Raw genomic sequence first — 57,671 nt, 5'->3', positions numbered from 1 at the left:
CCCAACACCAAACTAGGGCGGAGTAATCGATCCCATTGCATTGTTGCCATGATTACCTTGTTTTGGATTGCCAGCTTCCATTATCGCCCTAAGGCGCATTCGCTGCCCGCTGGGCCCGAATCCGCTGCACCGCCGCCTCATGTTCCGCCAACGTGCGGCTAAAAGTATGAGTGCCATCGTAGTTCGCGACAAAAAAGAGATAGTCCGTCGGGGTGGGTTTGAGGGTTGCCTCTAGGCTGGCTTGCCCCGGACTAGCGATGGGCCCAGGGGGTAGCCCATTGTTAACATAGGTATTGTAAGGATGGGGTGTGGCGACTTCCGTCAAGGTGAGGGGGCGATCGGCGGTTTGGCGACGGTTTAACGCATATTCCACCGTGGGATCCGCCTCCAATTTCATCCCCTGGGCCAGTCGTCGCCAGAAAACCCCAGCAATGGTTCCCCGCTCTTGATCCACGGCGGCCTCTTTTTCCACTAAACTCGCCACCGTTACCCAATCGCGCAAACTGGGCTTTTCTGGATCTATCTGGGCCTGATAGAGGGGCAAAGCCTTGGCTTCAAATCGAGCCAGCATCATTTGGATCACCTGTTGGGGGGTCACGGCTCCGGCGGGTAATTGGTAAGTATCGGGATAGAGAAAGCCTTCGACGCTGGCCCATTCCGGGTCAAGCCAGGAAAATTGCTCGTTGGGGATGGTTTGGGCTGCGGTCATGAAGGCCGCCGCGCTGAAATAGCCTTGGGCTTCCAGGGCTTGGGCGATCTGGGTGAGCCGCCATCCTTCAGGAATGGTAAAACTCCGTTGGAGGACTTCCCCTTGCCAAAGGGTTTGGGCGATCGCCCTTAAATCCTCCCCTGGTGAGAGCAGATAACGCCCCGCCTTAAAACTGCCATTTTGATCCTGCACCGCCAACCAAAAGGCCCAAATATTCCAAGCCCAAGCGGAATGAATCACCCCCGCCGCCGCCAAATCCGCCCCAATTTGCCGCGTTGAAGTATTGCGGGGAATCTCAATCTGCACCGCCAAGGCCTCCGACTCCACCGCCACCACCGGAGCAGCCGCCCACCGCCACCACTGATAGCCCTGCCAACTACTCAACAGCAACAATCCCGGCAAAACCAAAAATGTATAGCCGCGTTTCCCCCAATTTCCCCCTTTTCCCATGGCTAACCTCTCAATGGCGATCCTTGATGCGATCGCAATCCTATGCCGGCATAATATCATCAAGCTTGAGATGGAGCCGTGGAAATAAACCAGAAACCACCACATCCGGCCGTAATGCCGTTGCCTCTGCGGCCAAAGGTTGAATCAGGCAATTTTTAGGAATGAACCAAGGGCGATCCTCCCGAAAAATTTCTCGAAAAATTCTACCCGCAATATTGCCGGCAACGGCTTCATGGGGGCCTGTGGGTTCCCTATCGCGAACTTCTCCATCAATTAGTTCGTAGCGGCTATCATTGCCATACTGGGCAAGAAATTCCGTAAAACTCAGCGATTGAGGTACGGTGTAGGTCATTTAATCCCCCTTTATTCTTCCTCTTCCTGCTCGATTTCTTGAATTAACAATTCTCGTAAATGGGGTTGGAGGGCTTGGACATCTTCGAGGGAAAGTAGCTCAATTTGCCGATTGGGTAAACGGCGGGCAAAGAGCAATAGGGGGGCCAGGGGTGTATAAATTTCGTATTCCTGAGCATTGTGATAGAAGTGGGTGAGGAATTGGAACTGCTCTGATTCCACATTGTCCTCGTCGGTTTCCACTTCCAGGGTGAGAATATCTTCCTCCACCACATCGGGGAGTTCCCCTGAAACCGTGAGGGTATAGGCGGCATAGTTGAGGGTGAGGTTATGCTCCGCTAGCACCGCCTTGGCATCGCCAAAGACCTGTTCAATTTCTTCGTTATCCTCCACCCAAGTGGCATCGGCATCATCTTCATCGCTATCCCAAGCAATGATTGTGATCGGCGCATCGACGGGCAGGAGTAAAAAATAGGTTGTGCCGTTTTCATTGAACGTATGCTCAACGGTGCATTCCAGCGATCGCCCCGCCTCATCCAATAGGGTCACGCTATCGGGGATAGATGGATCGTGATCAGGGGAAAATTGAGAGGAGGGCATAAGCGGTTGATGGCGCAGGCGGTAGCTCTCAGAATATCAAAAAACGGTAAACGCTTATGATTTGTGGGGGGAGGGAATGGGGAACGGGGAACAGGGAATAGGGTAGGGGTGAAAAATGTTGCGCCCTCGGTGGCGGAATTCGGTTGCGGGCTTACGGGGCCAACCGCTCTAGCCAATTGCGGCTAAATTGGCAATCTTCCCCCATGGCATTAGAGAGGGTCATATCTCGCGGATCATTGGTGCTAAACGTGATGTTGCCGGTGCGGGCTTGTTCGTAGGCTCGCGCATCGGTGAGTAGGGCGATGGTGGAGCGACGATAACGACAGAGGCCATAGACGGCTCGTTTTTGGGGTTGTTCTGCGAGAAAAGCATTCATTTGCACCACACAGCGATCGCCCTCCCCACCCCGCACCACGCTTTCAATCACAATCCCCGGCCCAAAGGGAAACGCCATGGCGGTGGCGACGGGTTGGCATTGTTTGAGGTGATCGAGATAGGTGACGGCGTTAACATAGTGGGGCAGGCTGGGGGGCTGGACGGGGCGGCCATTATCCAGGCAAATCCGTTGGCCATTGCCATCTTCGTAAAATTCCCAACAGTTGGGTTGATTAGCGAGGGCTTTGGGGGAAGAGACCAGGATTAAGCCGAGGCTGAGGAGCAGGAGAGAGAAGCGTTTAGGCATGGGTATTACCGGGAAAAATTACGCTCGTGCCATGGCTCCGCCGTGGCACGGGATGATGGCGGCTCTGCCGCCCTTTACAGGGGAGGGAGGCAGAGCCTCCGGGGAGCATGACTTGGCAGAGCCAAGTCACGAGCAGTATCCCCGTCGCTTTAGCGCGGGGAGTGTCAATAAATTTTGTAGCCCATCCCTCGCAGGATTGTTGTGGCCTGTTGGGCGCGATCGCCTTGCAATTCCAGCGTCATCTCTTTCACCGTTCCCCCCGCCCCCACTGCGGTTTTTAGGGTTTTTAACAATTGGGCTAAGGTGGCGGCCGGGGTTTGGAAACCGCTGATCACGGTGACGGTTTTGCCCTTGCGACCCTTGCGGGAGACTTGGAGGCTTAACTTTTGCTGTTGGGGGGGCAGGTCTAATTCTGGGATTTCCGGTTCCGGTTCCGTGGGGCCAAATTCGGAATACACAACACGATTACGGGGACTCATGGCATTTCTAGATCGAGATCCTTTCTAGTTTAAATCGCACCAACAGGCCAGGGGAAAGAGGAAATATTCCGCAAAAAACAGCAGCCAAATAAATTGATAAAACCGGGCGATCGCCCCCTTATCTTCCAAATTCACCTGACGACTGCGCCACCCCAACGCCAGCAACAGCAGCAAATGGCCCCCAATCATGATTTCCGGTGCTACCCCCGGCAACGCCAACAGCCCCACGGCCATCATTGTGCCGTAACAAAAAGCGATCAACGCACAACAGAGGCCAAACACCGCCGGTTTTCCCAGGATAATTGTCAGGGTTTGGATCTGGTATTGGCGATCGCCCTCTAGATCCGGGATATCTTTAAACAGGGCAATGGCAATACTAAACAGGAGAATAAACCCGGTGAGAATCCACACTGGCCCGGCAGGAATCCCCATGCCGCCAAACTGTTGGCTAAAATGCTGCGATAGGCCCAGATTCACCACCACCCCCCGCACCGTCAAAATACACAACGCCGCCCAGAAGGAAAACCGTTTCAAGCGGATCGGCGGCACAGAATAGGCCGTGCCAATGGCCAAACTTAACGCCACCGTCAACCATAACCAGAGTCCCCCTAGGCTAAGGGTAAGGGCCAGGAAAGCGGCGATCGCCACAATCCTTTGACCTTGGCGGCGGGTGAACACCCCGGCAGCGAGGGGGAGATGGGGCTTATTAATGCGGTCAATCTCAATATCGAAGAGTTGGTTTAAGCCAACAATGTAAACGTTGCCCGCTAAACAGGCCAGCCAAGCCAAGGCGAGGATGAGCAGGGTTTGCAGGTTGAAGGGATGAGCATTGGTGAAAAGGGCGATCGCCCACAGGGCCACCACGCTTAAACTCGTGCCAATAATCGTATGGGGGCGGGCAAATCGCCAACCCTGACGAGCAAACCCCCAAAAATGTGACCAATTTAATAACAACATCCCCAAATCTTATCAAAAACCAAAACCCTAAAGCCTCCTCCCCCTAACCCCGAATTACCGTAATTTGGCGGCCACTCCCCGTGATTGCCTTTGCCGTCGTTGTCCGCTCCTCAATATCCGGCAATCCAGAACGGCGATGGTCTCCGACCGGGCTTTGCCCATCGAAAATCACCAACCACCCCCAAATCCAACCCCAACCCCGCCAAATACCCCTCAATTTGCTCTAACCCCTCCGTTAGGGGATCGCGCCGTCCATCCCGCCATACTTTCAATTCAATTCCCAAGGTGGCATCTCCATAACGCAAATATAGATCCATCCGCCATGACCCAATGGCATAACTACAACGCATCATTACCTACGGATTTTAGAGGAACCACGTTTTTCTCCTAAGAGCCAATAGGTTTCCATCATCCCCTTGCCCTTAATCTTTTGGAGACCCCGCCGCTCACAGTGGAAGCGATCGCACAAAACCGCAGCAGTCGTAGCCGTGATTTGAATTTTTCCCGCCTCCCCGTGGGACTCCATGCGGGCGGCCACATTCACCGTATCGCCCCAGAGATCATAACTAAACTTTTTAATGCCAATCACCCCCGCCACCACTGAGCCGGTATGAATGCCGATGCGTAATTGGATTGGGGAACCGTCGGGCCAATGGAAATGTTCAATAACAGTTTGCATATCGAGGGCCATAGCGGCGATCGCCTCCCCATGATCTTCAGAAACAAGGGGCAAACCCGCCGCCGCCATATAGGCATCACCAATGGTTTTGATCTTTTCAATTTGGTGAACTTCCGCAAGGCGATCAAATTCAGAAAAAATTTGATTGAGGGTACTAATTAACTCTAACGGTTTAAACTGAGGCGCACGGGGGGAAAATTCCACTAAATCAGCAAACAAAATCGTCACATTTTCAAACTGTTGCGCAAGGGTTCCTTGAAAGGTTTTCAATTGCTCGGCAATGGGGCGGGGCAGAATATTTAAGAGCAACCGTTCCGATTTATTCTTTTCCACCAACAGCGCTTTTTCCGAACGAATTCGCGCCGTCACATCCCCTTGAATCCCGACAAAATGGGTTAAGTTCCCCCCATCATCAAACACCGGAGAAATGGTGAGTTCATTCCAAAAGGGCGTTCCATCCTTGCGAAAATTGAGCAGCGTCACGGTGCAATGGCGTTGCTCCCGGATCGCAGCCCGCAATTCCTGACGAGGAGCCTGATCCCCTTGGGGGCCTTGGAGAAAACGACAATTTAACCCTAAAACATCCGTGGCACTGTAGCCCGTCATCTGCTCAAAGGCAGGATTGACATAGATTAGCGGCATATCCGGTAAACGGGCATCGGCAATCACAATCCCCAACCGGCTAGCGGCAATCGCCTGATCCCGCAAATGCACCGCCGCCTGTACGCCACTGCGATAGGCCCCATGGCCATACCATTGGGTTTCCGTGACATCCTGGGCGATCGCCACACTACTCCCCTCCTGGTAGGGCATGGCCCGCCAAGAAAGCCAGCGATAACTGCCGTTTTTGTGGCGGAAACGGCATTTATATTCCACCGCCGTTTGCCGGTCGGGATGGTGACAGCGTTGCTCGGCGAGGGTCGTGGCTTCGAGGTCATCGGGGTGAATGAAGTCGAGCCAGGGGCGCGATCGCAACTCCTCCACCGTCCAACCCAAGGATTGCACCCAAAGACCATTGCAATCACACCAATAGCCATCGGCATGACGCACCACCATTAAATCGACGGCAAGATCAAAAAAGGCCTGTAACGCCGTGTCTGCTGAACAATGTGCCATGATGCCATGACCCAAAAAACCCATGATGATCCTGCAACAAAAAAATTGGTTTCGTGGATTTGCAGCACCCCTACTCCCATTATTGCGAATTCGGGACAGTTTGGGGCCAATCCGGATCGTCCCGTTAATCCTCCACCTGCTGAACTTCCACCGCATCCACGTCAATCGTACCGGGCGGGGTAGGGCGGACAAAGTGGCCCTTGCGCACTTCCAAGGCTTCGCCACAGCTTGGGCAATTGAATTTCACCGGATTTAACCCGGCAAACTGATGGCCACACATGGGGCATTGATCCTCCACCACATTGCGCTGCACCCACCACCGCAGGCCATAAACGGCAATCACCGGAGTCGCCAGCAAAAATATGAGCAGTAAAACTACCCCATTGACGACCCAACCCAATCCCAAGGTACTTAAGGTCATAATTCCCAACAAAATCATCAAGCTACAACCTATTCCTGATAAATTCCATGGCGCGATCTGATTCACACAGCCTCCTGAATCGATCCTGATTTCTATCCTCCATCCTAATGTACGCCCCTAGGAGAGGTGTTCGGCGATGAAGTTGGTGTACACCTCCCCTGCGAGAAAGGCGGGAACCTCTAAAATTCGCTCATGGAAGCCGATGGTGGTGGGAATCCCGGTGATGGCGCATTCCCGCAAGGCTCGCCGCATTCGCTTAATCGCTGTGGGGCGATCGGGCCCCCAGACGATCAACTTACCAATGAGGGAATCGTAATAGGGGGGAATTTCGTAATCCGTATAAACATGGGAATCAATACGCACCCCAGGGCCGCCGGGGGGCAGGTAGGCGGTGATCCGGCCCGGATGAGGGCGGAAATCGTGGTCGGGATCTTCAGCGTTGATCCGGCATTCGATGGCATGGCCCCGCAGTTGAATATCTTCTTGGGCAAAACTGAGGCGATCGCCCTGGGCAATTTTTATCTGCTCACTGATCAAATCCAGTCCTGTAATCATCTCCGTAACGGGGTGCTCCACCTGAATCCGGGTGTTCATTTCCATAAAGTAGAAATTCCCATGCTTATCCAGGAGAAATTCCACCGTTCCCGCCCCCACATAGTCAATCGATTGGGCAGCCCGCACCGCTGCACTGCCCATTTTTTCCCGCAATTCCGGACTGAGGACGGGGCTGGGGGCCTCTTCAAGGAGTTTTTGATGGCGGCGTTGGATCGAGCAATCCCGTTCCCCCAAATGCACCACATTGCCATAGCTATCGGCCAGGATTTGGAATTCAATATGGCGGGGGGCTTCGAGGAATTTTTCCAAATACACACCGCCATTGCCAAAGGCGGCTTCGGCTTCCCCTTGGGCGGCTCGGAACAGTTTAATTAAATCCCCTTCATGGTTCACTAACCGCATCCCCCGGCCACCACCCCCCGCCGTAGCCTTGAGGATGACGGGATAGCCAATTTTGCGGGCGATCGCCAACGCCATGGTTTCATCACTCAGTAACCCCTCACTACCGGGGAGCGTGGGGACGCTGGCCCCCTGCATCGTCCGCTTGGCGGTGGATTTATCCCCCATGGCGATCATCGCCGCCGGGGTGGGGCCAATAAAGGCGATTTGGTGATCAGCGCAAATTTCCGCAAACCGGGCATTTTCTGCCAAGAACCCATAGCCGGGATGGATGGCGGTGGCGTGGCGGGTGAGGGCAGCGGAAATAATGTTAGGGATATTGAGATAGCTTTTACTACTGGGGGAGGGGCCAATACAAACGCTTTCATCTGCCAGTTGGACATGGAGGGCTTGCTGGTCAATGGTGGAATGCACAGCCACAGTGGCGATCCCCAGTTCTCGACAACTGCGGAGGATACGGAGGGCGATTTCGCCACGATTGGCAATCAGAATTTTAGAAAACTGCATGGATACAGCGGGGGCTTGCGGTCGTGGAATCCACTATACAGTTTTTCTGCTCCCCTGCCCTAGTTGTGGGGTAGAGGGGGGGCGATCGCCCTCCCCCTCTCCCGCCGCACCCCCTGAGATGCAGTGATCCGGATCACTTTTTTTGTCAGGATTTTCACTGAATTGCCCATCCCCAAGGATGAAATGTTCCTGTAATCTAATATAATTAGAAGCAATCATAAATTTATGAAGTTTAGGTAAAAAATGAATCCATTCGAGCACATTTTTCCTTTCTAGACTCAAACTCCCCACCTCAACTGATTAACTTCTGCCCTAGTTTAAAAAACTATAAAAAACTTAATATTCTGCCTTTCCCCTTAACCCTCAATGTTCATGAACAAAATACTGGCTACATTACCCGTGGGCTGTGCTTATTATCAAATCCTGCATGAGCCTCAAAAGCAAGGTTTTGATTGCCAATTTTTAGAGGCTAACACCGTTTTTGAACAAATCACAGGGTTAACCGCAGCAGCGATGGTCGGTAAAACCCTTGGCTCCCTTGCTGCCACACCCCAGAACTCTCCCTTTCACTGGTTAGATTTTTATCAAAATATTCAATCATCACCCATTGGTACAAGTTTTGAGCAATATTCAGCCCCTTTAAACCATTGGTATGAAGTCCATCTTACCACCCCCGAACCCGGATTTTTAGCCACCACATTGATCGATATTACCCAGCGTAAACTTCTCAATGTGCAAATCAGCAACTATCAAGATCAATGGGAATCTTTAATTAGTAATGCACCGGGACTCATTTATCGCTGCAAAAATGATCCCACCTGGACGATGGTTTACATGAATGATCAAGTGGAGGACATTTTTGGCTATCCTCCCCAGGATTTTATCAATAATGCAGTGAGAACCTATGAAAGCATTGTTTATAAAGATGATTTATCTTGGATTACCCAACAAATTAATGAAGCCATTGAACGGGGCCAATCGTGGGATTTAGAATATCGCATTCAACACTCAGATGGAAATATACGCTGGATTCACGAATATGGCAAGGGCCTCGTTAGTGATCAAGGTACTGTAGAATTTTTAGATGGGTTCATTCTCGACATTACAGATCGTAAAAATGCCGAAATTGCCCAAGCTAAACTGCAAACCGTGCAACACGAAGCAGAGGCTCAATTGAGTGAAACATTACTGTTGCTCAATGATGCCCAACGGATTGCCAATCTTGGCGCGTGGAAGCTGGATGTTAAAACAGGTAACGTTCATTGGACAGAGGAAGTTTATCACATTCATGAAGTCGATTTAGATTATCATCCGGATCAAGCTACAGGCATTGAATTTTATCATCCTGAGGATCGCCCTCTAATTATCCAGGGGATTCAAGAAGCCATTGAGGAAAAACAAAGTTTTGATGTCACTTGTCGGTTTATTACGGCCAAAGACAATTTACGTTGGGTGAGAGCATCGGGCTATCCCCTGATTCAGGATCATGAAGTGACCCATTTAGTAGGGATGTTTCAGGATATTACCCAAGTGGAAGAGGATAAGGCGGCGATCGCCCGTGAACAACAGTTTTCTAAACAAATTCTGGAAATCATGGCCGATGGTTTTTCCGTAATCGATGCTAATGGGATACAGCAGGATGTGAATTCGGCTTTTTGTGGGATGACTGGTTTTAGTAAAGCCGAGCTAATTGGCCAAAAATCACCCTACCCCTATTGGCCCATTGAGGAACTTGAAAATATCGAAGTTGCCCTTCAAGATACCCTACTGAACGGCGCTGGATCCTATGAATTAGTATTTCAACGTAAAAATGGTGAACGATTCCCCGTGCTGATTTTTGTGCGGTCATTAAATGACATAAATGATCAGCCCCTCTTCTTTTTTGCCAATATTCAAGATATCACCGCACAGAAAAAATCCCAGCAGGAGTTAAAAGACAGTGAAAGCCGCTTTCATTTAGCCATTGCCGGTACAGGGGCAGGGTTATGGGATTGGGATATGGTGAAAAATACTGTTTATTTTAGTCCCCATTGGAAGGCAATGCTAGGCTATCGTGATGATGAAATTGAAAATGCTTTTACTGGCTGGCAAAAGCTTTGGCATCCCGATGATATTTATCGGATTCAATCGGCGATCAATGACTACTTAAATGGCCATATTAAACGATATGAAATTGAACATCGTTTGCGCCATAAAGATGGCAGTTGGCGGTGGATTTTAACGCGGGGAGAAATTATTAAAGATCAGGAGGGTCAACCCATCCGTTGGATTGGCACGAATATTGATCTCTCCGAACGCAAACAGATGGAGGAACAGCTACGGCAAAAAGAAAAACATACCCAGATGTTTTTTAGTCAATCCCTCTATGGGTTCTTTTTCATGATGCTAGATGAGCCGATTGATTGGCGCAAGGAGGGCGATCGCCCCCAACTCCTAGACTATGCCTTTCATCACCAACGGATGACCCGTGTTAATCAAGCGATGTTAGATCAGTATGGCGCGAAAAAAGCAGATTTGATCGGGTTAACTCCTGCGGATTTATTTGCCCATGATTTAGACCATGGCTATAAAGTTTGGCGAGAACTGTTTGATCAAGGACAATTGCATACTGAAACCCAAGAAAAACGGTTAGATGGCACTCCGATGATTGTAGATGGACAATATACTTGCTTGTATGATGAACAGGGGCGAATTTTGGGGCATTTTGGTGTTCAGGTAGATATTACCGACCGGAAAGAATCTGAAGCCAGATTATTGGCCGCCAAGCAAATGGCAGAAGTAGCCAATCAAGCCAAATCAGAATTTTTAGCCAATATGAGCCATGAAATTCGCACGCCGTTAAATGGGGTGATTGGCTTTACGGAACTGCTTTTACAAACTTCCCTCAATGAAACCCAGCGGCAATATGTTAACAATGCTAATGTTTCGGGAAAAGCCTTGTTAGCCATCATTAATGATATTCTTGATTTTTCCAAAATTGAAGCCGGTAAGTTAGAACTGGAAATCATTTCTACAAATATCCTTGATCTATTAGGGGAAACGATAGATATTCTCAAATACAATGCGGAGCATAAGGGCTTAGAATTACTGCTAGATATTCCTTTGTCAATGCCCCAAGTAGCTCATGTTGATCCGATTCGACTCAAGCAGGTTTTGATTAATCTGCTCAATAATGCTGTCAAGTTTACGGAACAGGGTGAAGTGGAAGTAAAATTGCAATTCCAAGATTTGGGAAATGGCCAAGGGGAATATCATTTTTCAGTGCGGGATACGGGGATTGGGATTCACCCGGAACAGCAGAATAAACTGTTCAAAGCCTTTTCCCAGGCGGATAGTTCAACGACCCGTAAATATGGCGGCACGGGTTTGGGCTTGATTATTTCGGGTTTGCTTGTGGAAAAAATGGGAGGAAAAATTGAGGTTGATAGTGTTTGGGGAGAAGGGAGTATTTTTACTTTCACAATTCTTACTGCTTTTGAAGATGATTCCGAGCAATCCTATCAACTATCAAAATCCTTAGGGATTAAACAAGTCTTAATCCTGGATGATAATGCCAAGAGTCGGAAACTTTTAGAAAGGTATTGTGAGCATTGGGGTATTGAAGCGATGGGCTGTGGTCATGATTTGGCGGTGTGTCAGTATCTAGAACGGGGCCAATTTGATCTGGTGATTATTGATTACCATCTATCTACCATCGATGGCTTAACGGTGCTGGAGCATCTACGGTTACAATTGTCATCCCATTTAGAGGCAATTCCGGTGATTTTGCTGCACCGTTCCGTTGATTATGAAAATATTCGCGATCGCTGTCAGGCTCTCAATGTTCAATTTCATTTGGTGAAGCCGGTGAAACCCCATGAATTCTATCAGGTGTTGGCCAATTTGGGGAAAGCTTCCCCCTCACTGCCCTCTCCCCCATTGGCGGCGGTGAAATCGCCGGTTGTCACCCTAGAACGCGCCTGCACTGTTCTCATTGCTGAAGATGTGAAGGTGAATATGATTTTATCCAAGGCGTTGGTAAAACGGGTGTTACCCAATGTGCGAATTATTGAAGCAACCAATGGATTAGAGGCGATCGCCGCTGTGGAGCAACACAGGATTGATCTGGTGTTAATGGATGTGCAAATGCCGCAGATGGACGGCATTGAAGCGACGCGACGGATTCGAGCCGCAGAAGCCCAAACCGGGCAACGGGTGGCGATCGTCGCCCTGACTGCGGGGGCATTGAAGGAGGAGCAGGAGCGGACATTTGCCGTCGGGATGGATGGCTTTTTAACGAAGCCGATGGATTTTGCCAAACTCCAAGCCATCCTAGGGCAATATCTGGGATCTCCCTCAAGGTTGCCCGTTGGTAATTAGGGTATAATTGGGGAAATCATCGGGGCGACTGGCGCAATGGCAGCGCATCGGACTCTTAATCCGCTGGTTCTGGGTTCGAGTCCCAGGTCGCCCATTTATTGATCGCATTTTCATGCCTGGGGCCGCTCTAGGCGGCGCACCCACCAGAGGAGGAGAAAGGCGATCGCCATCAGTACCGCTACAATGCGATTGGCTAAGGGATAATTTTGCGACTGCACCGCATCGTAGAGGGCTAGGGGTAGGGTTTGGGTGCGGCCGGGAATATTGCCCGCCACCATTAAGGTTGCGCCAAACTCCCCCAAGGCCCGGGCCATGCCTAACCCGAAACCGGCGAGGATGCCCCGATGGGCGAGGGGGAGGGTGATATGCCAAAGCACTGCGTATTCTTCCGCCCCAAGGGTACGAGCGGCTTCTTCGAGTTCTGGGTTAATGCTGGCGATCGCCGCCCGCGTCGATTCCACCATGAGGGGAAGCGCCACAACGGTGGAGGCGATCGCCCCCGCCTGCCAAGTAAACAACAGATCAATCCCGAACCATTCCTTGAAAAAACTGCCCCGACCCAAGGCTAGGAGCAGACCATAGCCCACCACACTGGGGGGTAAAACCAAGGGCAAATTTAACAACGTCGAGATCAACAGTTTGCCGGGGATTTTGGTACGGGCCAAAAAAATCCCCAACCCTAAGCCACAGACAAAAATTAAACCACTGGCCAAGATTGTGACTCGCAGGGATAACCAAAATGCTGGCTCCAACGTCATGGTTGCGCTACCGGAGGCAGAGCAAAACCCTGGGCGGTTAGCAAAGAACGGCCCTCCTCCCCCGTAATGAAATCAGCAAAGGCTTGGGCAAGTTCTGGGTGGGGGGCATGGCGAGGGATGGCAAGCATTTGGGTTAAGGGGGTGTGGAGTTCAGCGGGGATTAATGTCCAGCGGCCCGGTCGGTTCATGCTTAAGGAAAGGGCGGTGATCGCCACATCCACATTTCCCATTGCGGCATAGTGCTGGGCCTGCTGAATATTTTCCCCGAGGATGAGCTTCGGTTGCAGTTCTGCCCAAATCCCTGCCGATTCGAGGGCCTGACGAGCGGCGATGCCATAGGGGGCATGGTTGGGGTTGGCGATCGCCACCCGTTGCACCTCAGGCCGAGTTAAATCTGCCAAGGTGGCCAACCGCAACGGACTATCTTGCCGTTGCCAGATTACGATCCGCCCCACAGCATAGATCCGTTTACTCCCTGAACGGATCAAACCTTGACGGTCTAACGCTTCAATCAAATCCTGATCCGCCGCCAGGAAGAGATCCACCGCCGCACCTCGCTCAATTTGTTGTGCCAATTGACCTGTAGAGCCAAAGTTAAAGGCGATCGCCCCTCCAGTCGTTCGCTCCCAACGTTCCCCCATCACCGGCAAAACTGCCTGCAAATTGGCAGCGGCGGAAACCGTCAGCAGGCTTGGGTTGGGGGGTTTGGATAAGCCACAGGCCACCAAACAGCCGATCAAAATCAGGCAGACAAATCGCAACATTGATCCCATCAAGGTTTGTTCAACCCTCCCATCGCGCTACTGCTTATAGCTATCTCTCAATTGTTGACTGCGGCGGAGCGAGATCCCCCCTACCCTTAAAAAGGGGGGTTCCGGATTAACCCCCTTTTTAAGGGGGTCGGCGTAGCCGGGGGGATCATGCCAAATGCGGCGGAGAGGGTGAGGGAGGAAGAAGCGAAAGGAGGAAAGGCGATCGCCTTCCCTCCTTTCTTGAGATTCCCCAGTGGGGAAAATCTCCCAATCTACCAACTGGACTTGACCACACCCGGGAGTAAACCCTCGTGGGCCCATTCCCGGATCACATGGCGCGATAGGCCAAAATCCCGATAGTAACCTTTAGGGCGACCCGTGGCCCAGCAACGATTGCGGACACGCACCTTGGCACTGCTCCGGGGCAGGCGTTGAATTTTGCGGTGAATTTCTACCTTTTCGAGGATACTGCCAGCGGTGCGGAATTCCTCTAGCAGTGTGGCTCGTTTCTCAGCATATTTTTCAACCAATTTTTTGCGCTTTTTCTCGCGCTCGATCATTGACTTTTTAGCCATAGGAATAAAATACTGCGGTGATGATTAGACAGCGTTCTCTATCATATCATCCCTGTTCGGTGGATCAAGTGGATCAGGCCGTCTAGCACCAATTGGGGGCTGTGGTATCGATGGCGATCGCCCTTGAGGTGATGGTGGAGCCAAGGGCCATCGCCCCCCGTGAGGATCACAGAGGCTTGGGGATGGCTAGCCCGCCAATGGGTAATAAAGTCCTCCACTCCTGCCAATACTGTATACAGAATGCCACTTTGGATCGCCTCCGGCGTTGAACGACTCCATCGGGGGGGCAATGCATCCGGTAGCGCGACAGCGGGCAATGCGCCGGTTTGTTGGGCGAGGCTGTGCAATTGTAGCCCCAAACCGGGGAGGATTGCGCCGCCGGCCAGGGTGGGGCCAGGGGTGAGGGCGGTAAAGGTTAAGGCCGTCCCCCCATCGATGATTAAAACGGGGGTTCCGTAATCCTGGGCGGCCCCATAGGCGGCCAAGGCGCGATCGCTCCCCAATGTGCCATACATTCCCCTCAAAGGAAGATCGGCAAGGGTAATTTCTTGGCCATAACTCGCCCAAAATTGGGTTTGGGTGGGGACAACGGAGGCAAAAAAGAGGGGGAGCGATCGCCACCGTCGAGGCAAATCTTCAGGCCCCTGCCCATGTTCCCCCCGCCAATATTCCACCCCTTTGCCCCCCTCCACCCCCACAAAATGGAGGCGAGAATTACCAATCATTAATCCCAGCCAAGCCATAATTTATCCCGTTGTTTCCGGTTTGTGGAGGGCGAAAGGTTTTTGTGCCTCCGACAGGCTTACGCCAACGCCCCTACGGTTAGAGATGGCGGGACAAAAATTCCCCAGCCGCCTGAGGGGGCAACGGTTTAGCAAAATAATAGCCCTGGCCATAATCACAACCCCACCGTTTTAAATAGGCCACCTGCATGGGGGCATCAATCCCTTCGGCCACCACATCCATCCCCAAAATATGGGCGAGGTTAATAATCGCCTGAACAATTTCCGAATCCTCGCCATTGGCCTTCATCCGCATCACAAAAGAGCGGTCAATTTTTAACGTATTCACTGGAAACTGATCGAGATAACTGAGGGAAGAATAGCCCGTGCCAAAATCATCAATGCCCAATTGAATCTGGTGCGATCGCAACGCCATCAGGATATTTTTTGCCTCGGTGGCATTGTTCATTAGCATACTTTCGGTGATTTCGAGCTTGAGGTGATGGGGGGCGATTTGGGTTTCGTGGAGAATTTTAGTAATCATATCCAACAGGCCCAACTCATTCATTTGTCGCCCCGAAAGATTGACATTCATGACCACATCCGTAGCCCTCTGATATTGCTGTTGCCAGGTTTTCAGTTGTTGGGTTGCGGTAGCAAGGATCCATTCCCCCATGGGGACAATTAAGCCCGTTTCTTCAGCGATGGCAATAAAATGAGCCGGAGCCACTAAGCCTTTATCAGGATGTTGCCAACGAATCAAGGCCTCAAAGGCGGCAATTTTGCCCGATTTGAGATTCATAATCGGCTGATAATAGGCGACAAATTCTCCCCGCTCCACCGCACGCCGCAGGTCGGTTTCTAACTCCAACCGGGCTAGAGCGCGTTGATGCATGGCGGGATGAAATACAGCATAACGCCCTTTCCCCAAGGCCTTAGCGCGATACATGGCCGTATCCGCATCCCGCAAAATATCTTCGGGATAATCATAATGAATCTCGTTAGAATCGGTATCAGGCAATTGACTAAAGGCAATGCCAATACTGGTTTCGGCAAAGACATCATAACTTTGGATATGGAAGGAGGCCCGCAGAGCGATATGAATGCGATCAGCAATGGCTAGGGCCTCTTGGCGATCGCGAATTTCTTCGAGCAAAATCGTAAACTCATCCCCCCCCAACCGCGCCAAGGTATCACTGGGGCGGAGATAATCCTCCAAACGGCGGGCAATGGCCACTAACAATTCATCCCCCACGGTATGGCCCAAACTATCATTAATCAATTTAAACGAATCAATATCGAGGAACAGCACCGCAAACAGATAACCCCCCCGCCGTTTAGCGCGGCGGATCGTATGCCAGAGGCGATCCATAAACAGGGCGCGATTGGGCAGTTCCGTCAAGGAATCATAGAAGGCATTGCGGCGCAATTGCGCCTCAGCCCTGCGCCGCTCGGTGATGTCGCTGCTAATGCCATCAATGCGCAGGGGTTGATTTTGGTCATCGTAGACCATGCGACTGCGACAGGCGAGCCAACGCAATTCCCCATCAGGGCGAACAATGCGATACTCACATTCCCCCGCACTGGTTTCGCTCAAAAGGCGGAGATGTTGGGTAAAGCGGTTCTGGTCTTCGGGATGGATGAGGGTGAGCCATAACCGAGGGGTGGCAAACAGTTCAGGGAGCGATCGCCCAAACACCTGAGCCGCCGCCGGGTTGAAATAAATTGGGTTGAGGCTGTGGGGATCCGCCGACCACACCACATCGGCAATGGAGCCGAGAATCCCCTCTAGCCGTTTCTCACTAGACCTTAGGGCCTCCTCCGCCCGTTTGCGATCGCTAATATCCACCAACTGACCAATTTCATGGCTCGGTTTCCCTTCATCGTCATAGACCACCACCACCCGCACCAGGGCATGGGCGATCAAATTTTGTTGAGAAATAAAGCGTTTTTCAATTTGAAACTGATTAATTTCCCCCAATAATAACTTTTGATTAATGGCCAGATCAGCGGCGCGATCATCGGGGTGGGTGAGGTCGATTAAATGGGTTTGATGGAGTTGAGTTGCTGTGTAGCCTAAAACCGCACAAAGAGCCGGGTTCACCTTTTGAAATCGGCCATCTAAATCACACAGAAAAATTCCAATGGGAGCCAATTCAAACAGGAGGCGAAATTGTTCTTCACTTTGGCGCAGGGCAATTTCTGCATGGTATTGTTCAGTAATATCGGTAATCGAAAGGACGGCAGCGGTGATTTTGCCTTGGGAATCCCGTAGGGGAGAACCGTTGATGGAAAGGTATTGGCGGCTGTTGCGTTGGCTATGGTCTCCGGTGATCCAGGTGTAGCGCAGATCAAAAATCGGTTCTCCCTCACTGAGGATCGGCCCAATGGGCAAATTTTTGAGGGGGAGGGGGGATATTTGGGTAGGGTTATTGTACCAGGTGAGGCGATTTTTGATGCGTTTTTGAGCACCGTGGGTGAGGCCAAGAATGGCTTCAGCCCGTTCATTGGCAAAGGTGAGTTGTCCTTCACGATTAATCACAATAATGGCGGCGATACTGGTTTGTAGGATGCCGTTGAGTAAGTCCCTTTCGTTGCGGAGGGTTTCTTCAAATTGTTTGCGTTCGGTGATGTCGGTTTGGACTTCGATGAAGTGGGTCAGCGCACCGTGGAGATCGTGGACGGGGGCGAGGTTGAGTTCCATCCAAAAAGGTGTGCCATCTTTGCGATAGTAGCGGAGTGTGCCGTGGAAGTCTTGCCCTTGGAAACGGGCGTGGTTGATGGCTCTCAGGGTTTGGGGGTTGGTTTCCGGGCCGTAGAGCAGGCTGATACTTTCGCCGATAATATCGGGGGCGTGGTAGCCGGTGAGGGTTTCAAAACTGCTGTTGGCGTAGAGGATGGGGTGATCGGGGGCGATCGCATCGCTGATCACAATACTGTTACTGCTCGAATCGATGGCCCGCTTCATTAAATGGAGTTGGGCGGCCTGTTGTTCCCGTTTAATCGCGGTGGTGAGGATATGGCCCACGGCTTGGAGGAATTGGGCATCATCGTGGTTAAATTCCCGGGGGCGATCGCTATAGATCCCCAGCACACCATAGGGATGCTCCACCCCCAACACCACCACCGAAACCCCACTGATAATCCGGTGATTGTGCAGCAGCACCTCCCCCCGAAACCGGGTTTCCAAACGCAGATCCAGCACCACCACCGGCTGACCCTGAGCCAGGGTATAGCCAGATTGGGAGGTTTCGGTGGCGGAAACGGTGATCTGTCCCACCAGGCCCGGTTTCCACCCCACACCGGCCCGGAGGAGAAGGGCATGATCATTCAACTGCTCAAAAATGGCGCAATATTTCACCCTGAGCGTCCGCGCCACCAAATTCACTAAATCATCAATCAACCCCTCTAGATCAGAAGCGGTGAGGCCCCGTTGCCCCAAGGCGGCAAGGGCGGACTGTTGGCGGAGCCGGAGTTTTAATTGGGTTTCGCTGCGGTATTGGTTGGTGATATCTTCCGTTAACACCATCACCCAATTGGGGGGAATGAAGAGATAGCGCAGTTGGAGATGGACATCGGCGGCGGGGAGATGGAGCGATCGCGCCACGGGGGCCTGATGGAGAATACAATCGATTAAATCATTATAAATATGGGGGTCTTGGGCGAGAACTTCCGTAGCACGTTTGCCCATATTATTGAGGACTTCGCCATGAGTGAGGGCGATCGCCGCCTCATTACAGCCCACAAAAATAAAGTTATCGCCGGTATAGCGCCAGGTACAGACGGGAATGGGCAGTTTTTCGTATTGGCGACGAAATTGCATTTCCCGTTCCTGCACCTCCTGAAGGAGTGTGGTATAGGCCAGCATTTCTGTGGTCAGTTGACTGCGCAGCGCCGCCGCATCCTCCTCCACCCCCGCCAATTGTTGAATGCAATCCGCCGGGTAAGGTTTCACCCGTTGACGAGGAGCCACGACCCCCAAAGCCAACCACAACAACACCATCACCCCACTGGCCCCCCATCCTAGAGGCGCTTCGGAATCAACCACCGCCATCCCCAAGGCCCACAACGCTAGCCCAAAGCCCAACCACCAAATCCCCATCAACCCAATGCGCTGTTGTTGAGACAGTAAAATAAAATGGGGTTCAGCCGGGTTGGCAGATGAAACGGTGGGTGTTAATGGTGCAGAATCTTGATTCATGAGTACAACCCGATGAAACGAACGATATCCTGAATGACCCAGACAGAATTCCCCTGAGAAACCATAGCCTTGGGAAAAGCTGGATCGACGAGACCCTTATTCATCTTCTCAGAAATTTTCAGATTCCCGCCCATCTCATCTCCCTATCCCAGTCGAAATCGTTAAAATTGACCCATCATAGTAGCAGGGCCGCAGGAGGGAAGTTTGCTCTTGATCACACAATGGTACAACGGCAATGGGCCGAGCAAGGGGCAGGGGTTTCGGGTTGCCCTGGCCCTCGCCTGTATTCTGATGGGAGAAGCCTTCGGGGCGCGGCCGGGGGCCGCTGAGACTTGCCCCACCTCTCTCGATAGGGCGATCGCCACCGTGATTGAAACCCCCCAATGGGAGCGATCGCAATGGGGGATTGTCGTTGCGCCCTTGGGGGATGCACCGATTTATGAGCATGATGCCCAAACCTATCGAGTTCCCGCTTCCAACGTTAAACTCCTCACTACCGCCGCTGCCCTGGTAGCCCTGGGCCCCGATTACCAAATTCTCACCCCCATTCACCGCTACGGCACTGCCCCCACTTTAACCCAACTGCATATTTCCGGCCGGGGCGATCCCAGCCTCACCACCGCTGACTTACAAGCCTTTGCCCAACGTCTCCACAGTGAAGGGGTGCGGGAAATTCAAGTCCTCAGCGTCGATGATGCCCCGGCTCATACCCATCGCCCCCCCACTTGGGAGCAGGCTGACCTTAACTTTTACTATGGGGCGGCGGTGAATCGGGTCATTTTAAATGGCAATGCTTTTCGGGTGACGCTGTTGCCCCAGGGATTGGGTCAGCCGGTGCAGGTGGTGAGTGAAGATCTCACCGCGTTGGGGCAATGGCAAGGGCAAAATTTGACGACGACGGTAAGCGATGAGGGGGCGCGGGTGGAGATCGCCTCTACCTTTGGCCAACCCACCTTAACCCTCACCGGGGGCTTGCCCGTTAATGGTGGCTCCACCTCTCTAGAAATGGCGGTGTTAGACCCCACAGCCTATTTCCTCGATACGTTCCGCTTGGCGTTAAATCAGGCAGGGATCACCGTGGGGCGAACGTTGGTGAGCGATCCTCCAGTGGATCACATCCCCCAGGATTATTTCACCTCTCCCCCCTTGGCAGCACTGATCGAAAGGATTAATCAGCCCAGTGATAATCTGGGAGCGGAGGCGTTGCTGCAACAATTGGGGTCAGTGGAAACGGCGACGGGGATCCTGACGGCTTTGGGGGTTGATCCGGAGGGTTATCGTTGGGTGGATGGTTCCGGGCTATCCCGCCAAAATCTCCTCAGTCCGGCGGCAGTGCTGCAACTGTTGCAAGCCATAGGGCAGCACCAATATGCCGATGTGTTTCGGGCTTCTTTACCCCTAGGGGGCGAAAGTGGCACATTGAGGAATCGGTTCCGCAATCCTGCCTTGGGGGTGTATGCCAAAACGGGAACAATGACGGGAATTTCGACGCTATCGGGTTATTTACAGCCTGAAGGTGGGGAGCCTTGGGTGTTTGCGGTGATGCTGAATGGGGCTACCTCATCGGTACAGGCACAGCGGGCAGCCATTGATGAAGTGGTGGGGGCGATCGCCACCTGGCAAACCTGTCAAACGGATTTGCCCTAATTTTGGGACGAGACGAAATCCGCAGATCGTACCATTGATGTCGGGGCGAAAAATTTTTCGCCCCCACGCCGATCCCCGATAGCGCAGTGAATTTCTGATGATTATTGCATGGAGGCAAACTTAAACCATGGTGACAACCTTTCGCCCCTTAAACATTACTTGGGAACTCCTCCCAGACGACTACATTCTCCCTGATGATCCCCTAAATCATCGCACTCAACCCGCCTTAGCCAGCGCTTTAAACGAAATTCTCAGCACAGCCCACCGGATCCCGGAAATGGCAATCACCGGAACCAACTATGGCATTTGTGCCACTGTCAACGGCAAGCTGGTGATTAAGGCCCCGGATTGGTTCTATATTCCCCAAGTGACTGTCCCGAAAGACGTGATCAATCGCAGCTATACCCCCCGGATTCAGGGGGATACGCCTACGGTGGTGATGGAATTTATTTCCCATACGGAAGGGGGGGAATATTCCACCAAACCCACCTACCCGCCGGGAAAATGGTTTTTCTATGAGCAGGTGTTGCAGGTTCCCCACTACATCATTTTCGAGCCGGATGCGCCCCGATTGGAAGTCTATCGCCTCGAAGGGGGGCGGTATCAGTTGCGGGAGGATAGCATTGAGGAGCGCTATTGGATTCCTGAATTGAACTTAGCCCTAGGGGTTTGGGAAGGAACATGGCAGGAGCGTACCGGCTACTGGTTACGATGGTGGGATGAAGGGGGCAATTTGCTGTTGTTCGGTTCGGAATGGGCGGCACAGGAACATGAAAGGGCTGAAGCAGCCCAGCGGGAAGCCGAAGCAGAACGCCGCAAAACTGAGCAACTGTTAGCCCAACTGCGGGCAGCGGGCCTAGAGCCGGATTGGGGGGCGAATCCCTAGCCGCCGATTTGGGACATGGTGCGGCTATAGGTTCCCGTTGTGCCGGATTCGCGGGCTTGGAAGTTGATCTCAGGTTTATGAGCGAGGAGAGCGGCTACCTGTTGGTAAATTTCCTCAATGGGAACGCCATTGCGCAATGCATCCCGGAGATTGATCTGCCCCGTTTCATTGAGTAAACAGGGGCGGAGCCAACCATCGGCGGCAAGGCGCATCCGGTTGCAGCGATCGCAAAAACATTCCGACATTTGGCTAATAAACCCCACCGTTCCCACCGCGCCGGGAATTTGGAATACATCCGCCGGGCCATTGCCCTGCACCTGGCCAGTCGTGAGGCCCCAGCGATCGCCAATGCGCCGCCGTAACTCCGCCGAAGCAACCCAAGCCCGCTCGCCAAACAGGGAGCCGTTACCAATGGGCATAAACTCAATAAACCGGACGTGCCAAGGGCGATCGAGGGTAAGGGCCGCAAAATCCTCAATTTCATGATCATTTACCCCCGGAATCACCACCACATTCAACTTCAACGGCGCAAACCCCACCCGCTGCGCCGCTTGAATCCCCTCCCAAACCTGGGGCCAGCGGCTTTTCCCCCCATTGCCAATCATCGCCTCGAAGGTATCCGGATCGAGGGAATCGAGGCTGATATTGATCCGCCGCAAACCGGCTTGATAGAGGGGTTCTGCTAAAGGGGCGAGGAGAAACCCATTGGTGGTCAGCGCGATATCTTCGGTTTGAGGGAGGGAGGCGATCGCCCCCACCACCTCCACCACTTCAGGCCGCAGCAACGGCTCCCCCCCGGTAAGGCGAAACTTCCGAAACCCCAAAGGCATAAACACCTGTTCTAGTAGTATTAGCAATTCTGCGATCGTCAGCCAATCCTGACGACGCACATAGGCCAACTCCTCCCCCTCCGGCATACAGTATTGACAACGAAAATTGCAGCGATCGATCAGGCTAATGCGAAGGTAATCAACGGGATTCATGGGGAATGGGAAATGGGGAACTCTTCTAGGATAATGAACCCTCAATAGCGAATACGGGGGTCGATATAGGCATTCACCGCATCGATCGCAATACTCGCAATCACCACAATCACGCCAAAAAACACCATAATGCCCTGCACCGTGGGGTAATCCCGCAGGGAAATCGCCTCATAGAGCCGATTCCCTAAACCGGGCCAGGAAAACGTTACTTCTGTTAATACTGCTCCCCCCAAGAGAGCCGCAAAGGTTAACCCCAACACCGTAATCACCGGAATCAGGGCATTTTTTAATGCATGGTTGCGGAGAATTTGACCCTCTGGAATGCCCCGCGCCCGGGCCGCTTCCACATAGTCCGCCCGTAGGGTTTGCTTTAAATTCACGCGCACGATCCGCTCAAAAATGCCACTGAGCAATAAACCTAAGGACAAGCAGGGGAGGGCGAGGTGGTGAAATGCGGTGAATAATGCGCTCCAGTGACCTGTAAGTAGACTGTCGAGGGTGTAGAGGCCGGTGATTTGGGGGGGTGGGGTGGTGCTGATGGGGAAACGGGTTCCGAGGGGGAACCATTTGAGTTGGACGGCGAAAATGAGTTGAAAGACCATGCCCATCCAAAAGAGGGGGAGGGAATAGGTGATGATTCCAAACAGTCGCCCACCCGCATCAAAAACGGTATTGGGGCGGGATGCCGCAAACATCCCAATGCTCACCCCTAGGACGACGGCTATAAGCATCCCGTAGAACGTCAGTTCTATGGTGGCGGGAAAATGATCCCAAATCACATCCCATACCGGCAGGCCGCGACTGGTGATCGATGTACCAAGATCTAATCTCAGTAGTTGAAGGAGGTAGGTGATGTATTGGATGGGGAGGGGGTCAGAGAGGCCTAACTGTTCCCGGAGGGCTTGCTTGGCGGCTTCGGGGGCGCGGTTGCCGAGGATGGCATCGGCGGGGTCGCCGGGGGTTGCCCGTAGCAGTAAGAAGATGATGGAGACGATTGTCCACAGCATCAGGGGCGCAAGGAGAATCCGGGTGAGGAGGTAGTACTGTAAGGCTCTGGCGCGAGACATGGGGAATCAATCAACAGGATGTTTTCCCCTACCATACGGCCTTTGGGGGCGATTAGGCGATCGCCCCCCCCATTTAAACCGGATCGATATCCAATGGCCCCAATGCAGGGCCATGATCCACCTTCTCCAAAGAGGGATAGCCTTGGAGCTTTTGCACTTCAGGGGCTAAGGTGATCATGTCTTCAATATTTTTCTGAAGGTTTTGACAGATGCGATCAAGGGGTAAATCATTTTGATCATAGCCAAAGGGATTTTCAATTTCAATGCCAATTTCTTCAATCCCAAACACAGTAAAGGCCACCAACCCCACCACCAAAGCCGTAGACCAGCCCAATTTAGCCACCATTTGGAAGGGCAACCCAAGGGTGTAGAGGAGGATGAGTTGTTTCAGATGAATCGAATAGGCTAGGGGGATGGGTGTTCTTAAAATTCGTTCGCACGCGCCTAGGGCATCTACCATTACATCTAAGAGCTTAAACATACTGCTCAGTTGGTAGGGATTGAGGCGATTATTATCGGCTTGGGTTTGTAAATAGTTGCCAATCCAAAAGATAATTTCTAGCGGCGGATTACTGGTATTTTGCAGCCGTTCACACCAAGCTTGCGGCATTAAGTTTTCCATTTCAGGGTTAATTGGACTCTCACTGCGTAAATGGCGTTTTGTCGCCACAGCATAGGCAATCAGGAGGCGGGTCGCGATTAACTTCTTCTCCTGTTCCTCCAGGGAAGGGGTGGGAATGGAAACCCAGATTTGGCGGGCTAGGTTACGGGCGGTGTTGGAGATCCCCCCCCATTGTTTCCGCCCTTCCCAAAACCGCTCATAGGAGGTATTGGTGCGAAACACCAGCAGTAAACCGAGGACAATGCTGGGGATCAGGCTTTCAATGGGAAGGGAGATCGGTACACCCTGAGCATACAAAGCGGAGATCACCAAACTGAATAGAAAACAGGCCAGGACTCTGGGAAAAATCGCCGGGATAACAGAGCCTTTGATCCGAAAGATAAACTTGAGCCATGAGATGCGTTCATCAGACTGTGTTGAGACCATACCGTATTCCTGGGGCGTGAATGCCCGGTGTGATCGGGCGAGGGCATTGTGGTTGAAGATCCATGAGATTAACATATTCATCAGGAATTTTAACCCTCAAAATGCCCAGGTTGATCGTCACAATCGCAATCAGAATTGTTTGACTACACAGCGCTTAAGTGATTGATTCACTCGGCAGCACCGTCAGCCGGGCAAACTTTAACCCCGTAATCCCTTGCAACGGCTCTACTTCCCCCATTACCACCTCGGTACTGACCCAGCCCTCCCGTTGAAGATAGCGCACATAATGGCGATATTCGCGCCATTCTGATTCGGTGGAATAGACGAGGGTGAGCATCCCTGGTTGGGTAATGCGATTACCGTTAGTGGCATCAAGGGCTTTATCAATGCGTTTTTTAACAATTTCATAACGGGTGTCACGGGTTCCCATCACATCAAAAAGCCGTTCGGTGGTTTCATCGTGAAAAATATCGACGGTGATATTTTGCACTAAGAGTAAATGTGTCACTTGGAGGGGAACTTGTGCCGCTGGATCGGGTTGTAAACAGCTACGGGCGCAAGCACATAATGCCCGCAATTGTTCATAGCGCAAACTGTGGAGATGGAAGGGGGAAAAGCGGGGAGCAATATCACTCCCTACATAGATCATGTGGTCGATGCCATCGCTCACTTCGGTATCACAGTAGTGGGGTAAAATACCTTGCATTCGAGTTTGCCAGTGATCCCAACATTGCCGGAGGGTTTGGGTGATGGTTTGGACGGCTTGATCGTAGCGATCGCGGGCGGTATAGATGCAATGGTGGGGATTGTCGCAGGCTTGGCGATAAAGGGCGATCGCCTGTCTTGCCCCCGGACTCACCTGGGCAAAATAGTCAAAATAGGGGTGGAGTTCCGTGAGTAAATAATCAAAGGCCGTCACCTCATCTTCGGCTTGAATATCGGTGGAGAGGCGATCGCGATAGGTTTCTAAATCCAAACGCAATTGGCCCAAAAATGCCACATCTTGCTCGGCATAAACCCGGTCAATCACCCCCAGCGCCAAATTAAACTGCGCCAACAAATCCGCTTGAATCGCCCGGTTTCGCTCCTGGGAAGAGCCGCGAATATCCGACATCCCATACATGGGGTAAAGGTTGCGCAGCACAATCCGCTCCGGCGGCAACCCCGCCCCCCGCCGCTCCGCCTCCTGCAAAAAGCGCCATTCCACCGCCGGATGTACCCGCGCCAGCTTCGTCTGGGGTAACGGTTGCAAAGCTAGGCGCAGGGGGGGAATTAACTGCTCGGCATAGAAGGCATCCAGTTGATCATATTGATGGGGATGCGCTCCCCCCAAGGCCACCACGCCTAAACCGGAGGTAATCCTGTCCCCGTTGCCATGAATGGGAATCAGCAACAAGGAGCGGCAACCTTGGGCTAACAAATCCGTTTCAAACACCGTCGGGGCATCGCTGGCTAAATCCGGCACATTCCACACCCGTTTCGCCTGCAACGCCCGCACCACGGGGGAATCTTCCAAATCCCTTAACGCCAGGGCGGGTAAGGGTTGACTCTCCCCCTTATGGAGGCATAACCGTTGCCCCTGCTCCCCCTTGAGCGTGAAAATTAACAGGGTTTCCGCTTGGAAGAGCGATCGCACCCCCGCCGCCAAGGCCCCCAAATGTTCCGGAGCCAAGATGCGCGGCCCCAAATCCATCAACTGATAGGTGAGGCGACGGAGGGTTTCCTGGGGGGTGATATCAATGCCCTCCCAAAGCAGTTCGCCGCTAATCCGGTAGTTATCCCAGGCAATGCGGGCCTCTAGGGATTCTTGGGAGAGGTGGGCGGGTTCCTGTAAATCCAGATGGGCCAGTTCATCATAGTTGGGGTCGATGCGTTCCGCCTGCAACTGTTCCCAACGGAACCAAGATTGAATGTGACGGGGTTCGCTGTAGTGGGGACTAGTGAGGGTGAGGATTTGCGGTTCATCCCAGAGCCGCCAATCCTGGGGGGTAATGGCCACCACATCCCGCAAAATCAGAGGTAAGACATACCGCTGCCGCAGGGCATGGAGATCCGGCATGGCGCTTTTGGGACAGAGATCAAATAAATGGATGAGTTGTTGGCTTAAATCCTCCCCCTGTTCCGGCAGGTCGCACAATTGTGCCAAGGCGGGATTGACCCGTAGCAGTCTTAAATCCGTGGGGTCAAGGGTGGCGCTGAGAAGTTTACTTTGTCCCCCCCGGAGGGGTAGGGGTTTCAGGGCATCGGCGTTTTCCTGTGGGGGGAAAACATCTAAAAGGTGTTGCTCAGTCATGGTTTTGTGTTGGGTTGCTCAGAATTCCCCAGGGGGATTGGGTCTTTTTTCCTGGCTCTATCCTAATCAACCGCACAAAATTCTCAGGCTGAGGAGTTGATTTTCATCGCCCCGGCCTTAGGACGCATTGGCCAGGGGGAAATTGCCCCTTTGCCCAAATGGTAGCTCTCGGCTGAGGGCGGGGGAGAAATAATAGCCTTGGCCGTGGGTACAACCCAGTTGTTGGAGTTGGCGGCCTTGGACTTTGCTAGCTCACAGTTCAAATCCTACCCTTATCAATTGTCTTTTAATTTCATCAACAAACTCCCATGCCTGAGCTAAAAGATGCTCTGCAAGCTCCTGATCAGGTATGAGCATCTCGCCATAGTCGCTTGCTTGTCGTTGATCAAATGCTTTGTGCAAACTTCGGGACAATGCTTTAGGCAAAATCCCTGTTTTGACAAACTCACGATCAAATAAGCTAATAATACCGCTGTGCTTGGATGTACCCAAACCTCACGTCGCTAGCAGTCCAGAAACGGCATAGAACATCGCATAGTATGAGCGATTAACACTACCACGAAATGCAGATTGATTCAGCAAGATTTCTGCCTCTCTCAACGTTTCTTTAGCTTGAATGAAGCGGTATTGAACCAAAAGTTGTAGCTGGCGATCGCTCATATTTTGATCCCTTCCGCCAATACCTTAGCCAAGAGTGGACTGGCCCCCACTGCTCCCTCCTGGACTTGGGTTGCCGTAACCACAAACGTAGAAATGACGCGATCGTACTCAAAACCAACTTCCCAGGCTAGATCATGAATAGAGTCTCGCAGGGGGCGATCGAGCATTTCGACCTGAATAAACAGATCAAGATCGGAATCTTCGCTGGCATCCCCCCGCGCCCGTGAGCCAAAAACCCGCAAATCCAAAATCGGGATCATTGTCTCTAAACGGGAGCGGAACGTTAACACAATTTCTTGATCTGCTGGTGCTATGGATGGAGTGATTTCTGCCATGGATTGCTGAATCTGTTGCTTACCAAGCATTGGGAGTTTGGAGGAGGAGGTGTTTCTTGTGTGTGACTATCCGCTTAAGAAGCATTGGCGAAGGGGGGAAATTGCCCCTTTGCCCAAATGGTAGCGGTTTCTCGGCTGAGGGCGGGGGAGAAATAATAGCCTTGGCCGTGGGTACAGCCCAGTTGTTGGAGTTGGCGGCATTGGGCTTGGGTTTCGATGCCTTCAGCCACCACCTGCATCCCTAAACTATCCGCCAACGTCATAATCGTTTTCACTAGGGCAATTTTGAGGCGATCGCTATCAATTTCCTGAACAAAAGCCCGGTCAATTTTGAGCGTATCCACCGGGAACTCATGGAGCCGACTCAGGGAAGAATACCCCGTGCCAAAATCATCAATACAGAGGCCACAGCCGAGGGCTTTAATTTGCTTGAGGCGATCGCCCACCCCATAGGTTCCCGTCAACAAACAACTTTCAGTAATTTCTAACTTTAATTGCTGGGGTTGAATATGGGTCTGTTCACAAATGGCCGTTAACTTTTCAACGAATTTCGCCTCCTGTAACTGCACCAAAGAAAGATTCACATTCACAAACAAATCCCGCGCCTGCCATTGGTTTAACTGTTGGCAAGCCTGCTCAATCACCCACCATCCCAAAGGATGGATCAGCCCCGTCTCCTCGGCAATGGGAATAAACTCCGTGGGGGCAATTAACCCCCGTTGGGGATGTTGCCACCGCAGGAGGGCTTCAAACCCATAAAGGTGATGGGTTTTCACATCGACAATCGGTTGATAAACCAGGTGAAATTCCCCCCGCTCTAACCCCTTACGCAGATCATTTTCTAACTGCAACCGCTGCCAATTGTGGGTCTGCATTTGGGGGACAAACACCTGATAGCCCTCCACCCCTTGCCGCTTGGCTTGATACATCGCTAAATCCGCATCGCGGAGAATATCCTCCGGCTGTTGATAACTGGGTTGGCCCATGGCAATACCGATACTCACCGCCGTAAAAATTTCATACTGGCGAATTTGGAACGGCCGCTCAAACTCCGTTAAAATCCCTTGGGCAATGGCGATCGCCGCCTCCACCCCCGCAATGGGAGCAAGGATAATCGCAAACTCATCCCCCCCTAAGCGGGCAACGGTGTGCTGTCCTTCCAGTTGGCTTTGAATCCGTTGGGCGGCGGCTTTGAGCAATTCATCCCCAATCAAATGGCCCAGGCTATCATTAACCACCTTAAAGCGATCCAAATCGAGGAACAGTAAAGCATACTCGCCAGCCTCAGGGGGATGGGTAATAGCCCGCTGGAGGCGATTCAACAAACAGGCCCGATTCGGTAGCCCGGTGAGGGTATCGTGGAGCGCCGAATGAAACAGTTTTTCCTCAGCAATGCGGCGGGCAGTAATATCCTCCACCGTCCCTTCGTAATACAGCAACGTGCCGTTACTATCCCGCACCGCCCGCGTATTTTCAGAAATCCAAATCACCCCCCCATCACGGCAATAGACCTGGGATTCAAAATTAGAAACCCGGCCATTGGTATGGAGCAACTCCGTAAACTGTTGGCGGCGGTGGGGGTCTACATAGAGTTGATCGCCAATATTGGTGAGGACGCGGATCAGTTCGGCGGGGGAATTGTAGCCGTAGATTGTCGCTAAAGCGGGGTTGGCGTGGAGATAGTGACCATCGGGGGTGGTTTGAAAAATGCCAATGCCGATATTTTCAAAGATGCTGTGGTATTTGGCTTCCGCCTGTTGAATGGCTTGGTGCGATCGCGCATGATCGAGGGCAATTTCCGCCAAACACAATGCCCAATTGGTGATCACCCCTTGGGCAGCGGTGAGGGCTTCGGTGCTGTCTGCGTAGGAAACCCAAGCCCCCAAACTATCCCCCTGGGAAGAACGCAGGGGAATCCCCCAACCATGGTGTAGCCCGTAGTGGCGGGCAACCTGTTGCTCATGGGGGAGGGCTTCGGTATCGGGGAGATTGAGGGCGAGAATGGGCTGATTGTGGCGGGTGGTGATGCTGGCCAGGAGGCTACTGTGGGCAAGGGGGGTGTGAGCATCCATCCCGGCGATCGCCCAATAATCCGGCGGTAAGCTCACCGCCACCCCCTGCTCCCAATGGGACTGACGGCCATCCAAAAGCAGAATCACCCCCCGCACCCCCGCCACCTGCTGCTCCACCATCCACAGCAACTGTTCGAGAATTTTGGGGAGGGGTTGCGCCGTCGCAATCATGCCGAGAATATGTTGGTAGCGGCGTAGATGCTGATCCGGATGGGAGGTCATAGCATTAAGGGCAGAGGGGGAAGCCGGATCAAATCCAGTGGATTGCTGGCCACGGCTTGCGGTTGCTGACGAGGTGAGGGGGGGCAGATGTTGCTGCACCTCAATGAGCAGCGGGGCAAGGGGAAAGCGATTGCCCATCGCCTTCCCAACAGCCGCCACTGCCTGCCGCTCAAGGCGAACGTAGGCGCATTGCAAGGTAGAAGCGGGATCCTGGGGAATCAAGCGTAACGCCGCCGTCACGGGATGGCCTTGGGTTTGGTGGTAAATCTGCCGCCAGAGGGCGAGGGGAAAGCGTTCTTGCCAGCGGGGACGCTGGAGATTGGCTTGGAGGGGAATTTCCCACAGCAGACGGGCGGCCCGATTGGCCCAAAAGACCCGGCCCTGAACCGCATCAAATAAGAGGAGGGGCGATCGCACCTGTTCCAAACAGGCCAGTTCTAAATTGAGTTCAACGCAATGGCTCTCATTCATTCGCAACATAACGCTTGGCAGGGCTGATCGCGATCGCAGGCTCAAAACCGGATGGGTTTCACAAACGGTAAGGCGTAGGACGTGGAGGGCTAGATGTGATCCCAAGATCGAGAAAGCTGAAATGGATTCCCAGAGGATTGGCGATACCCCTGTCCTAACGATAGGCAGTTCCCCCCGTTGATGTTGTATCGATAGATACCTCTCTTCAGGGGAATTCCGCGTTCCTGTTGCGGACTGAAGTCCGGTGTGGAGCAGCATTGGGTTGAACCATTTTGCAACGCGCTAGGGGTTCGCCCCTAGAGGGGATCCATAAATTCCGAACTTGCAGCTTCAGGAGCGGGAGCCTGCATCTGGGCCACCAAACCACAGGCCCACCGCCGAGGCAACCACCGCACCCCCCAAGCCAAGAACCGATTTTGCCAACCGGGGATGGCAATCACCTGCCCCGCAAACAGAGCGCGATAACCAAACTCCGCCACCACCGCCGCACTCATTAACTCCCAGTTGTGGATAATTTTGGAGCGATCCATCTGCGATCGCCCCTGAAACGCCGAAGCCGTCGGCCCCGGACAAAGCACCGTCAGCGTCACCCCCGTACCCCGCAGTTCCGTCGCCAAAGCCTCAGAAAAAGACAGCACATAGGCCTTCGTGGCGTAATACACCGCCATCCAAGGCCCCGGCTGAAAGGCCGCCGTTGAAGCCACATTGAGAATTTTCCCCGATCCCCGCTCAATCATCCCCGGCAGCAACAGCTTGGTTAACTGCGTCAGCGCCACCATATTCACCTGCATCATCTGCCATTCCAGGCCCCCATCGGTTTCAGCAAACAGCCCATAGGAGCCAAAACCGGCATTATTCACCAAAATATTAATTTCAATCCCCGTCTGCTGAAGTTGGGCGACGATCACCTCTGGAGCGTTGGGGTGGGAAAGGTCATGGAGGAGAATCTTCACCGCCGCCTGATGTTGCGTCGCCAAAATTTCCGCCAGGTGATTGAGGGGGGCCCCGCTCCGGGCGATCAAGACCAGATCATAGCCATGGCGGGCAAAAACCTGGGCCAATTGCGCACCAATGCCACTGGATGCGCCGGTAATTAATGCGGTGGGTTTACCATTCACGGCTGTTGCCCTCAGGGTGGTGGATGCCTGGGGAGATTTTCGCTCCCGCTGTCACGATTTTAAAAATGATCGTTAATTCTATTAAACTATGTGAAGCATAACCCCGATGTTGCTGAGTCAACAATGGCTCACGCTTTGATTGTTTTACCCGGCTCGGTTCCCCCATATCCTGATGCAAGAACTGCTCTACCTTGAAATCCCCACCCCTGACACCGATCGCGCCATCGCTTGGCTACAAAATGATTGGCAACCCCCCCAAGGTGAGCGGGTGGCGGTTCCCACGGGGGTACAGGTGCAGTTTCCCCAACAGCCTGGGGTGAGGTTGGCGATCGCCCTTTGGTCTTTACAGCGCACCACCTATTTAAAAATGTTCCAATGGGGAACGGGTCGGATTGCGGGGGCGGGGGCGATCGCCTGCCACCTCACCGCCGCGATCCGCGCCGCCTTTCCCCTCACCTACCCAACGTTGCCGGAACTTGATCTGAGCAAAACCGATATTTTCACCGCCCTCGCCCCCCATTACCCCCAAACGGTGAAATTCTTCCGCAAAATGCCCCAAGGGGAACTGGATCTCCAACGGGTCTATTGGTGGGAAAAACGGTGGCGGGATAATGTGCGCCAACCCCAACAGCCGCCGCAGGTGGTATTTCGCCAGGGTGAAGGGATTACCACGCCTGCCGATTATGACTTGATCTACATTGGCGGGGCTTTGGGGGTGATCCATGCTGCCGTGATGGCCCAGCGGGGTTATCGGGTGTTATTGGTGGAGCGGCTCGCCTTTGGGCGGATGCACCGGGAATGGAATATCTCACGGGGGGAATTTCAAAATTTAATTGATTTGGGATTATTCACGGCGGCGGAATTTGAAACCTTGATTGCCCGTGAATATAAAGATGGGTTTAATAAGTTTTTTGATGGTAACAATCCCCCCCATTTGAAGGCGAAAGTGCTGCACACGCCGACGGTGTTAAATATTGCGATCAATTCTGAAAAATTGCTGCATTTGTGTGGGGAGAAATTGCGCCAAGCGGGGGGAGAAATTTGGGATCAAACGGAATTTAACCGCGTTGATGTGGCCCCCAATGGTGTGCAAGTTCATCTCACCCATCGCGTCACCGGGAAAACCCCAACCGCAACGGGCCGCTTACTCATGGATGCAATGGGGACGGCTTCCCCCATTGCTTGGCAGTTGAATGGCGATCGCACCTTTGATAGTGTTTGTCCGACGGTGGGGGCGGTGTTATCGGGGATTAGTGCTGATGTGTGGAATCCTGACTATGGGGACGTGCTTCATTCCCATGGCGATATTTCGCGGGGGCGGCAATTGATTTGGGAATTATTCCCCGTTGAGGGGGATGATCTGACGGTGTATCTGTTCCATTACCACCAAGTCCACCCTGAGAATCCCGGCTCACTGTTGGAAATGTACGAGGACTTTTTCACAATTTTGCCGGAGTATCGCCGCTGTGACATGGATGCTTTGGTGTGGAAAAAACCGACGTTTGGCTATATTCCAGGGCATTTCAGTGTAGGGGGGGGCGATCGCACTGTGGCTTTTGATCGCGTCCTGGCCATTGGGGATGCGGCCTCGTTACAATCGCCCCTTGTGTTTACGGGCTTTGGCTCTTTGGTGCGCAATTTGGGTCGTCTCACAACGCTATTAGATACCGCCCTCACCCATGATCTGCTCACCGCTGGGGATTTGAACCAAATCCGCGCCTACCAAAGCAATACCGCTGTCACTTGGCTCTTTTCTAAAGGGATGATGGTTCCAACGGGGAAAACCCTACCGCCTCAGCGGGTGAATGCGATGCTGAATACCTTTTTCGGCCTGTTGGCGGAGCAACCGCCAGCGGTGGCGGATACGTTTATTAAAGACCGTTTTAGTTGGTGGACGTTTAACGGTTTAGCCTTGAAAGCGGCGCAAATGAACCCCCGCTTGGTGGTCTGGATTTGGGAGCAAGCGGGGGCGAAGGATTTCCTCCGGTGGTTGGGGAGTTATTTCTGGTTTGGGTTAGATGCGTTAATTGCCTGGTGTTTTCGGGGTTGGTTTCCGGCGTTGTTGGGGCGATCGCGCCCTTGGTTGGAGCGACGTTATCCGGGGTTATGGTTGCGGGGTTTAAGTTTTAGTTTCCGCCTCCACAGTAATAGCGGCGTTGCCCCCCAAGGGATGAGGTTATCTCGGCCGGTGGGGGGCGATCGCCCCAAAGTCTCCATCAGCTAATCCCCTCCCCTGGAGGTGAGCCTTAATCTTCTTTGGCAATGACCCAAACGGCATGAATCACCCCAGGGAAATAGCCCAACAGGGTCAGGAGGATATTTAACCAGAAGGCCCCGCGATCCCCACTTGTAAAAAAACACCCAAGGGAGGAAAAAAGATCGCACAAATCAAGCGAACGATATCCATCGGTTTTGTCTCCACAGAACTTAATTACCATGGTAGCAAGTCCAGAGGAAAACGTTTCAGTGGTGTGTCGTTTTAGCAACCAGGGCGCAAGCATTGCTCCCCTACAGGGGAATCATCTCAGCCGATGGTTTCTGAGGGGATGAGAAACCGGGTTTTTGGGGTGCATCTCAATTAGGAGATGCACCCACCACATCGGTTTTCGTGTCGTTGCCCCCAAAACCCTTTGACCCTCTATTTGCGTGAATGAGAAACCGGGTTTTTGTCAAAATGTCCGCCCAAAACGAGAAGGAATAAACAACCCGGTTTCTAAGCTGAGGATAAGAAACCAAGTTTCTGTTAGTTGTAGTCAGAAAACGAGGGGATGCAAGAAACTCGGTTTCTGTGGCGTTTTGTTTCAGCAATCAGCAATCAGGGCGCAAGCATTGCGCCCCTACGGGATGGAATTTTCACTCATGCTTTCCAGCACCACATCTTCATAAATATCGGCAATTTTCACATCTAAACCAATGGTTTCTAACTTAAAATTAGGCTGATCTAGATCATAGGTTTGATATTGCCAAAACTGATGCTTACGGCGAAAGATTTCAACGCGCTGATGCTGACTGCTCACCAAAACATACTCCTCAAGACTGGCTAGGGCTTGATAATCATTGAACTTATCACCCCGATCAAACTTTTCGGTACTATCTGATAAAACCTCAATAATTAGTTTTGGAAAACTCTTATAGGTTGAAGTTTCCCGATCTCTCACATCGCAAGTTACCAACAAATCCGGATAATAAAAACGGTTCTTTGCTGCAATTTTAGCCTTGACATCTGAAAAATAAACCCGGCAATCTGTTCCTTTAAAATGATTATGGATCAAAGTTGCTAAATTAAGAGCAATTGTATTGTGGTTGTCTGTTGTGCCGGCCATCGCATAAACTTCTCCATCAATATACTCATGCTTCACTGGACTCTGTTCTTCAGCCGCTAGATACTCTTCCGGTGTGAGCTTAGATTTATCGGTTAATGCAATCATGGCTTGCCTGAAAAATAGTTTCTATCCACCGATAATATAGCATTTTCGCGACTCGTGAGAACTCTACTTCCCCCTTTTTAAGGGGGATTGAGGGGGATCTTTTTACCGCATGGCTCTAGAAATTGCTATAACATTTTCTAAGCGAGTGACATCTGGCAACCGCGATACAGTCATGGCCACCATCGTCCATTGAAAATCAAGGTTCGCAGGGCAGTGAAAACGCTATAGAATAGTGGCGCGTCATCGTCCATCGCCCTCTTTATAGGTTTATTTTGCACAATAACTCCGCATTTTGTTATGTTCACCGTTGTCATTACCACCTATAACCGCCTCGACTTGCTCAAACGCGCCATTCAAACTTCCCTAGACCAGACCGTGGCCAGTGAGGTGCTGGTGGTGGATGATTGCTCTCAGGATGGGACAGCGGCCTACTGTGAAGGGTTGATGGCCAGTGAAACGCGGTTTCGCTATCTGCGCAACAACACCAATCAGGGCCATTCCCGCAGCGTCAACCGAGGCATTGAGGCCGCCCAAGGGGATTGGATTAAACTTTTAGATGATGATGATTATTTGGCCCCCAATTGTTTAGCACAGATGGAAAAGGCGATCGCCCTTTGCCCGACAGCGGTAATCTGCTCCTGCCAAGCTGCCCAAGTCAATGCTCAAGGGGTAGAACTCTCCCGTACCCCCATCACCGGGCCGGGGGAAATGTTCACCATCCCCCAAGGGGATATTCACTACGGAATGCTGATCGATGTGGTTCCCTTTGGTACGCCGGTACAGGTCGCTTTTCGTCGCGATGCCTTTATCCAAACCCAAGGCTGGGATTCCCATCTAGATACTAACTTCGATGATATTGATTCCTGGATGAAGCTAGCGGAACATGGCGATGCAGTGTTTATTAACCAATGTTTGACCTATCGCACCATTTGGCCCGGTGGCTATAACCATCGTTTGGCTTTAGGCGATCGCCTCACCGCCCATCTCGATCTTAAACAGGGCATCTATCACCGCATCCCCCCCCACCACCACCACCATTGCCCCCCCTTTGACCACATCGCCCAATACCTCAAACTCCACTGGAGTTTAGCCGCCCTCAAACAGCGAAAATTTACCCTCGCCCTCCAGTTAGCCGATGGGGCGTTGTTTTCCCTCCGGGCTTGGCAATTACTCTGGCAAATTCGCCAATGGCGGCGGAACCTGGCCCAACCGATGCCCCATGTGGAAAAACGGGTTTTAACCCCTTTACCTACCCCGGCAATCGGTTAAACTTGACGTTAATTTAGCTACCGTTGCGCGATCGCCTATCTTGATGATCCTATGTTGACCCAACCCATGCAAGAGATGCCTGTCCCCCCTGAAAAGGTTTCTGTTTTGGGTTTACCCCTCCATTTATCCCCAGATTATGCCCAATGGTGGCGATCGCGCCCCCAATCGGGTACACACATTATCACGCTCAACGCCGAAATGGCGATGCTGGCGGAGCGCACCCCCGAACTCGCCGCCATCCTCCATGGTGCAGATCTGATCGTCCCCGATGGTGCGGGGGTGATTTTCTACCTCTGGTTGCGGCGCAAAAAACAGCACCGTTGCCCCGGCATTGAATTGGCAGCGCAACTGATTGAGGAATTGGGCCGGGATGCCCAACCCCGTACCCTCGTCTTTTTTGGAGCAGCCCCGGAGGTAGCGGAAGTGGCGGCCCAAGGGTGGCGATCGCGCTTCCCCCGCCTGACGATCCACACCCAACACGGCTATTTAAACCCCGATGAGCAACGGGACTTTGCCCAACAATTAGCCCAATGGCAACCGGATCTGATCCTCGTTGGCCTTGGGGTTCCTCGCCAAGAATATTGGATCGCCCAACACCGCCACCTCTGCCCCCAGGCCACCTGGATCGGCATCGGCGGCAGCTTCGATATTTGGGCCGGCACAAAACAGCGGGCCCCCCGTTGGCTGCGGGAAAATCATCTCGAATGGCTCTACCGCCTGTATAAAGAACCCTGGCGCTGGCGGCGGATGCTTGTATTGCCCCATTTTGCTTGGCGATCGCTCTGGCCCTAATCCCACAATCCAACGCAAAACCATGACACCAAACCCTCACCCGCCAACAACACCGCCATCATTGATCGCATTGAAGTCAACATCAATAGCCCGATCGCAGCGGGTCAAATTCTCTTAACGTTACCAAAACTAATGGGTCTGAAGCCCCGCCCTTCCAGGGCGGCTTTTCTCGTCCAATTTATTTTATTGATCTAGTTTTCTCTTTCTGATGACCTTGAAGCTGCGGCGATCGCACTGGATCCCCAAGCCTTAACCGCCGTCAGTCTCGCCCAACGCCCGGACTATCTCACCAGCCTCCTCGCCCTCAATCTCGCCAGCCTTGAGCTTCAAGAAGCGGATCATGCTCGCCGCTGGCAATTGGATTTAGAAACCCGCTATGCCGATGCTACGGCCCAACAGTCGGATTTTACAGCGCAATTAATCTTGACCCAGCCCTTGGGGGAACGTAGCTGCCGCCAAGAAGCCTTTGAACGGAGTCGGATCGCTGCCTCAAACTGGCAAACGACCTGGCCCAACGGGAAACAGATATCCGGATTGAAATCGCCAATCAAGTTCGCCAAGTCCGGCTGCAATGGGAGCAATTGCAACTCGCCCGCCGCCAAGTGGAGTTAGCCAGTCAAGAACTCACCGCCCAAGAGGCGTTAATCCAGGCGGGCTAGGGAGATGCCTTTCGGCTCCAAGATGCCCAGCGGGAACTGTTAGCGGTGCGCAATGGAGAACTGGCCCAAAGGGTTAATTATTTTAACGCATTAACCCAATTGGATGAACTCCAAGGGATCACCTTGGAACGGTGGGGGATTCAACTGGATCCTGCCCGGTGATTGAGGATGGGATTGGGGAATGTCGGGAAGCGATCGCCCAGGGCCAGTGGGAAAATTGTAACCTAACGCAACATTCCATTAGTGGGATAGGCTAGACTTGGATTACAAATAATAAACTCCCTTTAACAGTTGATCGATTTTTACGTCAGTCGAGATGAGGTATTCCTTGATCCCCTGTCTGAGATCTTGATCTGCGATCGTCTTTTCGCAACCCCGACTTAATCCTGCTGCCCCGTTTCTCCCTTTTTATTGCGTTCTGGTGAAGACCATGCTGACTGACAATCACAGTATTCGTTACTATCAGCGTTTGACTGATGCTTTGGTGGATTTGTGGCGGAGAGGCGATCGCTACAGTGAACTCCAAATCTATATGGATGGTTACTTGGCCAGTTTGCGCCACAGTAACGCCCTCGAACCCTATTTAATCCATCGCCTGGAGGCAGAAGTGGCTCGCTTCCTCCGTGATCCTTCTAATTTTGAACTGGCGATGCCCCAAACCCAAACCGAAGCGGATTATTTGCGTTAACGCTCCCATCCTGATCCTCTCGCGGGCAACAATGCCCGCTTTTTTTGTGGCGGCTAAAACCCGGAGGGGCGAAATCCGGAGGGGCGAAACTCGGAGGGGCGAAATCCGGAGGGGCGAAAAATTTTTCGCCCCTACTGGGGCCAGGAGGGTTAGGGGGGATCAGCCTTGGATTTCATGGGCGAAATTTGTCCAGCGCACAAACCGGAATGGCCCGGCGACGGATCCCCAAACCTGTTCATCGGTGACGGGATCCCGACCGCGATCTAAACTGGTGAACTGTTGGGGATCAATTTCAAAGGAGCTATCTAAATAGGTTTCTTGACCCTTGCGCACCACTTTACAGGCTTTTCCCGGCTCCACATTGCCTTTAAAACTGTGGCCCGTCCAATGGACAATCATGTTACAACCGGGCATTTTATCGAGGCGATCGCCCCCCAAGGTTTTCAACCGTTCCGGCTCCCGACTCGCCCCATAAAATTCCGCTTCTTCCTTAACGGTATAATTGGCGATTTCAATATGATCCCCCACCACCTGTAAATTCAGCACCCGTAACCGATAGGGGCGATTAATCATATAGTCATAGGCCTGCTCCACAATTAAGCTGATTCCCTCTAAACCCGTGGCCGGAAGCGATCGCATACAGACGCGAATATGGGCATAAAAAGGCGGATTCTCATAGGCCTGCGCCTGATTGCTAAAGTCTGCCGACATCCAACGGGCCAGGGTGATGATATCTGTGGAGTGGGTCATGGGCTAAAGGGTTGAGTTTTAGTTAACCGGAAAAACAGGCATTGTGTCACCTGCTCCTCCCTAAAATTATCATCACTCACCACCACAAGCATCTGACTCCCATCGGCCAACTGGGGCCCCAGGGTCATCCCTTCAAGGTTATCCAAGGGAATGCCGAGGGTGGTGAAATCGAGGAGCAATTGCTTTTGGAGGGGTTGAACGGTGGTGAGTTCGCCCCCTAGGGTGGCAATGCGGGAGGTGTCGGTGGCATTGCCTGCCACGATTTGGAAAAGTTTGGTGGTGTAGCCGCTGAGGCCAAGGGAGCGTTCGAGGCTGAGGAAGTAGCCTTCGGTGTCGAGGGTGGCGATCGCGCTTAAACCATGGGCCACAGTTCCCGGTAAAGGCGGCTCTAATAAATAAAGGTTTTCTGAGACTAAGACAGGATCGCCAATGGGGTTAATCACATAATGGAGCAGGCGAATCCGCTCCTGTAGATCCTCGGTGGTGCGCCGCTGATCTTGGCTCAGGTAGGATTCCGGGGCGGTAAAGAGGCGAAAGGGGTCTTGATCAGATAAGCCCGTCCACTGTACCGCCAAGGCCTCAAAACCCAAATTATTGCGGATACCGTGGGGGGGGTCGGGGTCACGGATGGGAGTGGCGGGGAGGAAACGGGCGGGAATACGAACATTGCTCACGGCTTGGCCGGTGGTGAGGTCAAATTCCCCAATCCAAGGAGCAATGCCTTGGTTGATATCCCCCTCGCTGCTGATCATCACGGTATGGCGAGGGGTGAGGGCGATGTCTTCGGGGTCAAGGCTACCGGGGGGGAAGGGTTGCCCTTGGGCATCTTTGAGCAACGTCACCGCTTCGATCGCAATGCCTGAGGGGAGTTCCTGCCCCGATTCAGGGGGATCTAACCGCAGCGTATAGAAACGGGCGGGGGCCTGCTGGCTACGGTCATCGGAGAGGGCATAGAAGCGGCCAGTGGTGCGATCGTAGGTCAGCCCCGATAGGCCCCCGACCCTTGTCCCGGCAAATTCTAAGGAGGGGAGTTGAATTGCCCCTAAAAATTCGATATTGAGGGGGAGAAATTGCCGCACCTGGGCGAGGCTGGGGCTACAGGCGGTGAGGAGGAGACAAAGGCAAAGGAGGAGAAAACGCATGGCTTTAGGCGAGTTTAAGGGAATTCACCGGCACATCGTCCCAAGATTCAACGGTACGCATTTGGGCTGTCCAGCCGTCGGCCTGTTGTTGGGGGGTGAGGTTCTTCAAAAAGGAATCATGGCAATCCTGGGCGGCCTGTGGATCACAGCAGGCAATGCAGGCGTGTACCATCCCAGAGGGGTCGAGTTGCTCGTTAATCCAAATGGTCATGGTTATGCAAATAATAATGGTTCTAATCTACCCCCTTTTTTAAGGGGGTTAGATTTCCAGAACCCCCCTTTGTTAAGGGGGGGCAGGGGGGGATCCCTAAACAATTTCGGCGATCGCCTCCTTCGCCTCAGCATACTCATACTCAAACCCTAAATCTAACAATCCTTGGGGGATCACCTGCTGGCCTTCCAAAACCACGATCGCCCCATCCCCCAACAGCGCATCAATGACAAAATTCGGCACGGGCAACCAAGAGGGGCGATTCATCACCTGCCCCATCACCCGGCAAAATTCTCCCATGCGTAGGGGATGGGGGGCGGTGGCATTGTAAACCCCTGCCATTTGGGGATCTTCGAGGGCTTTAAGGATCACATTCACCACATCCTCCCGATGAATCCAGGAAAACCACTGTTTCCCCGAACCAATGGGGCCGCCAGCAAAGAGCTTAAAGGGGGGGATCATGCGGGCGATCGCCCCCCCATTGCCCAAGACAATCCCCAAACGCAAAATCACCAACCGCACCCCCGAAACCTTCACCTTTTGGGCTTCCCGCTCCCACCCCACACAAATCGAGGCAAGGAAATCCCGGCCGGCGGGGCTGGTTTCGGTAAACCGGGCAGTTTCGCTGGTGCCGTAGTAGCCAATGGCGGAGGCATTGATCAACACTTGGGGTTTAACAGTAGCCTGGGCAATGCCTGCTACGAGTTGGGCTGTCCCCTGGATGCGGCTTGATTGCAATTCCTGTTTACGAGCCGCCGTCCATCGCTCATCGGCAATGGGCGCACCGGCTAAATTCACCACTCCATCACAGCCCGATAGTTTTTGCTGCCAAGGGCCGGCAAATTTAGCGGTATATTCGACAATTTCGACGGTGGGGAAGCGATCGGGGGGGAAAACCTGCTGTGCTTTGAGGCGATCGCGACTAAACACAATCATTTCATGGCCCGCCGCCGCCAATTTTTCCACCAAACGACTCCCCACAAACCCTGTCCCGCCGGTAATGGCAATTTTCATAGTCTTTTTTATAAATCCGCGTCAGTTCTGGCCATGATACCAAGGAACTGATTCGCCTTTGGGTTCAGGGGGGGGCAGAGCCGCCTCGTAAAGTTGGGAGAGAAATGGCAGATTAGTAATCTCAGTGAGGAGCGACGGCTGATCATGCACCTGCTGGGACTATTGGTTGAGCGTTATTGCTCTACCCCTCTTTAATTATTTGTCAACCTGCGGAATGTTGATTGATCCGGTCTGACGCACCCTACGCTTTGGTTTTTAGGTGCAAGGGTTGCGCCCCTACGAATTTGTAAATCTGTAGGGGCGAAAAATTTTTCGCCCTCCGGTTTTCGCTTGATTGATACAAATAGTTTCATGACCTTTTCTCTCCAGTTGAATCAAAAACAATGGACAAAGCCTCAGCAAGGATAGCCTGCTTAATCGGTTTCGTTAAATAAGCATTCATCCCCGCTTCCAAACAAGCAAGGCGATCGCCCCCATCGTCATTAGCCGTCAACGCAATAATATAGGGCTGAACCGATGGGGGGAAATCTTGGCGGATCATTTGGGTTGCCGTGATCCCATCCATCTCCGGCATTTGCATATCCATTAAAATCACATCATAGGTATGGGTTGCCAAGGTATACAGCACCTCCAAACCATTAGCCACCACATCAGCACTATAACCCAATTGCTTAAGGTGCATCAGCAGCACCTTTTGATTGACGGGATTATCCTCAGCAATCAAAATGCGCAACGGCCGACCCGCAGGCAGAACATCATTGCGATCCGCTTGATCCAAATCAACCCCAGAACCAGAAGGAATCAGACAAGATTCAGCCTGAATCCACTGGGCATCAAGATGACGAGTTAAACAATGGATAACTTCTTGGGTTTGAAAAGGTTTGCGAATAAAATCATCACAGCCAACCGCTAAAATATTTTGACGATCCTCCTCAAAAGCGCTAGCCGTAAAAGCAACTATTTTCGGCAGCGAATCTAAACCCAGATTCCGAATACATTCAATAGCTGCAATCCCATCTAATTTAGGCATTTTAATATCCATAAAAATTAAATCAGGATGATGTTGGATAACTTGGGCGATCGCCTCCTCTCCATCCCGTGCCTCAAAAACCGTAAAACCCCAAAGCTCCAACAGCTTAACTAAGATTTCTCGATTTTCTGTCACATCATCCACCACCAAAATTCGGTAAGAGGGCTGTCCTGTCGCCAACTGCCAGCGGACTTTTTTCGAGTAGAATAGGTTATTTTGTTGCACTTCAAGATCTGCACAGCCAAGATCAAAAGTGAACATTGTTCCTTGCCCCACCTCACTCCTCACCTCTAGCTTGCCCCCCATCAACGCCACAAACTTCTGACTAATCGCCAACCCCAAACCCGTCCCCCCATTACTATTGCGGCCGCTTTCCGTTTGCACAAACGCTTCAAATAAATTCTCAATCTCTCCCTGGGCAATCCCCACCCCCGTATCCGTAATTGTAAATTGTAGCCGTTGGGAAGATTGACCATCGCTCCACTCTTTAACAATCCGTTCAACCCGTAAACTAACGCTACCGCTTTGAGTGAACTTAATCGCATTATTCAGCAAATTAATCAACACCTGCTGTAACTTCACCCCATCGGTTTGAATTAAGTTGGGAAGATCGGCAGCTTTGCGAATCTGCAAAGATAATCCTTTCGCTTCTGCTTGGGGTTTAAGCATGGTTTCTAAATCCTCAAGCAAAGGATGCAATTGAAGCTTACCAACATTCAAAATCATCCGCCCAGCTTCAATCTTAGAAAGATCTAAAATTTGGTTAATCAACGAAAGTAAATATTCACCACTCCGTTCAATAGTTTTAATATAGCTGCGATCCTCCGTCGAAAGATCATTACTACTCAATAACAGCATTGGATAGCCTAAAATCGCATTTAAAGGCGTGCGTAGTTCATGGCTCATATTCGCCAAGAAAATACTTTTAGCTCGATTGGCGGCTTCCGCTGCCTCTTTTGCCTCAATTAAATCCTTTTCAACCTGTTTGCGGCTAGTAATATCGGTCATTGTTCCCACAAACTTTTCCACTTCTCCCGCTTGATTACGAATGGGATGGCCTTGGGCATGAATAAAACGGAGATTTCCTTTTTGCGTGATAATCCGTAAGTCTGTATCAAAAGGTTCTCCTGCTAAAAAAGGGGCAAAGACGTATTTTTGATAATGCTCTTCATCGGGGAGATACAGTTGACAAACGGTTAAGTCGGGGCGAGGGGTGGGCATCATATCGATGGCTTCATAGATGTGATAAAGTTCCTCTGACCAAGTAACAGTTTGAGTTTTCGGATCAAATATCCAACTGCCCATGTGGGCAACCTTTTGGGCTTCAGTGAGGGCAATGGTTTTGAGGGCAACCTGTTCCTCTAACTCTCGGGTATAGTTTTGGCGCAGGACTTCGGCTTCTTGAAGCGCAATCATCATCGCTTGAAAAGATTGGAATAGGGTTTCCAGTTCGGCAATGCGGGTGTGCTGAATCCCTGGATTCTGTTTGTTGGTCATGAAATTTTGGCTAGCGATGGTGAGGCGAGAGAGCGATCGCGTGATCCGACGGGAAATCCAACGACTACTACTAATCGAAACAATCAGCGCAATGCCACAGAACAAAAGGGTGCGGCGGAGGCTTGCATAAATGGCCGCCATAAAATCCGATTCAGGCACAACGCTAATAATCTGCCAATCGATGCCTTTGCCATTTTGGTAGGGGGTAACGTTGACAAAATAGCGTTGGCGATCGCCTTTTTGCTTCAACCAACCCTGATGTTCAATATCAGGCACAGCCGCCGTAAATTGGAAATTCAGCGATTGACCGGGCTGTATGGTTTGCTGTTCCGTCAGCAACGCTTGCCCGACCCTCTGCGTTAACAGATTTTTACTCTCAGTGGCAGCTAAACGGGTTAAAATATACTCGTTACCCTCACGGATAATCGGTGCAACAACTTCTGATGTAGAAGTGGCTACCAATTCCCCTGTTTTCTCGATAATAAAGACCTGTCCTTGGGGTGAAAGGTTGAGTTGATCGAGAAACTGATTAATATCATTAAGCATGAGGGTAATATTAATCACACCTTGCAATTCTTTCCCTTTTTTAATCGGTTGAACAGCTACAATTGCCGGAACAGGGCTAACGGGAGTAACTCCCCCAACCCCATTTTATGCTACGCAAGCAGGACTAGAAAAACTCTTTAACCCCCTGACCAAAGGAGCCAGCGCGATCGCCCCCATGACCCAACAACCCCAGTGATCAGCAACGCCGAGGAACCGAGGCTAAGGCTGTCCCTAATCTTTCCTGCTGAATGGGTTTGGTGAGATAGTCGTTCATCCCCGCCTCTTCACAGGCGAGGCGATCGCCCCTATCATCATTGGCTGTCAGCGCAATAATATAGGGCTGAACCTCTGGCGGAAAATCTTGCCGGATCATTTCCGTGGTCGTGATACCATCCATTTCAGGCATTTCCATATCCATTAAAATCACATCATAGCTATTCATAACTAAGGTATAAAGCACCTCTAAACCATTGGCAACGACATCAGCCTTATAGCCGAGTTTTTCAAGATGAATGAACAATAGCTTTTGATTGACTAGATTATCTTCGGCAACGAGAATTTTTAACGGTTGAGATTGTTCCTTTTGATTCCCCTGGGGGTTTTCAGGATGCACAGCCACCCCAGCCGCTAAACCCAGCGATTCCCTTGGCATAAACTGAGCCTGAAGATGAACCGTTAAACAATTTAAAATATCCTGTTGTCGAAACGGTTTCCGAATAAAATCATCACAGCCTGCCGCTAAAATATTTTGACGATCCTCTTCAAAGGCACTAGCGGTAAAAGCAATCATTTTCGGTATGGAGTCTGAGGCTTCTTGATGAAGCCGTTGAATCGCTTCAATGCCGTTGAGTTTGGGCATTTTAATATCCATAAAAATGAGATCGGGGTGATGTTGGTGAACTTGGGCGATCGCCTCTTCCCCATCCCGCGCTTCAAACACCATCAAGCCCCACTTTTCTAACAGTTTGAGTAAAATTTCTCGATTTTCTGCCACATCATCCACCACCAAAATCCGGTAGGATGGCTCTCCGGTAGCTAATTGCCAACCCATGACGGCTGAGTCACCCTGACGATGGGGCTGCTCTTGTAAATCTTGCCATGCCAAATCAAACATAAATGTTGTCCCTTGCCCCACCGTACTGGCAACCTTTAACTCACCTCCCATCAATGCCACAAACTTCTGACTAATCGCCAACCCTAACCCCGTCCCGACATGACTATTGCGACCGCTTTCCGTTTGTACAAAAGCTTCAAATAAACTATCCAGTTCTGCCGGGGCAATCCCTACCCCTGTATCAGTAATTGTAAATTGTAGCTGCTGGGATGATCCCCCATTTGTCTGTTGTTTAACCAGGGTTTCAATGGTTAAGCTGACGCTACCTGTTTGGGTAAATTTAATCGCATTATTGAGGAGATTAATTAACACCTGTTGTAACTTCACGCCATCGGTTTGAATCAAGTTGGGAAGATCAGCGGATTTGTTAATTTGCAAAGATAATCCTTTGGCTTGGGCTTGGGGTTCCAGCATCGTTTGCAGATCAGCCAGCAAGGTATAAAGCTGAAGCTTGCCCATGTTCAACACCATGCGCCCCGCTTCAATTTTCGAGAGATCTAAAATTTGGTTAATCAGTGACAGTAAATATTCACCGCTGCGTTCAATGGTTTGCACATAACTGCGATCTTCCGCAGAAAGATTTTCACTATTGAGTAAAAGGGTGGGATAGCCCAAAATCGCATTTAAAGGCGTGCGCAGTTCATGGCTCATATTGGCTAAGAAAATGCTTTTCGCTTGGTTCGCGGCTTCCGCTGCTTCCTTTGCTTCAATTAGAGCCTGCTCCGTTTGTTTACGAGCGGTAATATCCGTTGTTGTGCCGATAAATTTGACGACTTTACCAGTATGATCATAAATCGGCTGGCCTTGAATATGGAGAAACCGAATATTGCCTTTATGGGTAATAATTTTGACATCCGTATCAAAGGGTTGGTTTGAGTGAACTCGATCCATGACATGACGTTGATAATGCTCTTGATCCTGGGGATGAATTTTCAGGATCTCCTGGTCTGGCCGTGATGTGCGGGGATAATCTTCTGCTTCGTGAATGCGATAAACTTCGTCTGACCAGGTGACGCTGTTATCCCTGAGATTGACTTCCCAGTTCCCGGTATGGGCAAGTCTCTGGGCTTCAGTGAGGGCAATAGTTTTCAGCGCCACCTGCTTTTCTAAATCTTGGGTATAGTTTTGGCGGAGAACTTCGGCTTCTTGGATGGCAACCATCATGGCCTGAAAAGATTGGGAGAGGGTTTCCAGTTCTGCAATGCGAGTGGGTTGAATGTCTTGATCCTGCTTTTGGGTCATGAAGTTTTGGCTCGCTTGGGTGAGGCGAGAGAGCGATCGCACAATCCGCCGCGCCAACCACAGACTGCTCGTAATCGAAAGGATCAGGGCAAATCCACAGAGGAGGAGGGTGCGTTGCACATTGGCATAGATATTCCTCATAAAATCCGACGCGGGGACAACGGCAATAATCAGCCAATCTAAGCCATAGGGATCTTGATAGGGAATGACGCGCAAATAGTAAGATTTACCTAAGGTTTCGACTAACTTCGGATCTGTCAGTGTTACGGTCAAATTTTGAGGGGTTTGAATGTCGGCAAAGTTCCCCAATTTTTGCTGGAGAACTTGGGCTGCTTCTCGGAGCATGGGGCGATCGCTCTCTAAGACAGATCGCCGCTCAAATTTCCCCCGATCTGGGTTTGCATTGCCTTCAGCAACAGGTAAAGAAATTGTAAAAGAGTCTTCCCCCATAGAATTGGCAATCATCAAGCCATTGCGTTCAATAATAAAAATTTCACTGTGTTCACTGATCGAGAGCGTCGCTAAAAATTTGTCAAGACGTTCAAGGGTAATATTTACACCAAAAACCCCCAGTAAATTTTGCTGCTGATCGTAAACGGGAGCAGCGGCATTAATCGTGAGTTGATTCGTGACTCCCAATTGAAATGGTTGGCTCCAAGCGGGTTGGCCCGCTTGGATGGCTTGACGATACCAGGGGCGTTGCTGTACGGGTATGTTCTCTACGGTTTGTCGGTATTCTCCCAATTCCCCCGCTGGCGTAATTCTGTAACTATGGAAGCGCGTGGGATCTTGTGGATCAGAATGTCCCGCTCCTAAAAACGGGAGGTCAGTCGGGATTGTCGGGGAACCAATCCGGATTTCCGTGGGAGTGATGAGATGAACGTATAAAAAATTTCCCTGTGGGCTGCCCCATAATAAAGTGCTGACTTCGGGATATTTTTGTTTGGTTAAAATTAAATAGCGGTGGAGTTCATCGAGATCATTTGGACTGATTTTACCAGACCTTAATTCTTTGACACTATTTTCGTTGATCTGATAGGGAATTTTCAGGTAATGGTTAAAATTATCAACAATGCGATCGCCCGTTTCTGTCATTAAGCGATGGGCAATGTCCCCTATCGCAGCGGAACCACTGCGATAGGAAAAATATCCCACCAATCCCACAATTCCCAAAACCTGGAGGACAAATTGCAGCGTTAAGATCAAGTGCAGCGGAATTTTTCTGTGCATCGGGCCTGGATAAGATGGCGATCAAAGTCACTCATGCCATCATGATTACCTGTCTCATGATGATTCTCTACTTTTCTATTCTATGGGCATCAGACAAGACTAGGGAGCTAAAGTACGCGAAAAATGTTAAGGAATGGGGAGGGCGATCGCCCGCTAAAATGAGAGAGCTTAAAGCTCCCGATAACCATGCTCGACCTCAAACAGATTCGCGAAAACCCGGATTTTGTCCAAGACCGCCTCAGTCGTCGCAGCGGGGACTATGCGATCGCCGCCCTCCTCCAGTTGGATCAACAACAGCGCGATCTGCAAACCACCCGCACCAACCTCCAAGCCCAGGGCAACACCACCGCCAAACGGATTAAGGAAAAAATCCAGAGCGGTGTAGACCCGAAAGGCCCCGAAATTGAGCAGATCAAAACCGAAGGGACTGCGATTAAGGCCGAACTAGCCAAACTGGATCCCCAAGAAAAAGCGATCAAGGCGGAAATTGAAACGATTTTACTTTCTCTGCCCAACCTGCCGAGCAACCAGACCCCCATCGGAGCCAACGAAACCGAAAACCTCGAAGTGGCCCGCTGGGGTGATGATTTAAAACCGCAATGGGAAAACCCCCGCCCCCATTGGGAAATCGGGGAGAGTTTGGGCATTTTAGAATTTAAACGGGCGGTGAAAGTGGCCCAGAGCCGTTTTGTCAACCTGATCGGCGCGGGGGCCGCCCTCGAACGGGCCTTAATTAGCTTCATGCTCGATCGCCAAACCGCCGCCGGTTATCTCGAAGTCATGCCTCCGATGCTGATCAACAGTACCAGCCTCACCAGTACCGGCCAACTGCCCAAATTTGCCGAAGAAAGCTTTCGCTGTGCCGAAGATGACCTCTGGCTCACCCCCACCGCCGAAGTCCCCCTCACCAACCTCTATCGGGATGAAGTTCTCGATAGCAACGAACTACCCATTTACCACTGTGCCTATACCCCCTGTTTCCGCCGCGAAGCCGGGAGCTATGGCAAAGATACGCGGGGACTGATCCGCCTCCACCAATTCAACAAAGTGGAAATGGTTAAACTCGTTCATCCCGACACCTCCGAGGCGGAACTGGAAACAATGCTAGGGAACGCCACCGCCATTTTAGAAGCCCTCGAACTCCCCTACCGCGTGTTAGAACTTTGCACCGGGGATCTGGGGTTTAGTGCGAGCCGCTGTTTTGATGTGGAGGTGTGGATGCCTTCTGCCAATACCTACCGGGAAATTTCCAGTTGCTCCAACTGCACCGATTTTCAAGCCCGACGGGGGAGCATTCGCTTTAAAACCCAAGGACAAAAGGGGACAGATTTTGTTCACACCCTCAATGGTTCCGGGTTGGCGGTGGGGCGCACGATGGCGGCATTATTGGAAAACTATCAACAGCCCGATGGCACGGTGAAAATCCCCGCCGCCCTCCAACCCTATTTTGGCCGGGAATCGATTTCCCAACCATCCCCAGGGCAATAGCTGCGGCTGATCCGGCCGTTGCTGTGGCGCAGGGGATAGTAACGCGCCCCGATGTCGCTACCATCGGGGTGATAGGGGTCGATGCCGATGCCATTGCGGCCCAGATCTACGCCGGAACTGTGGAGGTATTGGCCTTCGCCCAGATAGATGGCGACATGGGAAACTCTCAGCTTGCCGGGTTCTTGGAAAAAAATCAGATCCCCCCGTTGCAGATCGGGATCCTCAAGGGGATCGGTAAAGGCCGCCTGCTGATAGGAATCCCTCGGCAACCATACCCCTACTGAGGCAAAAGCGGCTTGGATCAAACCGGAACAGTCGTAATCGGGGGCCACCGTTCCCCCCCAGAGGTAGCAATGGGGTTGGGTCATGGCGGCTTGGGTGAAGGCGATCGCCCCCTCAATCCGCTCAACAATTTCCCCCCGCTCCAATCGCTCAGTTTGATAACGTTGCACCGCTGGCGTGAGTTTTCCCGCATCCCTCACGGCTAACCAAGCAATATAGTCATCCTCGCACAGTTGCACCTGTACCGACTGTTCAGTGAACATGAGCAGGCGCAACTGTCGCCCCGCTGCGGCCTGAGTGGCCAAACCCTGACAGGCTTCAGCGGTATAGAGGTTAAGATTTTCGAGGCAACGGTACTCCCCAGAGGGAGAGGGGGGAAAATGGGAAGAAGTTGGCATCATTCAAACAATTTCATGCTGTTTTTTCAAAAAGACCCGACCCTAGAGCAACAGGGTCACAACCTGTTAGAAGCGGTATGGGCTAAGTTTCCAGGACTGGCCCGCAATCAAATTGCGCTGACCTGGATCGTCTATGACGACCCGGTGATTGTCAATACCGGCGGCGCGATCTCAGCGGCGGAGTTTTGGCAATATCCCGTGCGGGGCTTTAGTTATCGGGGTGTAGAGCGGATTTATCCGGCGAGTGTGGTGAAATTATTCTACTTAGTGGCGATCCATGAATGGCTAGAAACGGAAATGGTGCAGGGTTCCCCCGAACTCGATCGCGCCATTGCAGACATGATCCGCGATTCTAGCAATGATGCCACTAGCCTCGTTTTGGATGTCCTCAGTGGCACCACCAGCGGCCCAGAATTGCCCCCCCAACTGTTCCAAACCTGGGCGCACCAGCGCAACATCGTCAACCGCTATTATCAAGCCCTCGGTTGGCAGGAGTTGCAGGGGGTGAACCTCAACCAAAAGCCTTGGGGGGATGGCCCCTATGGGCGGGAAAGGCAGTTTTTGGGGGAGGCGTTGGAAAACCGCAATATGCTGACCACCGATGCGATCGCCCGTCTCCTCCATGGCATTATCGGGGGGGTAGCGGTATCCCGCGATCGCTCTAAAACAATGATGCAACTCCTGAGGCGATCGCTCCAACCCGTAGAGCTACCGCCAGGGGAAGAAAATCAAGTGATGGGGTTCTTAGGGGAAGGCCTGCCCAGTCAAGCCAAACTCTGGTCTAAAGCGGGCTGGACTTCCCGCGTCCGCCACGATGCCGCCTATATTGAAGTCCCCTATGCCCAGCCCTATCTATTAGTGGTATTCACCGAAGGCCGCCTCAACAGCCAAAACCGGGAAATTTTACCCACCCTTTCCCATTTGGTTTTACAAAAAATGGCGGATTTAACCCCCTAAGGGATGGGAATCTGAGCAGGGTGGCGGGAATTATCTTTTCCTAAACCCAAAAAGATAGTGATACAGTAGCGATCGCCAGTTTGTTTGCCGTTTATGTACACCACAGCTCCATGAACATATCTCCCTCGATGAAAGCGGATATTTTAGTGGTTGATGATACTCCAGATAATATTCGCTTTTTGTCATCAATTTTAACCGAAGAAGGCTATAGTGTGCGGCCGGCAATTAGTGGCAAAATTGCCCTAAGGGCGGCCCAAACGATCACGCCGGATCTGATTCTGCTGGATATTAATATGCCGGATATGGATGGCTATCAGGTGTGTAGAACCTTGAAGAAAGATCCTGTGACTCAAAATGTGCCGGTGATTTTTCTCAGTGCTTTAGATGATATTCAAGATAAAGTTAGAGCCTTTCAAGTGGGGGGCAATGATTATATTAGTAAGCCCTTTCAATTGGAAGAGGTGCTCGCCCGTATTGCCAATCAGTTAACGATTAATCATCTGCAAAAACAAGTTCACGAACGGAACCACGAACTCGAAGCAACCCTCGAACAACTTAAAACCACTCAAGTTCAACTGATTCAAAGTGAAAAAATGACCGCCTTGGGGCAGTTGGTGGCGGGCATTGCCCATGAAATTAATAACCCCATCAGCTTCATTTATGGCAATATTACCCCCGCCATGGATTATGTTCAAGATCTCCTCGATTTAATCGCCCTCTATCAACGGGAATATCCGCAACCGAAAGAGGCGATCGCCCATCAACTCGAAGACCTCGACCTCGACTTCCTCACCGAAGACCTCGCCAAAATCATGACCTCCATGAAAACCGGGGCGGATCGCATTCGTAACATTGTTGTGGGGTTGCGGAACTTCTCCCGATTAGATGAAGCCGGTTGCAAAAAAGCCAACCTCGAAGAAGGGTTAGAAAGTGCGATCGCCGTCCTGCGATCGCGCCTCGAACCCGAAGACCAGCCCCCCATCACCATCACCCGCCAATATCAACCCCTCCCCCCCATTTATTGCTACCCCGCCCAACTCAACCAGGTCTTTTTTAATCTCTTCGCCAACGCCATTGACACCATTCGCCAACGGTTAACCACCGTTCCCACCCCCCCCGGCCAAATTACCATCACCACCGCCGTCACCCCCGACTCCCTCACCATCACCATTGCCGATAATGGCATGGGCATGGATACCGAAACCCAAGCCCAACTGTTTAACCCCTTTTTCTCCACCAAACCCATCGGCCAAGGCACAGGTCTGGGCCTACCCATTTGTTATCAAGTCATCACCGCCACCCATAACGGCACAATTGCCGTCACCTCCGCACCGGGCCAAGGCAGCCAATTCAAGCTAACCCTCCCAAGCAACTTAACCCCCATCGACCCTGAACCTGCCGAAAAATCTTGATAGGATGTTAATCACAGTTCCGGGTGAAGGCAATCTTGAACCGCAATCTGCCTACCTAGACAAGCTCGGTTTTTGGAACAGAAGATGGATCTCAATCAACTGCTGTTTTGGACGGTGTGCCTGTCCTGCGTTACCTTTGTGTTCCGAGCCATGCGAGCCGCGTCAGCCCATCCCTCGCCCCAGAGCCGAGGCTGGGCCTGGGTGGCAACGGCTATTTTAGGGCTAACCTTAATCTTCAGTTATCTGTTCCCCGCTTGGGCTGGGTTGATTGGCGGTAGTTTATGGTTGCTCTTTTTGCTCATTCCTCTCTTCGGGTTTGCCCATGTCAATCAACTGATTAGCCAAGAACGCTACGGGGCCGCCCGCCGCTGGACGCTGGTTTTGCGCTGGCTCCATCCCATTGATGGCTGGTTTGAGCAACCCCAAATTTTAAAAGCCTTGGAAATGGGCCAACAGGGGCAAATTCCCCCCGCTTGGCAACACCTGCACCCCCGCCTTGCCCACAATGCGACGGTGTTTCGCCTCCGCCGCGCCGCCGCCTGGCCGGAACTGTTGCAATGGCTCGAAACCCATGTCACGAATCCAGAGTTGCGCCAAGACCCTCCCCTGATCACCGATTATCTCCGGGCCTTGGGGGAAACCGGCGATCTTAATCGCCTCGTTTTTGGCCTGCAACAGTATGAACGAGATTTGCAGCGGGGGGGGATGGTGTCGTTAAATTTGGCGCGGCTGTTGGTGTTGGCCTTCTGTGGCCAAACCGGAGCCGTTCATCTCCTCCTCCAACAGGGCCATTATGGCCGGGACACCCAAGCCTTTTGGCGATTGACGGCCCAAGGCGTTGCCCAGCCTTCGCCTCAGGTGGTTGCCGGTTTTAAGGCCCTCCAAGCCCAGCACCCAGCGGGGGGATTAGATGAGGCGATCGCCTGGCGATTGGCCCATCCCCCCGTTAACCCCGCAACCTGCCTCACCCCCGCCGCCTCCCTGGTGCTCCAACGTCTCCACCGGGAAATTAAGCAGGAAATCCGCTATGGCCAGGGGCTAACGTTGATCCCCTCTCGCCCCCCTTGGATCACCTACGGCTTCGTCGCCCTCAATCTCGCCTATTTTGCCCTCCAAATCCACCAGGGGGGAAGCCAAGACCCCGCCACACTTGATCGCCTCGGCGCATTAATTCCGGTGGCGGTACGCTTTGGGGAATGGTGGCGACTGTTGGCGGCGAATTTCCTCCATTATGGTTGGCTCCATTTGGCGGTGAATCTGTTGGGTTTGTATTTGTTGGGGCCGTTTGTGGAGTTTCATTTGGGGCGATGGCGCTATGGCTGGCTCTATTTGGGGTCGGGGGTGGGGGCGATGCTCGTTTATACAGCCCTGGCCTTTGTGACGGGGGATGAACAGGTGCGCTTGGTGGGGGCATCGGCGGCAATTATGGGGCTGTTGGGGGCGATTGTGGCGATTTTGCTCCGGGGTTGGTGGGGGGAGGGGAGTGCGATCGCTGCCCAACGGTTAAAAATGTTCCTCGGAATCATTGTGCTGCAACTCACCGTCGATTTCTTCATTCCGGAGGTGAGCGGTTTGGCCCATGGTTTGGGCCTGATTTGGGGGTTTACCTTGGGAAGTTTATTATTGATGCGATCGCAGGATTAAACCATGGCCTACCCAATCATTCGCACTATTTTGGTGCTCTCCCTCCTCGGCATTGCCCTCCCCGTACCAGCGGCCCCCCTCCCTGAACCGCCCCTAACCTTGGCCCAACGCCGTCCCCGCGCCGCCGAAGATTACCTCAACCCCCTCGATATCCCCCCCCACACCGATCCCCTCCTCCCTGATCGCCTCCGCCAAGCAACCCCACCCCGACGGCCCACCCCCTTACCCCCCCTAGAACCGGCGGAACAGGCCCAACTGGCGCGGGATCTGGTGGATTTAGCCACCGAGGCCCAAGCCGCCTTTGATGGGGATCAGCGAGAATTGGCCTATGAATTGTGGTTTCGGGAATTGCGGCTCCGGCGGTTGTTGGGGCCCCTGGCCGAAGTGGAGGCTTTAGCGCGGGTGGGGGGGATAGCCTGGGAAGAAAGCCGCAGTAAAGATGTGGCGGCGATTTCCAGCCGGTTAGAAGCCATTGAAGCCGCCCATGGGGAAGATTTAGCCCTGATCCGGGCCTTGGGTGTGGCCTATGCCCAGGTGCGCCTTTATCCCAACGCCATCGCCATGTATGAAGCACAGTTGGCCGCTTTACCCGCTAATGCCCTCAATCAACGCACCGCCCTGTTAAAAACGGTGGCGGCCTTACATCAGGGTTGGTTTCAATTTGATCGGGCCATTGAGGTGTATCAGGAATTGTTAGGGGTGGCGCGATCGCAATTTGATCTCGATAATATTCAAAATTATCTAGCAGAATTAGCCCATCTTTATGATGAAACGGAACAATGGGAAGAGGCGATCGCCACCCGTGAAAGCCTTTTTCTCGCCTATGGAGAAAAGCAACGTTTAGAACAATTAGCCCCCCTGCGGATGGCGATGGCCGCCAATTACCTCGCCCTAGGAAATGGGGAACAGGCCAGCGAACTCTACCAACAAGCCTTTACCCTCGCTTGGGCTGCCCAGCAATACGCCTACGCGGGGGATGCCCTCGATGCCTTAGCCGCCCTTTACAGCGATTATGGTCAAATCGATGAGGCGATCAATCTCTATCAAGAGCGCATCAAAGCCGCCCAATATGCCTACGACCGCTACGCCGTCATGGAAACCTATGATCGCATCGCCCAATTGCACCGTCGCCAAGGCAACTATACCGCCGCCCTCAACGCCCTGCGATCGGGCCGAGAGGTGGCGTTAGAGTTGGGTCATCGGGAGGGCTATTTTGAGGAGGCCATGGAGTTAGTGATTCAGGAGCAATTTGAGGGAAATTAAGGGGGTGCATCTCACTTTTACATTTTACGACTGTTGAGCTAATACCAATGGTCTAAATGGGAACTACACATAAAGTGATTCAGGGAGAGGGCTTAAGCCCTTTGTTCTGTCGCTTGACTTGGGAGAATTGGTATTAGGTAAATATCGAACAACCTGTAATTTTGCCACACCATGCTGCCTAATCTTCTTTTGCTTCACTCCTGAAGGGCATTAGGATTATGCCTTGGAGCAATGCACCAACAAAGCCAGCAAGAGCAAATGTGACTAAACCATAGGGATAACGGATCGAAATGCCCGGTACAATTCTTGTGGATAACCACCCAAAAACAATATTGATGGCTAGGGTGGCGATTAAAAGAATCACGATACAGGGATATTCAAGGGATGGGGGTAAACTCTCCAAGAAAATTTTCATGTTAGGGATATGGGGAAATATACCCGCCCAACTGAGTTGAATTTGCTTGAGGATGGATGCCCAGACAGCCCACATGGTTTTGAAAATTCCATAGGTCACTGCTGCTAATAATGGAGTAATCATTAAACCACTGTGGGGAATGATGCTACCCAATGTGGCAATCATCCAAGGAATGAGCGGAAAGGTGATGATGCTCACCAATACGGTAAGGAGCGATCGCCTATTTACCGGCAGCGTTTTTAATGGTTCGCCAAACTCTTTTTGAGCCGCTTGAGGGAAATAAAAGACGATCAACGCCGTGGCAAAAAGCGTTAAAGGATCGGATATTTTTACGCCGGGCAGGAAGGATTGGGCTAACCACAGTAAACCCCAAATGATGCCATAACCGATCAAGTTTGTCACGAACCAGGTCAGCCAACTTTGCCCAAACTTTTGAAGTTTTGCCAGCCAGCCATGACTTGTATCAAGCAAATTTAACACCCGAAGGAGGACTAATTTAGGGAGAATTGGTAGTATCCCGGCGGTGATTACGGTTTGGATTGCCAAGATCACTAAACTCAAAAGGAGGATGGCGGGGAATGAAATTTGTAAGCCGGGTAAAATAAGGGTGGCGAGGGTGAAAGCGATCACCACCCAAGGTAGAGAAAATAGAAACAAGGCAAAGAAAAAGAATAAGTACATTGATTGAAGATTGAAGGGTTTAATAATGGATCTTTCTGGGTTTTCAACGTTTAAGGTGATCAGCTAAAGGGCATATCGAAAAAAAGAAAAAACTGAGCCCCCAGGGAAAAATGTGAGAGGTTAGAGGAGGAAGACTCAGGGAAAAAAGCTCATGGCAAAAGGATTTGGTCGAATCAAGCGCCGCCGAAAAACCTCGAAACGTCAATGGACAGACTGATTGTACTCGATACACTCATCCCGTGGAATATCTTTGGGGAGTCCTTATTGATGCCAAGTATAAGTTCATTCGTGTTCATGCCGTGACGGATGCCTCGGTAGATGACTCCCAGATGTTTGCCCATGTGTTAGATATCGACAATGAGTCGGATGAGATTTGGGCCGACAGTGCCTACGCCAGTGCGAAGCGGGAAGAGGTGTTAGGGATATTGGGGTACAAAAGTCATAT

Annotated in this window: 43 protein-coding genes, 1 tRNA gene and 3 pseudogenes (1 of these 47 running past the window's edge); 13 read left to right on the top strand and 34 right to left on the bottom strand. The window is 51.9% G+C overall.

Going from position 1 to position 57,671, the window contains the following annotated elements:
- The 11 genes and pseudogenes from VB712_RS15995 to accC form a co-directional block, all read right to left on the bottom strand.
- Nucleotides 1-41, bottom strand: partial view of a YqeG family HAD IIIA-type phosphatase gene (locus tag VB712_RS15995; RefSeq protein ID WP_416236372.1) — the 5' portion only. The gene continues 490 nt to the left of window position 1, outside the view; the window shows 41 of its 531 coding nt (coding positions 1-41); the start codon lies at nucleotides 39-41; its stop codon lies off the left edge, out of view.
- Between the two features lie 47 nt (nucleotides 42-88).
- Nucleotides 89-1,159 carry an endolytic transglycosylase MltG gene (gene mltG / locus VB712_RS15990; RefSeq protein WP_323256505.1) on the bottom strand — a complete coding sequence of 357 codons (1,071 nt, stop codon included), beginning with the start codon at nucleotides 1,157-1,159 and terminating at the stop codon, nucleotides 89-91.
- Between the two features lie 94 nt (nucleotides 1,160-1,253).
- Nucleotides 1,254-1,511 (bottom strand): annotated as a pseudogene (locus tag VB712_RS15985) (Uma2 family endonuclease); the annotation flags it as partial.
- 11 nt (nucleotides 1,512-1,522) lie between these two features.
- Nucleotides 1,523-2,110, bottom strand: coding sequence for a DUF3727 domain-containing protein (locus tag VB712_RS15980; protein WP_323256501.1), 588 nt, complete (start codon nucleotides 2,108-2,110; stop codon nucleotides 1,523-1,525).
- 151 nt (nucleotides 2,111-2,261) lie between these two features.
- Entirely contained in the window at nucleotides 2,262-2,792 is a 531-nt protein-coding gene (locus VB712_RS15975) for a hypothetical protein (RefSeq protein ID WP_323256500.1), read from the bottom strand.
- 164 nt (nucleotides 2,793-2,956) lie between these two features.
- On the bottom strand, nucleotides 2,957-3,271 hold the full coding sequence (locus VB712_RS15970) for a translation initiation factor (protein ID WP_323256498.1): 315 nt from the start codon (nucleotides 3,269-3,271) through the stop codon (nucleotides 2,957-2,959).
- 24 nt (nucleotides 3,272-3,295) lie between these two features.
- Entirely contained in the window at nucleotides 3,296-4,228 is a 933-nt protein-coding gene (locus VB712_RS15965; RefSeq protein ID WP_323256496.1) for a homogentisate phytyltransferase, read from the bottom strand.
- A gap of 43 nt (nucleotides 4,229-4,271) precedes the next feature.
- Nucleotides 4,272-4,566 (bottom strand): annotated as a pseudogene (locus VB712_RS15960) (ATP-binding protein); the annotation flags it as partial.
- A gap of 14 nt (nucleotides 4,567-4,580) precedes the next feature.
- On the bottom strand, nucleotides 4,581-6,023 hold the full coding sequence (locus VB712_RS15955; RefSeq protein WP_323256492.1) for an adenylate/guanylate cyclase domain-containing protein: 1,443 nt from the start codon (nucleotides 6,021-6,023) through the stop codon (nucleotides 4,581-4,583).
- Between the two features lie 124 nt (nucleotides 6,024-6,147).
- Complete coding sequence (locus VB712_RS15950) at nucleotides 6,148-6,444, bottom strand: hypothetical protein (RefSeq protein ID WP_323256490.1); 297 nt, start codon at nucleotides 6,442-6,444, stop codon at nucleotides 6,148-6,150.
- Between the two features lie 117 nt (nucleotides 6,445-6,561).
- A complete protein-coding gene (gene accC, locus VB712_RS15945; protein WP_323256488.1) occupies nucleotides 6,562-7,905 on the bottom strand; it encodes an acetyl-CoA carboxylase biotin carboxylase subunit in 1,344 nt (447 codons plus the stop codon).
- 372 nt (nucleotides 7,906-8,277) lie between these two features.
- On the opposite strand from accC, the gene VB712_RS15940 reads away from it, so the two are divergent.
- A complete protein-coding gene (locus VB712_RS15940) occupies nucleotides 8,278-12,264 on the top strand; it encodes a PAS domain S-box protein (RefSeq protein ID WP_323256486.1) in 3,987 nt (1,328 codons plus the stop codon).
- A gap of 22 nt (nucleotides 12,265-12,286) precedes the next feature.
- Nucleotides 12,287-12,358 (top strand) — tRNA-Lys (locus VB712_RS15935).
- A gap of 16 nt (nucleotides 12,359-12,374) precedes the next feature.
- Here the strand turns inward: VB712_RS15935 and modB are convergent.
- From modB to VB712_RS15910, 5 genes are all read right to left on the bottom strand, one after another.
- Nucleotides 12,375-13,022 carry a molybdate ABC transporter permease subunit gene (gene modB, locus VB712_RS15930; protein WP_323256483.1) on the bottom strand — a complete coding sequence of 216 codons (648 nt, stop codon included), beginning with the start codon at nucleotides 13,020-13,022 and terminating at the stop codon, nucleotides 12,375-12,377.
- A complete protein-coding gene (gene modA, locus VB712_RS15925; RefSeq protein ID WP_323256481.1) occupies nucleotides 13,019-13,786 on the bottom strand; it encodes a molybdate ABC transporter substrate-binding protein in 768 nt (255 codons plus the stop codon). The genes modB and modA overlap by 4 nt, the downstream gene beginning before the upstream one ends.
- A gap of 260 nt (nucleotides 13,787-14,046) precedes the next feature.
- The gene (rpsN, locus tag VB712_RS15920) at nucleotides 14,047-14,349 is read right to left on the bottom strand and encodes a 30S ribosomal protein S14 (protein ID WP_323256479.1); all 303 of its coding nucleotides are present in this window, start codon (nucleotides 14,347-14,349) and stop codon (nucleotides 14,047-14,049) included.
- 41 nt (nucleotides 14,350-14,390) lie between these two features.
- Nucleotides 14,391-15,092 (bottom strand): pantothenate kinase, encoded by a 702-nt coding sequence (locus tag VB712_RS15915; RefSeq protein WP_323256477.1) that lies wholly within the window; start codon nucleotides 15,090-15,092, stop codon nucleotides 14,391-14,393.
- A 79-nt stretch (nucleotides 15,093-15,171) separates the two neighbouring features.
- Nucleotides 15,172-19,272, bottom strand: coding sequence for an EAL domain-containing protein (locus VB712_RS15910; RefSeq protein ID WP_323256475.1), 4,101 nt, complete (start codon nucleotides 19,270-19,272; stop codon nucleotides 15,172-15,174).
- A 210-nt stretch (nucleotides 19,273-19,482) separates the two neighbouring features.
- Between VB712_RS15910 and dacB the strand changes: the two genes are divergently transcribed.
- Together dacB and VB712_RS15900 are read left to right on the top strand one after the other, a co-directional pair.
- Complete coding sequence (gene dacB, locus VB712_RS15905; protein ID WP_323256474.1) at nucleotides 19,483-20,919, top strand: D-alanyl-D-alanine carboxypeptidase/D-alanyl-D-alanine-endopeptidase; 1,437 nt, start codon at nucleotides 19,483-19,485, stop codon at nucleotides 20,917-20,919.
- A 127-nt stretch (nucleotides 20,920-21,046) separates the two neighbouring features.
- Entirely contained in the window at nucleotides 21,047-21,805 is a 759-nt protein-coding gene (locus VB712_RS15900; protein ID WP_323256472.1) for a Uma2 family endonuclease, read from the top strand.
- Here the strand turns inward: VB712_RS15900 and moaA are convergent.
- From moaA to VB712_RS15860, 8 genes and pseudogenes are all read right to left on the bottom strand, one after another.
- Nucleotides 21,802-22,788 (bottom strand): GTP 3',8-cyclase MoaA, encoded by a 987-nt coding sequence (gene moaA / locus VB712_RS15895; RefSeq protein ID WP_323256470.1) that lies wholly within the window; start codon nucleotides 22,786-22,788, stop codon nucleotides 21,802-21,804. The two genes, VB712_RS15900 and moaA, sit on opposite strands and share 4 nt — an antisense overlap.
- Before the next feature lie 41 nt (nucleotides 22,789-22,829).
- Nucleotides 22,830-23,855, bottom strand: coding sequence for an ABC transporter permease (locus VB712_RS15890; protein WP_323256468.1), 1,026 nt, complete (start codon nucleotides 23,853-23,855; stop codon nucleotides 22,830-22,832).
- 73 nt (nucleotides 23,856-23,928) lie between these two features.
- Complete coding sequence (locus VB712_RS15885; RefSeq protein WP_416236371.1) at nucleotides 23,929-24,903, bottom strand: bestrophin family protein; 975 nt, start codon at nucleotides 24,901-24,903, stop codon at nucleotides 23,929-23,931.
- Nucleotides 24,904-25,057: 154 nt separating this feature from the next.
- Entirely contained in the window at nucleotides 25,058-27,196 is a 2,139-nt protein-coding gene (locus tag VB712_RS15880; protein ID WP_323256464.1) for a GAF domain-containing protein, read from the bottom strand.
- Between the two features lie 252 nt (nucleotides 27,197-27,448).
- Nucleotides 27,449-27,856: pseudogene (locus VB712_RS15875) on the bottom strand (HEPN domain-containing protein).
- A complete protein-coding gene (locus VB712_RS15870; protein WP_323256462.1) occupies nucleotides 27,853-28,221 on the bottom strand; it encodes a nucleotidyltransferase domain-containing protein in 369 nt (122 codons plus the stop codon). The pseudogene VB712_RS15875 and the gene VB712_RS15870 overlap by 4 nt, the downstream one beginning before the upstream one ends.
- A 44-nt stretch (nucleotides 28,222-28,265) precedes the next feature.
- Nucleotides 28,266-30,965 carry a putative bifunctional diguanylate cyclase/phosphodiesterase gene (locus VB712_RS15865; RefSeq protein ID WP_323256461.1) on the bottom strand — a complete coding sequence of 900 codons (2,700 nt, stop codon included), beginning with the start codon at nucleotides 30,963-30,965 and terminating at the stop codon, nucleotides 28,266-28,268.
- 287 nt (nucleotides 30,966-31,252) lie between these two features.
- Nucleotides 31,253-32,074, bottom strand: coding sequence for an SDR family oxidoreductase (locus tag VB712_RS15860; protein WP_323256459.1), 822 nt, complete (start codon nucleotides 32,072-32,074; stop codon nucleotides 31,253-31,255).
- Nucleotides 32,075-32,246: 172 nt separating this feature from the next.
- On the opposite strand from VB712_RS15860, the gene VB712_RS15855 reads away from it, so the two are divergent.
- Nucleotides 32,247-34,298 (top strand): flavin-dependent dehydrogenase, encoded by a 2,052-nt coding sequence (locus VB712_RS15855; protein WP_323256457.1) that lies wholly within the window; start codon nucleotides 32,247-32,249, stop codon nucleotides 34,296-34,298.
- Between the two features lie 22 nt (nucleotides 34,299-34,320).
- Here VB712_RS15855 and VB712_RS15850 read toward each other — a convergent pair whose 3' ends face one another.
- Nucleotides 34,321-34,575 carry a YqaE/Pmp3 family membrane protein gene (locus VB712_RS15850; protein WP_323256455.1) on the bottom strand — a complete coding sequence of 85 codons (255 nt, stop codon included), beginning with the start codon at nucleotides 34,573-34,575 and terminating at the stop codon, nucleotides 34,321-34,323.
- Between the two features lie 336 nt (nucleotides 34,576-34,911).
- Nucleotides 34,912-35,502 (bottom strand): Uma2 family endonuclease, encoded by a 591-nt coding sequence (locus VB712_RS15845; protein WP_323256453.1) that lies wholly within the window; start codon nucleotides 35,500-35,502, stop codon nucleotides 34,912-34,914.
- Between the two features lie 297 nt (nucleotides 35,503-35,799).
- Here VB712_RS15845 and VB712_RS15840 point away from each other — a divergent pair, with 297 nt between their 5' ends.
- The 3 genes from VB712_RS15840 to VB712_RS15830 all read left to right on the top strand — a co-directional run bounded on the left by VB712_RS15840 (nucleotide 35,800) and on the right by VB712_RS15830 (nucleotide 38,910).
- Nucleotides 35,800-36,771, top strand: a complete 972-nt coding sequence (locus VB712_RS15840; RefSeq protein ID WP_323256451.1) for a glycosyltransferase family 2 protein — start codon at nucleotides 35,800-35,802, stop codon at nucleotides 36,769-36,771.
- A 51-nt stretch (nucleotides 36,772-36,822) separates the two neighbouring features.
- Nucleotides 36,823-37,563, top strand: a complete 741-nt coding sequence (locus VB712_RS15835) for a WecB/TagA/CpsF family glycosyltransferase (protein WP_323256449.1) — start codon at nucleotides 36,823-36,825, stop codon at nucleotides 37,561-37,563.
- Nucleotides 37,564-38,652: 1,089 nt separating this feature from the next.
- Nucleotides 38,653-38,910: a DUF6761 family protein gene (locus VB712_RS15830; RefSeq protein WP_323256447.1), complete on the top strand. Its 258-nt coding sequence runs from the start codon at nucleotides 38,653-38,655 to the stop codon at nucleotides 38,908-38,910.
- 159 nt (nucleotides 38,911-39,069) lie between these two features.
- Here the strand turns inward: VB712_RS15830 and VB712_RS15825 are convergent, their stop codons facing one another.
- From VB712_RS15825 to VB712_RS15800, 6 genes are all read right to left on the bottom strand, one after another.
- Nucleotides 39,070-39,660 carry a chromophore lyase CpcT/CpeT gene (locus VB712_RS15825; RefSeq protein WP_323256445.1) on the bottom strand — a complete coding sequence of 197 codons (591 nt, stop codon included), beginning with the start codon at nucleotides 39,658-39,660 and terminating at the stop codon, nucleotides 39,070-39,072.
- Nucleotides 39,657-40,802 carry an esterase-like activity of phytase family protein gene (locus VB712_RS15820; RefSeq protein WP_323256443.1) on the bottom strand — a complete coding sequence of 382 codons (1,146 nt, stop codon included), beginning with the start codon at nucleotides 40,800-40,802 and terminating at the stop codon, nucleotides 39,657-39,659. Before VB712_RS15820 ends, VB712_RS15825 begins: the two co-directional genes overlap by 4 nt.
- Nucleotides 40,803-40,806: 4 nt before the next feature.
- Nucleotides 40,807-41,013: a glycogen debranching protein gene (locus tag VB712_RS15815; RefSeq protein WP_323256442.1), complete on the bottom strand. Its 207-nt coding sequence runs from the start codon at nucleotides 41,011-41,013 to the stop codon at nucleotides 40,807-40,809.
- 96 nt (nucleotides 41,014-41,109) lie between these two features.
- Nucleotides 41,110-42,027, bottom strand: a complete 918-nt coding sequence (locus VB712_RS15810) for a TIGR01777 family oxidoreductase (protein WP_323256440.1) — start codon at nucleotides 42,025-42,027, stop codon at nucleotides 41,110-41,112.
- Nucleotides 42,028-42,376: 349 nt separating this feature from the next.
- Nucleotides 42,377-45,100, bottom strand: a complete 2,724-nt coding sequence (locus tag VB712_RS15805; protein WP_323256438.1) for a hybrid sensor histidine kinase/response regulator — start codon at nucleotides 45,098-45,100, stop codon at nucleotides 42,377-42,379.
- A gap of 196 nt (nucleotides 45,101-45,296) precedes the next feature.
- Nucleotides 45,297-48,686 (bottom strand): response regulator, encoded by a 3,390-nt coding sequence (locus VB712_RS15800; protein ID WP_323256436.1) that lies wholly within the window; start codon nucleotides 48,684-48,686, stop codon nucleotides 45,297-45,299.
- 186 nt (nucleotides 48,687-48,872) lie between these two features.
- Here VB712_RS15800 and serS point away from each other — a divergent pair, with 186 nt between their 5' ends.
- Nucleotides 48,873-50,174 carry a serine--tRNA ligase gene (serS, locus tag VB712_RS15795; RefSeq protein WP_323256434.1) on the top strand — a complete coding sequence of 434 codons (1,302 nt, stop codon included), beginning with the start codon at nucleotides 48,873-48,875 and terminating at the stop codon, nucleotides 50,172-50,174.
- Here the strand turns inward: serS and VB712_RS15790 are convergent.
- The gene (locus VB712_RS15790) at nucleotides 50,129-50,854 is read right to left on the bottom strand and encodes a C40 family peptidase (RefSeq protein ID WP_323256432.1); all 726 of its coding nucleotides are present in this window, start codon (nucleotides 50,852-50,854) and stop codon (nucleotides 50,129-50,131) included. The genes serS and VB712_RS15790 overlap by 46 nt on opposite strands.
- Before the next feature lie 15 nt (nucleotides 50,855-50,869).
- On the opposite strand from VB712_RS15790, the gene VB712_RS15785 reads away from it, so the two are divergent.
- The 4 genes from VB712_RS15785 to VB712_RS15770 all read left to right on the top strand — a co-directional run bounded on the left by VB712_RS15785 (nucleotide 50,870) and on the right by VB712_RS15770 (nucleotide 56,130).
- Complete coding sequence (locus VB712_RS15785; RefSeq protein ID WP_323256430.1) at nucleotides 50,870-51,811, top strand: serine hydrolase; 942 nt, start codon at nucleotides 50,870-50,872, stop codon at nucleotides 51,809-51,811.
- Nucleotides 51,812-51,921: 110 nt separating this feature from the next.
- Complete coding sequence (locus VB712_RS15780) at nucleotides 51,922-53,223, top strand: sensor histidine kinase (protein WP_323256428.1); 1,302 nt, start codon at nucleotides 51,922-51,924, stop codon at nucleotides 53,221-53,223.
- 84 nt (nucleotides 53,224-53,307) lie between these two features.
- Nucleotides 53,308-54,867 carry a rhomboid family intramembrane serine protease gene (locus VB712_RS15775; RefSeq protein ID WP_323256426.1) on the top strand — a complete coding sequence of 520 codons (1,560 nt, stop codon included), beginning with the start codon at nucleotides 53,308-53,310 and terminating at the stop codon, nucleotides 54,865-54,867.
- Between the two features lie 3 nt (nucleotides 54,868-54,870).
- Entirely contained in the window at nucleotides 54,871-56,130 is a 1,260-nt protein-coding gene (locus tag VB712_RS15770) for a hypothetical protein (protein WP_323256424.1), read from the top strand.
- 178 nt (nucleotides 56,131-56,308) lie between these two features.
- Here the strand turns inward: VB712_RS15770 and VB712_RS15765 are convergent, their stop codons facing one another.
- Nucleotides 56,309-57,202, bottom strand: a complete 894-nt coding sequence (locus VB712_RS15765) for a hypothetical protein (RefSeq protein WP_323256422.1) — start codon at nucleotides 57,200-57,202, stop codon at nucleotides 56,309-56,311.
- Nucleotides 57,203-57,671 lie beyond the last annotated feature (469 nt).

Origin of the sequence: Spirulina sp. CCNP1310 (assembly GCF_034932185.1) — a bacterium.
Lineage (GTDB): Bacteria > Cyanobacteriota > Cyanobacteriia > Cyanobacteriales > Spirulinaceae > Spirulina.
Note: the sequence above shows the minus strand (reverse complement) of the source record. Positions and strands in the feature narration are given on the sequence as shown.

Coding starts and splice junctions, on each gene's coding strand:
- VB712_RS15845 (WP_323256453.1), bottom strand. CDS start 35,502: ATGATTGCATTAACCGATAAATCTAAGCTCACACCGGAAGAGTATCTA.
- VB712_RS15800 (WP_323256436.1), bottom strand. CDS start 48,686: ATGCACAGAAAAATTCCGCTGCACTTGATCTTAACGCTGCAATTTGTC.
- serS (WP_323256434.1), top strand. CDS start 48,873: ATGCTCGACCTCAAACAGATTCGCGAAAACCCGGATTTTGTCCAAGAC.
- VB712_RS15805 (WP_323256438.1), bottom strand. CDS start 45,100: ATGCTTAATGATATTAATCAGTTTCTCGATCAACTCAACCTTTCACCC.
- VB712_RS15880 (WP_323256464.1), bottom strand. CDS start 27,196: ATGACTGAGCAACACCTTTTAGATGTTTTCCCCCCACAGGAAAACGCC.
- VB712_RS15770 (WP_323256424.1), top strand. CDS start 54,871: ATGGCCTACCCAATCATTCGCACTATTTTGGTGCTCTCCCTCCTCGGC.
- VB712_RS15970 (WP_323256498.1), bottom strand. CDS start 3,271: ATGAGTCCCCGTAATCGTGTTGTGTATTCCGAATTTGGCCCCACGGAA.
- VB712_RS15785 (WP_323256430.1), top strand. CDS start 50,870: ATGCTGTTTTTTCAAAAAGACCCGACCCTAGAGCAACAGGGTCACAAC.
- rpsN (WP_323256479.1), bottom strand. CDS start 14,349: ATGGCTAAAAAGTCAATGATCGAGCGCGAGAAAAAGCGCAAAAAATTG.
- VB712_RS15955 (WP_323256492.1), bottom strand. CDS start 6,023: ATGGCACATTGTTCAGCAGACACGGCGTTACAGGCCTTTTTTGATCTT.
- VB712_RS15890 (WP_323256468.1), bottom strand. CDS start 23,855: ATGTCTCGCGCCAGAGCCTTACAGTACTACCTCCTCACCCGGATTCTC.
- VB712_RS15855 (WP_323256457.1), top strand. CDS start 32,247: ATGCAAGAACTGCTCTACCTTGAAATCCCCACCCCTGACACCGATCGC.
- VB712_RS15835 (WP_323256449.1), top strand. CDS start 36,823: ATGTTGACCCAACCCATGCAAGAGATGCCTGTCCCCCCTGAAAAGGTT.
- VB712_RS15975 (WP_323256500.1), bottom strand. CDS start 2,792: ATGCCTAAACGCTTCTCTCTCCTGCTCCTCAGCCTCGGCTTAATCCTG.
- VB712_RS15915 (WP_323256477.1), bottom strand. CDS start 15,092: ATGGCTTGGCTGGGATTAATGATTGGTAATTCTCGCCTCCATTTTGTG.
- VB712_RS15865 (WP_323256461.1), bottom strand. CDS start 30,965: ATGTTGCGAATGAATGAGAGCCATTGCGTTGAACTCAATTTAGAACTG.
- VB712_RS15820 (WP_323256443.1), bottom strand. CDS start 40,802: ATGCGTTTTCTCCTCCTTTGCCTTTGTCTCCTCCTCACCGCCTGTAGC.
- VB712_RS15810 (WP_323256440.1), bottom strand. CDS start 42,027: ATGAAAATTGCCATTACCGGCGGGACAGGGTTTGTGGGGAGTCGTTTG.
- VB712_RS15825 (WP_323256445.1), bottom strand. CDS start 39,660: ATGACCCACTCCACAGATATCATCACCCTGGCCCGTTGGATGTCGGCA.
- moaA (WP_323256470.1), bottom strand. CDS start 22,788: ATGAATCCCGTTGATTACCTTCGCATTAGCCTGATCGATCGCTGCAAT.
- VB712_RS15780 (WP_323256428.1), top strand. CDS start 51,922: ATGAACATATCTCCCTCGATGAAAGCGGATATTTTAGTGGTTGATGAT.
- VB712_RS15870 (WP_323256462.1), bottom strand. CDS start 28,221: ATGCTTGGTAAGCAACAGATTCAGCAATCCATGGCAGAAATCACTCCA.
- VB712_RS15950 (WP_323256490.1), bottom strand. CDS start 6,444: ATGACCTTAAGTACCTTGGGATTGGGTTGGGTCGTCAATGGGGTAGTT.
- VB712_RS15790 (WP_323256432.1), bottom strand. CDS start 50,854: ATGCCAACTTCTTCCCATTTTCCCCCCTCTCCCTCTGGGGAGTACCGT.
- VB712_RS15965 (WP_323256496.1), bottom strand. CDS start 4,228: ATGTTGTTATTAAATTGGTCACATTTTTGGGGGTTTGCTCGTCAGGGT.
- VB712_RS15850 (WP_323256455.1), bottom strand. CDS start 34,575: ATGCTTGCGCCCTGGTTGCTAAAACGACACACCACTGAAACGTTTTCC.
- VB712_RS15775 (WP_323256426.1), top strand. CDS start 53,308: ATGGATCTCAATCAACTGCTGTTTTGGACGGTGTGCCTGTCCTGCGTT.
- VB712_RS15830 (WP_323256447.1), top strand. CDS start 38,653: ATGCTGACTGACAATCACAGTATTCGTTACTATCAGCGTTTGACTGAT.
- VB712_RS15885 (WP_416236371.1), bottom strand. CDS start 24,903: ATGGTCTCAACACAGTCTGATGAACGCATCTCATGGCTCAAGTTTATC.
- VB712_RS15980 (WP_323256501.1), bottom strand. CDS start 2,110: ATGCCCTCCTCTCAATTTTCCCCTGATCACGATCCATCTATCCCCGAT.
- VB712_RS15910 (WP_323256475.1), bottom strand. CDS start 19,272: ATGAATCAAGATTCTGCACCATTAACACCCACCGTTTCATCTGCCAAC.
- modB (WP_323256483.1), bottom strand. CDS start 13,022: ATGACGTTGGAGCCAGCATTTTGGTTATCCCTGCGAGTCACAATCTTG.
- VB712_RS15940 (WP_323256486.1), top strand. CDS start 8,278: ATGAACAAAATACTGGCTACATTACCCGTGGGCTGTGCTTATTATCAA.
- VB712_RS15840 (WP_323256451.1), top strand. CDS start 35,800: ATGTTCACCGTTGTCATTACCACCTATAACCGCCTCGACTTGCTCAAA.
- VB712_RS15900 (WP_323256472.1), top strand. CDS start 21,047: ATGGTGACAACCTTTCGCCCCTTAAACATTACTTGGGAACTCCTCCCA.
- accC (WP_323256488.1), bottom strand. CDS start 7,905: ATGCAGTTTTCTAAAATTCTGATTGCCAATCGTGGCGAAATCGCCCTC.
- mltG (WP_323256505.1), bottom strand. CDS start 1,159: ATGGGAAAAGGGGGAAATTGGGGGAAACGCGGCTATACATTTTTGGTT.
- modA (WP_323256481.1), bottom strand. CDS start 13,786: ATGTTGCGATTTGTCTGCCTGATTTTGATCGGCTGTTTGGTGGCCTGT.
- VB712_RS15815 (WP_323256442.1), bottom strand. CDS start 41,013: ATGACCATTTGGATTAACGAGCAACTCGACCCCTCTGGGATGGTACAC.